The sequence below is a fragment of the Micromonospora aurantiaca ATCC 27029 genome (assembly GCF_000145235.1).
GTDB lineage: Bacteria > Actinomycetota > Actinomycetes > Mycobacteriales > Micromonosporaceae > Micromonospora > Micromonospora aurantiaca.
Window position 1 is genome coordinate 6,682,501 of record NC_014391.1, and the last position, 57,671, is coordinate 6,740,171.

The following is a 57,671-nucleotide window of genomic DNA, read 5'->3' on the forward strand; positions in this document are numbered from 1 at the left end:
CGGCGTTTCGGCGGGCCTCGCCCGGACCGCGTCCTCGCAAGGCCGAAAGCCTCGGTCGGACCCGGTGCCAGCCCTGTTCGGTGCTCCCGGGCTTTCGTCCCGTTTGCCCCGTTCCGCGCTGGCAGAGAGAAAGTTACGCGTCTGCGGGTTTGAACGTCAAATCGAGGGGTAGCGGCGCGCGTCACACCCGTCCACAGGCGCCCGCGATCAAGGAGTTCGCGTCCCGATCAGCGTCCCCACCGGACACAAACTCCTTGATCACCGGGGCGACGGCGGGGCGGAGGGCGAGGAGGGAGACGGGCGGCGGGCGGCCCGGTAGGCGCGGATGCCCAGGACTCCCACAGTCGTGCCGATGGCCAGGGAGGCGGCGATCAGCAGGGCGTGCACCCACAGGAAGCCGGTCGGGCTGCCCTCGCCGACGACGCCGGCCGACCAGGCGCGCTCGTCGTTCCAGATGGCGACCGCGAACCTCGGCCAGATCGCCCACGTCCAGACGCCGACGGCGACCAGGAACAGCGACCAACCACGTGACAGGACCATGGTCGGCCAGTATGCCAGCGCGCCGTCCGCCCAGGTCAGGCCAGCGGTCGGCGCAGCAGGCGTTTCCGTTCCCGCCGCCGGGGCACTGTTCTGTCGAGCCGATTCGACGGAGGTGCCACCGATGCAGCCGTTCAACCCGTGGACCTGGCGGGATCCGTCCGCCCTGGCCGGAGGGTACGACCAGACCCGGCCCGGAGACGTGCCGGAACAGCGCGCCGGCGAGGCGGACGACGGCCTGGACGCCCCCAGCCCGGGTACGCCGATCGACCTCACCGGCTACCGGGTGGAGGCAACGGACGGGCGGATCGGCTCCATCGACGAGGCGAGCGAGGACGCGGACGCGCGGTACCTGGTGGTGGACACCGGTCCGTGGATCTTCGGCAAGAAGGTGCTGCTGCCGGCCGGCACGGTGGCGCAGGTCGACCACCTGGACCGCGTCGTGCACGTGGACCGCACCCGGGAGCAGGTGAAGGAGTCGCCGGCGTTCGACAGGGACCACTTCGCGCACCCCGAGTACCGGGATCGGGTCGGCAGCTACTACACGGAGAGCTATCGACAGCAGTAAGCGCGGCAGGAGGCAGCGGCGCAGGCCGGTGAACGGTTACCGTGTCAGTCATGGTCCGGCCGCGCAGCTGCCTCCCGGAGACCCGCAGCGGTCTCCCGGGCCACGCTGTCGACGGCCGGGAGCAGATCCTCGACGTACTCCGTGCCGGCGGACTCCGTTTCCGCGCCGGCGGGCGATGGCGGCGCTCGTTCTGACGAGCCCGCTCCACCGACCTGGGTGACACCCGGGTCGCGTCTCCCCGCCAGCGAACGGCACGAAAGGCGTACGACCATGTCCTCTGCACGCATGCTCACCGGTGACCGCCCGACCGGGCGGCTGCACCTCGGCCACTACGTGGGCAGCATCGCCAACCGGGTGCGGCTGCACCAGCGCTACGAGAGCTTCTTCATCATCGCCGACCTGCACATGCTCACCACCCGCAACAGCCGCGCGGACATCGAGCAGGTCGCCCACAACGCCCGCGAGATGGTCACCGACATCCTCGCCGCCGGGGTGGAGCCGGAACGGGCGACGTTCTACCTCCAGTCCGCGATCCCCGAGGTCGGCGACCTGAACACGCTGTTCCAGAACCTCATCACTGTGCCCCGGCTGGAACGGGTGCCGTCGTTGAAGGAGATGACCCGGGACGCCGGCAAGGACGAGATGCCGTACGGCCTGCTCGGCTACCCGGTGCTCCAGGCCGCCGACATCCTCTGCGTCAAGGGCCAGGTCGTGCCGGTCGGAAAGGACAACGCCGCGCACGTCGAGGTGACCCGGGAGATCGCCCGCCGGTTCAACCACCTCTACGGCGAGGTCTTCCCGGTGCCCGACATGCTCATGTCGGAGACGCCCACGCTGGTCGGGACGGACGGCGCCGGGAAGATGAGCAAGAGCAAGGGGAACGCGATCGCGCTCTCCGACGACGCGGCGACGGTGCGCCGCAAGGTGATGGGGATGTACACCGACCCGAATCGGGTCCGCGCCGACGTGCCCGGCACCGTCGAGGGGAACCCGGTCTTCGAGTACCACGACATCTTCAATCCGGACCGGGCGCAGGTGGCCGACCTCAAGGCCCGCTACCGGGCCGGCCGGGTCGGTGATGTGGAGGTCAAGGAGGCGCTGGCGACGGCGCTCAACCGGTTCCTGGACCCGATCCGGGAGCGCCGGGCCCGCTTCGAGGCGCAGCCCGGCCTGGTCGACGAGCTGATCGTCACCGGCACTGAGCGGACCCGCGAGCAGGTGCGCCGCACGCTCGTCGAGGTCCGCCGGGCGATGGGCCTGAGCAGCGCGTACACCCAGGTGCGGCGCAGGGCCGAGCGCTACCGCAAGGCCGTCGCCACCTCGGCCTGACCACGAGCCGGTCCGGGGTACGCGCTTGCGCCGACCCCGGACCGGCCGGTTACGCTGCCGACATGGCCAGCTCGCACGCGTACCCGATGACGTCCTCCGACGTCCGGCTCGGCGCGCTGCGACGCCGGCGGTCCCGCGACCGCCTGCGCTGAGCCTTCCCCTCCTGCGACCGGCGGATCGAGCCGCCGGTCGTCATCGATCGTCCTCGCTCCGCCGCCGCGTTCCCGTCAGGTGATCCGCGCGGCGGATCCACAGCGAGATCGGCGTACTCATGGATCTTGAAAGGTTGCTCACCGACCGGCTGGCGCCGGCGTTCGCGGCGGTGGCCGGCGTGCCGGTGGACCCGGCCGTGCGGCGCTCGCAGCACGCGGACTTCCAGTCCGACGCGGCGTTGGGCCTGGCCCGGCGGCTCGGCCGGCCGCCGCGGGAGATCGCCGCGGAGGTACGGGAGCGCGCCGCGCTGGCCGACGTCTGCGCGGCGGTCGAGGTGTCCGGTCCGGGTTTCCTGAACCTGACGGTGGCCGGGCACGCGCTCGGCGGGCTGGTGTCCGCGCTGGCCGCCGACCCGCGGCTCGGCGTGCCAGTGGTGGCCGAGCCGGAGACGGTGGTGGTCGACTACTCGGGGCCGAACGTGGCGAAGGAGATGCACGTCGGGCACCTGCGGTCGACTGTGATCGGGGACGCGGCGGCGCGGACGCTGGAGTGGCTCGGGCACCGGGTGCTGCGCGCCAACCACCTCGGTGACTGGGGCACACCGTTCGGCATGCTGATCGAGCACCTGCTCGACCTGGGCGAGGCCGGTGCGGCGCAGGAGCTGTCCATGGGTGACCTGGACGGGTTCTACAAGGCGGCGCGGGAGAAGTTCGACGACGACGAGGCGTTCCGGGAGCGGTCGCGGCAGCGGGTGGTGGCGTTGCAGGGCGGTGACCCGGCGACGCTGCGGCTGTGGCGGTTGCTGGTGACCCAGTCGGAGGGCTACTTCCTGACCGTGTACGACCTGCTCGACGTGACCCTGACCGGCGACGACTTCCGGGGCGAGAGCAGCTACCACGACCAGCTCGCGCCGACTGTCGAGGAGTTGGACCGGCTCGGGCTGCTGCGGCGCAGCGACGGCGCGGACTGCGTGTTCCCGCCCGGGTCGGTGGGCCGTGACGGCGAGCCGTTGCCGCTGATCGTGCGCAAGTCCGACGGCGGGTACGGCTACCCGGCCACCGATCTGGCCGCGCTGCGGCACCGGACCGGCGCGCTCGGCGCGACCCGGCTGCTCTACGTGGTCGGGCTTCCGCAGCGGCGGCACTTCGAGATGGTGTTCGCGGTCGCCGCGCAGGCCGGCTGGCTCACCGCACCGGCGCGGGCCGAGCACGTCGGGTTCGGCTCGATCCTCGGCCCGGACGGGCGGATGCTGCGCAGCCGGGCCGGCGGGTCGGTGAAGCTGGCCGGGCTGCTCACCGAGGCGGTCCAGCGGGCCACCGCGCTGGCCCGGGAGCGCAATCCGGAGCTGGGCGAGTCGGAGGCCGCCGAGGTGGGGCGCGCGGTGGGCGTCGGCGCGATCAAGTACGCCGACCTGTCCGGGGACCGGCACAAGGACTACGTGCTGGACTGGGAGCGGATGCTGTCGCTGGACGGGAACACCGCGCCGTACCTCCAGTACGCGTACTCCCGGGTCCGGTCGATCTTCCGGCGGGCCGGCGCGGCGGCGCGGCCGGACGCGGAGGTCTCGCTCGCCGAGCCGGCCGAGCGGGCGCTCGCCATGGAGCTGGTCGGCTTCGCCGCGGTGGTCGAGGAGGTGGCGGGTGGGTTGGAGTTCCACCGGCTGACCGCCTACCTGCACCGGCTGGCGGTCGCGTTCAGCGCGTTCTACGAGCGCTGCCCGGTGCTGCGGGCCGAGGGGCCAGTGCGGGAGAGCCGGCTCGTGTTGTGCGACCTGACCGGGCGGGTGCTGCGGCAGGGCCTGAACCTGCTCGGCATCCGTACCCCGGAACGGCTGTGAGGCCGAGGGGTCACCGGCAATCCATGCAGCGGCTAGCGTGACGCATCGATCGAACGCAAGGGAGGCGACCATGGCGGATCGGCGCGCGGTACTCGCACCGGGACAGGGCTACGACACCCGGGGACCGCTCTTCGTCTACATCGGGGAGGCGCTGCGCCGGCTCGGTTTCGAGGTGCACGAGGTGACCTGGCGGTCGCTGGGCGAGCTGCGGCTCGACAGCGCGCCGGAGTGGGTCGCCGAGCAGCTGGATCCGGTTCTCGACGCCGGGGTGGATCTGCTCGTGGGCAAGTCGCTCGGCAGTTTCGCCGCGCCGCTCGCCGCCGACCGGGGCATCCCGGCGGTGTGGCTGACGCCGCTGCTGACCGACCCCGCGGTACGGGAGCCGCTGGGCCGGGCCACCGCGCCATTCCTGCTGGCCGGCGGCACCGGCGACCGGTTCTGGGACGGTGCGGTGGCGCGCCGGCTGACCCCGTACGTGGTGGAGGTCGCCGACGCCGACCACTCGATGATGGTGCCCGGGCCGCTGGCGGCCTCGGCCGAGGCGCTCGGGCGGGTCTGCACGGCGGTGGAGGAGTTCGCCGCCGGCCGCTGACGGGTCAGCGGCGACTCCGCCGCGTCCACACCACCGCCACCACTGCCGCGATGAGCGGCAGTAGGCAGCAGAGCGTCAGGACGAACAGGTGCCACGGCTTGATCGCTCCCATGGGGCGAACGATAGGCGTCGCTGTCCACAGCCGCTACGCGGAGGCTCGGGCGGCCTTGCCGTCCAGCCACAGCGTGTCGCTGTCGTCGCGGTGGGAGCCGGTGGAGCCGACGTGCTTGGCGCTGATCCTCGGCCCGTTCTTGATCACGTGAATCAGAGCCATCGCGTGTCCCCGGCCGAGGCCGTACTCGTCCTTCAGCCAGGCCACGATCACGCCCGCCTTGACGTCGGCCGCGTCGTAGCCGCGCTCCTTGGCCTCGTCGACCAGGACGCGCGGGGTCTTGCCGGTCTTGTCCTCGATCGCGTCGAGGTACGCCTGGAAGGACATCTGCCCAACCCTTCGCTCGGGAGGTGGTGACGACCTCCACACTCCCGGGCGGGACGGTGCCGATCAACGACTGACCGGGCCACCGTCGTTGCCTCCAGGGCAACGATCGCCGTCGGGCGAGAGGCCGGAGAGCCCGGCCCGCGTGGTCGCGGGGCCGGGCTCTCCGGATCTCGGGGTACGCGCTCAGCGCTGGAGGGTGAGTAGTCCGGGTCGGTAGGGCAGGAGGCCGTAGTCGCCGCCGGAGTTGGGGGAGCGGCCTTGGTAGAGCAGTTGGAGGTTGCAGGGGTCGACGGTGAAGGTCTGGTCGGCGGTGGTGCGGATGAGTTCGCCGTGGCTGATGTCGTTGGTCCAGGTGGCGCCGCTGTTGGCCTTGCCGGCGAACGGGTTGGACTCGGTGGCCGCCTGCGGCGTCCACGCCCCGTTGAGGCTGGTGGCGGTGAAGGAGCGGAAGTAGCGGCCCTGGGAGCCGATCGCCTCGACGATCATCAGGTAGCGGGTCTGGCCCTGGAGCTTGTAGACCTGCACGGCTTCGAACAGGTTGTTCGTCGAGTCCGACATGATGGTGGTGTAGGTGGAGCCGAAGCTGCCGGGGAAGTTGCCCAGGGGCATGCTGGAGCGGTAGATCTTGCCGTTGTCACCGGCGAAGAACAGGTACATGTTCTGGTCGTCGGCGATCAGGGTCTGGTCGATCGGGCCGGTGCCGGAACCGGAGATGCTGCCGGTGAACAGCGGCTGCGCCGACGACCACCCGTTCGGGTTCGTCGGGTCGTTCGAGGTGCGGTAGGAGAACGCGGTCGGTCCCCACTGGTAGGCCAGCACCCAGATGTTGCGCGGCGCGAAGTAGAACAACGTCGGCGCCACAGTCCCCGACGACATCGCGTTCTGCGACGCGGAGGCCATCTGCGACCAGTTCGAGAACAGGCCGAAGTTCATCGACCCCCACGACGAGCCGGTGTCGTGCGTCGTCGCGTACACCAGATGCTGCCCGTTGTACGGCACCACAGTGAAGTCCTTCAACGACACCCAGCCCGAGCGCGGCTGCGCCAACGCGCCCGTCGACGACCACCGGTACGACGACGGCAGGTTGCACGTGCCACCCGGCGGCGGGGTCGTCGGAGGCGGCGTGGTGGGGTTGCCGCCGCCACCGTCCACCCGTACGAGCTGCCACTGCTGGTTGGCGCCGTTCCAGTCGTCGTACTGGACGATGTTTCCGCCGTCGGCGGTCGAGGCGCCCTGCACCTCCACCACCTTGTTGCTGTGGCGGCTGATCAGCCGGACGTAGCCGCTGTCGGAGTCGGCCAGCCGGAACTGCTGGTTGGTCCCGTTGAGGTCGGACCACTGCACGATGCTGCCGCCGTTGGCGGTCGACCAGTTGTAGACGTCGAGCACCTTGCCGGACAGCCGGGACTTCAGCCGGTAGTAGCCGCCGCCGGAGTCGACGAACTGCCACTGCTGCTGGTTGCCGTTGTTGCGCGACCACTGCACGATCCGCGCGCCGTCGTTGGTGGCCAGGTTGTAGACGTCGAGCGCCTTGCCGCTGTTGCGGTTCACAAGGACGTACCAGGCGTTCGTGTCGACGCTCGCGGCGGCGGCGGGCGCGGACACGACCGCCACGGCGCCGGCGCCGACGAGTACCGCGGCCGCACCCGTCGCGACGACGCGCGGCAGCCATCCGCGCCGTCGTGGCGGCGACACAGTCGATGGGGACCTACCGAAAGCGAACATGTTCCTCCTTCAGATCAGACATGTTGTGAGCGCTAACAATTCGTCGAAGCGCACTGATCCCACACCCGGCCTGCCACGTGGCCATCCGCGCCCGCCCGGTGAGCCGCCGAAGGCGCCGCCCTGTGCCATCGACTGTGAGCGATAACACGTCGTTCGTCAAGTCGTAACAGTCGATGGACGACGGGCGCGTGACGCCGTGGGGCCATGTCAGCTTCTCGACCCAGCACTACCGCCGCCCTCAGCGCGGCCCGACAGTGCACACGGCTGGAGGGGTGGTGGGGGAGTTGGGGCAGCCGGCGAACGAATCCGTCATGATCCGGGACTGGTTCAGCGTGCCGCGGGTGTCCGCCGAGGACCGGGCCGCGGTCTTCGGCGCACGCACCCAGGATCCACGGGTGGAGTTCGTCGCGCTGACGGTCAAGTACTGGATGGACGCACACGCCACGCGGTCGATGACCCGCGAGCGGGTGCTGGCCGCGATGACCGGCCGCATCACCCCGGACAACGTCTGGGACCTGGTCTCGATGCTCGCGAAGCTCCGGCTGGCCGAGGCGTTCTTCGACCTGGCCGCCTCCGACGTCGACTCCGACGGCGCGTTCCGCCACTACCTGCTCGGCCTCGATCCGGCGCTGCTCGACGCGATGCGGCACTACGCGGCCTGGAACGGGATCAACCCGAAGCTGTTCCTGGACGGCTTCGCCGTCGGCGTCGGGGAGTCCGTCGCGACGGTGGTGGTCGACCTCGGCAAGCTCGTGCAGTTGATCGGCCGGCTCCAGCAGGAGCAGTTCACCACGCTCATCGTGCTCACAGTCGACCCGCGCGCCGGTGTGCAGCGTCTCGCCGACCAGGCCACAGTCGTACGCCAGGCGCTGGCCGGCATCGTCGCCGCGCTGGACCCGACGACGGTTCCGGAACGGCTGCTGGCGCTGTGGCGCGGCTGGGCCGCCCAGTTCGCCCGGCACCTGGACGACCTCGACCCGTTCGCCGCCGGCCGCCTGCTCGGCCGCGTCGCCGGCGACCTCTACCAGGTGCTCACCGGTCTGGTGCATCTCGCCCGGCTGCTCGGCGGCGTCGCGGTGCGCGCCGCCGTCCGGTATGTACCGCTGCTGCTCGCGGGCGCCCGGGAGGCGCGCCTGCTGACCGCGCAGACGGCCGCGCTGCTGGTGGCGATCGGCCGGGCGGCGATCGTCGCCACGCCTCAGGTGGGCCTCGCGATGCTGCGGACGCTCTTCCCCCCGAAGGTGCTCGACGCGCTGTTCCGGCAGGGCCGGGCGCTGCTCGTCGACGCCGAACTCACACTGACCGTGTTCAACCAGGCGGCGCACGCCGAGGCGTTCGCAGGCGCCGGTGCGGGCACCCGGCTCGGCGCGCTGGTGAGCCTCGACGGCCGGCCCGTGCTGATGGCGAGCATGTCGGAGACGGTTTCGTCGGCCGGCCGCGCCGCGACCCGCGCCGAGCTGACCGAGGCGCTCGACGAGATCATCAAGCGGGTCGAGGACCTGCGCGAGCTGAAACCGCCGAAGACACCCCGGGACATCCGGGCCGCCGCCGTACGCGCCGCCATCGCCCGGCAACTGGAGCAGCGGCTGACCACCGCGTTCAACAGGGCACTCCAGACCGTCGCGTACGAGGAGTTCCGCGCGCTGCGCAAGGCCGGGCAGGCGCAACCGTGGCGGCTCGGCCAGCAGGTGCACCGGCGGATGGCGGCCGAGGTCACGCAGCTCGTCGGCCGGTCGCCCGGCCTGGAGCCGTTCGCGGAGAAGTCGCTGGCGACAGTGGTCGAGGCGGTCCGCGCGGCCCACCCGGAGCTGGCGCCCGCGCTGCGCGGCTCCGAGGCGGTGCTGCGCCAGACGGTCGCGCAGATGCTGCTCGGCCACCCGGACCGGGATCTGCTGCTGCGGCTCGTCGGGTTCACCGGCAACCCGGCCGCGACCGGCGCGGAGAAGGCGCTCGCCACCCACCTCGCCGAACGGTTCCGGTGGAAGGCATCCACCACGGTCGGTGACCTCCGCTCCGACCTGCTGCTCGTCGACCCCGAGGCGGCCCGCGTCACGAACGTCGACTGGACGTCCTCGACGAAGCTGGAGCGCTTCGAGAAGACCTGGGGAACCGTCGCCGACGACCTCGGGGAGACGTTCGACGGTCGCTGGGAGGCGATCGCGGAGGCGTACCAGCGAGCCGCGAAGGGCGGCGTCCCGGCGGAGGTCGTCGCCGGCCTCGAAGAGCTGACCACGCACGCCGTACGCGAGACGGTCCTCCGTCAGGCCGCCCTCAGCCAGTTGTTCCCCGGATTCTTCGTCACCTCGCACGAGATGACGTACCGAGGGCTGCAATCCCTGTTCGAACTGCCGCTGTAGAGGAGCACCGATGGGCAGAGTCGTCGTCGCCGACGCCGATCCGGCGACGCTTGGTTTCAGCACCGCGCATTCCGACCGGTACGTCTACTCCAACTACTTCGTACCGGTCCGGCTCACCTTCGGCGGTGGCGAGACGCCCATCCTGCCGTTCTACGTCAAGCAGGCGCTGATCGAGGCGATCCGCTACGGCGGGCTCGACGGCGACCGGCTGCCGCACCTGCTCAAGGAACTCGGCCTCTACGACCTGTGGAAGGCCAACGAGATGGACGCCGCCACCGAGGCGCTGCCCGGCGCCGACTCGGGCATGTCGTACCGGGAGCCGCCGGCGCGACGCCAGACGCTCCTCGGCGACCAGCAGGCGGAGTTCCTCGCCGGCCTGCTCCAGTCCGACGTGGGCATCGCGTTCCTCGACCGCACCCGGATCCGGCCGGTGGGCTTCGCGCTCGGCGAGCACGTCTACGCGCTGGCGCTCGCCCCCGGCGAGGAGGCGGTGCTGGAGCAGCGCACCTACACCAAGCGCGAGCTGACCCTGGAGGAGCAGAACGAGTCGGAACAGCAGACCGACGTCGAGCTGACCAGCGCGCTCACCACCGAACTCCAGGAGGGCTTCGAGCGGCAGAAGTCGCTCACCGACACCTGGGGGCTCAACGCGAGCCACACCGGCCAGTACACCAGCCCGACCGGCGTCTGGGGCACCTTCAACGCCAGCCACACGATCGGCTTCGCCAGCAGCGTCACCGCGGCGAGCCAGGAGACGAGCCGCCGCGCGGTCAAGGACAGCCGGACCGCCACCTCGAAGGTCGCGGCGCGCTACCGCACCCAGCACAGGACCGATTTCAAGCTGGTCAGCGAGACCGGTACGGAGTCCTCCTCGAAGCGCACCGTCCGCAACCCGAACCGGGCCACGCCGATCACGCTGCACTACTTCAAGGTGCTGCAACGGCTGGAGCTGGCCCACGAGCGGTACGGGGCACGGGTCTGCTGGGCCCCGACGATCAAGGATCCGGCGTTCGCCTTCGCCCAGAAGATCATCGGCGGACGGCAGCGGATCCGCGACAACGCGGTCGCCGCGCTGCCCCCGGCGCCGGTGAAGCCGGAGCGCCCGCCGCGTGGCGCGCCCGCCGCGGTGGAGACGCGCGTCGTGTACTCCCCCGTGGTCACGCTCGACAAGTGGGGATTCACCGGCGACATGAGCGCCGACTACGACGTCGACGTCGCGTTCGACGCCGGCTGGGAGTGGGACGGCGACATCGACACGATCCGGCAGAACCTCACGCTGATCACCCGCCGTCCGCCGGACGCGATCGCCGCCCGGGTGGTGGGCGTGCCGGTGGTCACCGAGGCGGACGGCCGGCCCGTGCTGCGCGTACGCGTGCACGTCGGCGCCCGGAGCTGGCTGGCGGGTCCGGGTGCCGACGTGCAGCTCGCCGCCGGATTCCGGCGTACCCCGACGGTGGTGGACCAGACCGCCGACGACGCGGCGTACAACGCGCTCGTCGCGGGCTACCTGACCGATCTCCAGGAGTGGCAGGACCGGCGCGACGAGGCGCTTGCCGCGGCGGAGACGGCCGGGGACGAGTTCGAGGCGCGGCTGCGGGCCGGCTTCTCGCCGGTGAACGAGATGGTCTCGCAGATCGTGGAGACGCACTTCCCGGCCAGCGTGCGGGACGAGGCGTGGGAGATCGACTTCTGGCACCGCGTCTTCGACTGGGAGCGCGCGTCGTTCGTGGCGTACCCCGGCTGGTGGTCCGGCGGCGACGCCCGCGCCCCGGAGCGCGACCCCGGCGACTTCGTCAACGCGAGCTGGGCGAAGCTCTACCTGCCGGTACGGGCCGGCATGGAGCTGACCGCGCTGCGGTGGATCTTCGGCAAGGTGGTGGCGACCAGCCTGGCGCCCCAGGTGGAGCACGAGCTGGCGGCGTTCGTGGACGAGCTGACGACGTACCGGACCGGCCACCTCGGCACCGGCGACGAGATGCCCGAGCTGACCACCGAGTGCCAGGACGTGCCGGAGCGGGTGTACTGCCTGGCGAAGTGGACCGAGTTGATGCCCACCGACGGCACCCACCTGGAGGTGGTGCAGGGCGCCACGACAGCGGCCGACGCGGTGACCGCCAAGGAGATCAGCGACGCGGAGGCGCTGCGGGCCGCGCTGCTCGACGGCGAGGTGCAGACCAACCGGCTCCGGACCAAGGCGTACGACCAGATGACCGAACCGGCCGACGTCGACATCCGCCTCGGCACGCCGTCCGGGAGCGGCCCGGCCGTCTGAGCGCCGGAGACAGTGGTCGTCCACCTCGAGCACGCGTCGAGGTGGACGATTTCTGTAAAAGTATGGACTTTGGAATCATGTCGGATGGGCAAAAAGGGGCATAATATTGATCCCCCAGGTCGCTCCCTCGACGGCACAGCAGCCGCCGGTCGCGCAACCGTCCAAAATGCACTGCTTCCCACCGGTGGGTCGATAGCGCCCGGCTCACAGAGCCTTTATTTTGAGCCGTTGCTTGTTGTTCCCCGCCTGGCGTGTGCACGAACCTAAGGAAGACTCATGACAACCGCACCCTTGCGCCAGGATGAGCCCCCGGTCTCGCTGGGCAGGGTCCGCGCGGAGCCGCTCGACCGGCTCTCCGCCGCGGACATCTCCCCCATCGTGCGCCGGGTGATGGCGGCTCACCTCGATCAGACCCGGATCCCGGCGGCGAAGTTCTCGTCGTTCATCTGATCCGCGATGGCCCCGGGGCCCGCCCGCGCGGCGCTCACCGAGTTCGTCCTCAAGGTGCACGCCAGGTGTGACCTGGCGTGCGACCACTGCTACGTCTACGAACACGCCGACCAGAGCTGGCGGCGCCGCCCGGTACGGATGACGCCGGAGGTGCTCCGGACCGCGGCCGGGCGGATCGCCGAACACGCCGCGGCCCACGACCTGCCGGACGTCACGGTGATCCTGCACGGCGGGGAACCACTGCTGCTCGGCGCCGAGCGGCTCGACGAGGTGCTCGCGGACCTCCGGCGGGTCATCGCCCCGGTCACCCGGCTCCGGCTCGGCATGCAGACCAACGGCGTACTGCTCTCCGAGCAGCTCTGCGACCTGCTCGCCGAACACGATGTCGCGGTCGGCGTCTCGCTCGACGGCGACCGTGCCGCCAACGACAGGCACCGGCGCTTCCGGTCCGGCGCCGGCAGCTACGACCAGGTGCTCCGCGCCCTCGGCCTGCTGCGCCGCCCGGCGTACCGGCGGATCTACTCGGGCCTGCTGTGCACGGTGGACGTGCGCAACGACCCGATCGCGGTGTACGAATCGCTGCTCGCCCAGGAGCCACCGCGGATCGACTTCCTGCTCCCGCACGCCACCTGGGACGACCCGCCGTGGCGGCCGGCCGGCGGCGGCACCGCGTACGCGGGCTGGCTGCGCGCCGTCTACGACCGCTGGCTGGCGGACGGCCGACCGGTCTCCGTCCGCCTCTTCGACTCGCTGCTGTCCACCGCCGCGGGCGGACCCAGCGGCACCGAGTGGCTCGGTCTCGACCCGGTCGACCTGGCGGTCGTCGAGACGGACGGCGAGTGGGAGCAGGCGGACTCGCTCAAGACCGCGTACGACGGCGCGCCGGCCACCGGCATGACCGTCTTCTCGCACGCGGCCGACGACGTGGCGGCCAGCCCGCTCCTGGCCCGCCGCCGCTCCGGCCGGGCCGGGCTCAGCGACGAGTGCCGGCGGTGCCCGGTGGTCGACCAGTGCGGCGGCGGACTCTTCGCCCACCGGTACGGCGCCGGGCACTTCGATCATCCGAGTGTCTACTGCGCCGATCTGAAAGAGCTGATCGTGCACGTGAACGAGAACCCACCAGCACCCGTCCGGCTCGACGCCGGCCTGCCCGACGACTTCATCGACCGCCTCGCGGCACTGACCGGCGACCGGGTCGCCATCGGCCGGCTCGTGGAGGCACAGATCGCCATCGTCCGCGCGCTGCTCGCCGAAGTGGCCGACCGCCTGCCGGCCGGCGGGGCCGGAGCCGACGGCTGGGAGGCGCTGACCGCCCTCGACCGCAGCGCGCCGGAGTCCGTCGCCCGGATCGCGGCCCACCCGTACGTGCGGGCGTGGGCTGTCGACTGCCTCGCCGGCAGCGGCACCGGCGCCCGGCAGGGGCCTGACTACCTGAGCGCGCTCGCCGTCGCCGCCGCGCTCGACGCCGGCACCCCGGTACGCCTCGACGTGCCGGTGCGGTCCGGCCGCCTGCACCTGCCGACAGTGGGCACCGTGCTTCTGCCCGAGGTGGGCGACGGCGCCGCACGGGTCGAGACCGGCCCGGGTTCGCTACGGGTGGCCGCCGGGGACGTGACAGTGGCGATCCGTCCCGGAACGCCCGGGGACGCGCCCCGGTGGTGGCCGACCCGCGTACTCGCCGCGCCGGACGTGAGCGTCCTGCTGGAGGACGGCGACCCGCACCGCGACTGCCACCGGCTGCCCGCCGGTGACCGGCTCGACGACGCGGGCGCCGCGCGCTGGGCCGAGACGTTCGCGGCGGCGTGGCAGGTGATCCGGGACGAGGTGCCGGGCCACGCCGAGGAGTTGCGCGCCGGGCTGCGGGCCGTGGTGCCGCTGCGGCGCAGCGGCGCGGGTGTCAGCGAGGCGTCGACCGCGCGGCAGGCGTTCGGCGGTGTCGCGGCCACGGAGACCGACGCCGGATCGCTCGCGGTGCTGCTCGTGCACGAGTTCCAGCACAGCAAGATGAACGCGCTGCTGGACATCTGCGACCTGGTCGACGGCACGCGGCCGATCGACATCACAGTGGGCTGGCGGCCCGACCCGCGGCCCGCCGAGGCCGTCCTGCACGGCATCTACGCGCACGCGGCGGTGGCCGACATGTGGCGGATCCGGGCCGACCGTCAGGTCGACGGCGCGCAGGCGGTCTACCGCCGGTACCGCGACTGGACGGCCGAGGCGATCGGCGCGCTGCAACGGGCGGACGCGCTCACCCCGGCGGGCTCGCGGCTGGTCCGGCAGGTCGCGCGTTCGATGTCCGGGTGGCCGTCGTGACCGCCGCCCGGACCGCGTACCGGGCCGGCACGCTCGCCGCCGACCTGCGCGCGCTCGGGCTCGGCCCCGGTGACGTGGTGCTCGTACACTGCTCCCTGCGGGCGCTCGGGCCGGTGGACGGCGGGTCGGGCACCCTGGCTGCAGCGCTGCGGGCCGCCGTCGGTCCGTCCGGCACCGTCGTGGTCCCGGCGCAGACCCCTGACAACTCGGTGAGCAGCGCCGCGTACCGCGCCGCGACCGCCGGGCTGACCGACGAGGAACGCCTGGCGTACGAGGACCGGATGCCCGGCTTCGACCCGGCCGTCACGCCGTCGTTCGGGGTCGGCGCGTTCGCCGAGCACGTACGGCGGCTGCCCGGCGCGGTCCGCAGCCGGCACCCGCAGACGTCGTTCAGCGCGTGGGGGCCGCGGGCGGAGGAGCTGATGCGCGTCCACGACCTGGACTCCCACCTCGGGGAGCGGTCCCCGCTCGCCGCCCTGGAGGCGGCCGGCGCCCGGACGCTGCTGCTCGGTGTCGGCTATGCGACATGCACCGCGCTGCACCTCGCCGAGTACCGGTCACGCCGCCCGGCGCCGCGTCGTCCGTACCGCTGCTACGTGCTGCGCGACGGCCGCCGGGAACGGCTGGAATTCGAGGCTCCGCACCTGGATGCGGGCCCTTTTCCCGCGATCGGCGCGGAACTCGACCGGGCGGCGTTCACCCGGCACGGGACGGTAGGGGACGCACCGGCCCGGCTGCTGCCGATATCCGGTGCGGTACGCGTCGCGGTCGCCTGGATGGACGCCCACATCGGACGGTGAGCCTGGTAACCCGAGCGCAACCTCTCTACCCTGATCGATAGACGCCGTATCGTGTCGACTGGGGAGCAGCGCGTGATCATTACCGGTTGGGGGTCAGGCGCACTTCCCGTGGAACGGTCGTGTCGTCGTGACCTCTGAGCGGCCCGCGCTGCCGGGCCCGCCCTATTTCTTCCTCAGCTACGTCCCCCCGCCGACACACAACGACCGCACCCCGGGCGACCACTGGGTCCGCCGCTTCTACCACGATCTCAACCTGGCGATCGACGGCCGGCCCGGCGACCGGTTACGCCGGCAGGGCTTCGCCGACTTCATGGTGCGGCCGCCGGAGGATCGGACGGAACGAAAACGCACCGCGCTGGCCGAGGCCGAGGTGTTCGTGCCGTTGTACTCGCCGGACTACCTCAACCGGGACGACTCGCGCCGGGAACGGGAGTGGTTCCGGCAACGGCTGATCCGGGCCGGCCGGCCGGCCGACGGCGACAACATCCTGCCGGTCCTGTGGATCCCGTCGCCCGCCGCGGTGCACGCGCCGGACCAGGCCCGGGCGGTGGCGATGGCCGCCGACGTGGATGCGTACGCGGCGAACGGCATGAGCGCGCTCTGCCGGCTCCAGAAGTTCCAGCACGCCTACAAGGAGGTGCTGGGCCGGCTCGCCCAGCACATCGTCGACACCGCCGAGCAGACGCCGCTGCAACCGGCCGAGCCGCCGACCGGCCCGACCGATCTGCCGTCGTCCCCGACCAGCGAGGTGCCGTTCCGGGCGGTGGTGATCGCGCCCGAGGAACCGGCCGACCCGGGACGGCTCAACGGGCGGTCCGACACGCACGCCGGCCGGTGGCGCCCGTTCCGCGACCGGCCGCCGGTGGTCGACGACGTGACCGACGCGGTGCAGCGGCTGCGGATGCCGATCGACGTCCGCGACTTCGTACCGGACGCCGGGCTGTTCCGGGGCTGCCCGGGCGTACTCATGATCGATCCTCGGGTGGTCGAGACGCCGGACGGTGCGGAGGCCGTCCGCGCGGCCGTCGCCTCGCTGCACCGCTGGGTGGGCGTCGTGGTGATCATCGAGGACTCGGCACCCGGTCGCCGCTCCCACGCGGCGGTGCTGCTCGACCGGGCCATCGAGATCTTCCCGGCCGCGGCACGCCCACTGGCGATCACCACTTACGACGACTGGCGGGCCGGGATCCACGGCCTGGTCGACCGGATGCGCCGCCGCTACCTGGAGGCGAGACCGGCCTACCCGCCGCCGGGACGGCCGATCAGCAAACCCCGGCTCTGGGAGAACCCGCCGCCCGACGAGGGAGTGGACACATGACCCGACGCGAGGGACAGGTCGTCACCTTCTACTCCTACAAGGGCGGCACCGGCCGGACGATGGCGCTGGCGAACGTCGCCTGGATCCTCGCCGCCAACGGCAAGCGGGTGCTCGCAGTCGACTGGGACCTGGAGTCCCCCGGCCTGTCGCGCTTCTTCGCGCCGTTCATCGACCGGGACGCGCTGGAGAGCACCGGCGGGGTGATCGACCTGATCCGGGAGTACGAGTGGGCGACCACCACCAAGCAGGACAAGGGCGACGACCGCTGGCACGAGCAGTACGCCCGCGTGCACAAGTACTCGTTCTCGCTGAACTGGTCGAACTTCCCCGGTGACGGGACGCTGGACTTCCTCGGCGCGGGCCAGCAGAACAACGACTACGCCGGCGCGCTCGCCGGGATGAACTGGGACGAGTTCTACGAGCGGCAGGGCGGCGGCTACTTCTTCGACGCGCTGCGCGCCGACATGAAGCGCAACTACGACTACGTGCTGATCGACAGCCGCACCGGTTTCTCCGACGTGGCCGACATCTGCACCATCCAGCTGCCGGACGTGCTGGTCACCTGCTTCACCCTCAGCGAGCAGGGCATCACCGGCGCGGCCAAGGTGGCGCGGCTGGTCGAGCACCGCTACGGGTCGCGGCGGATCCGGGTGCTGCCCGTACCGATGCGGATCGACCCGGCGGAGAAGGTCAAGGCGGACACCGGGCGGGCGGTGGCGCGGCAGCGCTTCAGCGGTCTGCCGAGCGGGATGAGCGAGGCCGACCGGGACCGGTACTGGGCCCGGATGCAGGTGCCCTACCAGGCGTTCTACGCGTACGAGGAACTGCTCGCCACGTTCGCCGACCAGCCCGGCGTCAACGGATCGCTGCTGTCCGCGTACGAGGTGCTGGCCCGGGAGATCACCCGGGGCGAGGTGGAGTCGCTGCCGCCGATGAGCAGCGCGGTACGCGAGCGGGTCAACGCCCGGTTCACCCGTACCTCCAACTCGGTGGAGAACGAGATCCTGCTCCGGCACGCCCCGTACGACCGGGTGTGGGCGGAGTGGATCGGTCACCTGCTGGTCTCGGCCGACGTCCGGGTGACCGACCCGTGGTTCGCCGAGGACGAGACGCCCCGGAGCGCCCGGGAGCTGATCATCGTCTCCGAGGCGAACGCCACCGAGGAGGCGGTGCTCGCCGCGCCGGACCGCTCGCCCGACCAGGCGCCGCTCGTCGTCTACGTGGCCGACGTGCGGCGCCTGGCGAACGTGCCCGCGGCGCACACCGTCTCGGTCGCCGGGCTGGAGGCGCGGACCGCCGCCGCGCGGATCCTGCGCCTGGTCGGCCGCGAGGGCGTGCCAGCCGACCTGGAACTGCCGACCGGTCCCCGGTTCCCCGGCCGGGACAACACGGTGTTCGAGGTGCCGGGCCGCAACAAGCGCTTCACCGGCCGGGAGGCGGACCTGCGCGAGCTTCGGACGCTGCTGCGCAGCAGCCCGAAGGTGGTGCTCTCCGGCACCGGGCCGGTGGCGTTGCAGGGCATGGGCGGCATCGGCAAGAGCCAGCTCGCGCTGGAGTACGCCCACCGCTACCGTGCCGCGTACGACATGGTGTGGTGGATCGACGCCGACCAGGTGCCGTTCATCGAGTCGGCCATCGGTGACCTGGCGCCCTACCTGGGCGTACCGTCGTCGGACTCGAACCGGGAGAACGCCCGGCTGGTGCTCCAGGCGCTGCGCCGCACCGACCTCCGCTGGCTGCTGATCATGGACAACGCGGACGAGGTCGAGGGCGTCCTGCCGTACGTGCCGGACGGCAAGGGCCACGTCCTGATCACGTCCAGGAACCTGCAGTGGGTCGAGCGGGCCACCACCGTTCAGGTCGACGTGTTCAAGCGCGCGGAGAGCATCCAGCACCTCACCGAGCGGGTGCCGACCATGCGCGTCGACCAGGCCGACCGGATCGCCGCCCTGCTCGGCGACCTGCCGATCGCTGTCACGGCCGCCGCGGCCTGGCTCGCCGACACCGGCCACTCCGTCGACAGCTACCTCAACGAGATCGCCAGGTTCGGACCGGGCGCGGTGATGGAGCCGAACAGCAACGTCTCCGTGGAGGCCACCTGGGAGCTGTCGCTCAACCACCTGCGGACCCGCAACCCGGCCGCCTACCGGGTGCTGCAACTCTGCTCGGTGTTCGCGCCCGAGATCTCCGCCGACCTGGTCTACAGCGACGAGTTCGCCGAGGCGCTGGTGCCGTTCCACCCGCAGGCGAAGGAACGGCTGGTCCGCCAGCAACTGGTGCAGCAGGCCAACCGGCTCGCGCTGGTCCGCGTCGACCTGCGGGCCGAGAACCCGTCCGGCGGCGAGCGGGGCCGGGGCGGCCTGGTGCTCATGCACCGCCTGCTCCAGCACGCCGTCCGGTCCCGGATGACGGAGGCGCAACTCGACGAGGCGCGCCAGCAGGTCCACCTCGTGCTCGCCGCGGCCCGGCCCGAGGGCGAGGTCGACGACCCCGACGGCTGGCCCCGGTTCCGGGTCATCTGGCCGCACCTGGAGGCGTCGAAGGCGCCGCTGAGCCGCAAGGTGGAGGTGCGGGCGCTGATGATCGACCGGGTCCGCTACCTCCAGTTGCGCGGCGACCTGGAGACCGGCCGGCGGCTCGGGCAGGAGGTCGCGCAGACCTGGGAGCAGATGCTCGCGGAGGAGGACGACGCGCGGGCGCGCGACGACCTGCGCCGGCAGTTGCTGCACCTCCAGTTCAACCTCGCCAACATCCTCGCCTTCCTCGGGCAGTTCACCGAGTCGCGGGCGCTGGACGAGGAGGTGCTCGCCGCCCAGCGGGAACTGCTCGGCGAGGACCACCCGCACACGCTGATGACCGCCGGCGGGCTCGCCCGCGACCTGCGCGGCATGGGCATGTACAACGAGGCGCTGCGCCTGGACGAGATCACGTTCAACGCGTGGAAGCGGAACTTCACCGAGGAGCACCCGCGTACCCTCGCCGCGCTCAACAACCTCGCCAGCACCCAGCGCCTGATGGGCGACTTCCGGGAGGCCCGCAAGAACGACGAGATGGTGCTGGCCGGGCGCCGCGCGATTCTCGGGGAGAACCACCCGGACACGCTCGCCTCCTCCGCGTACGTCGGCATCGACATGCGCGACGCGGGCGACTTCGAGCAGTCGGTCACCCGCCTGCGCAGCGTCCACCGGGACCTGCTGCACACGGCCGGGCCCGAACACCTCATCACCCTGCGGACGCAGACGAACCTGGCGGTGTCGCTGCGCGCGGCCGGGCACGCGGTCGAGGCGGGCAAGCTCCTCGAAGCCGCGTACGAGCTGCTGAACGAGCGGTTCGGGCCGGACAACCCGGAGACGCTGACCTGCCGGCTGAGCCTGTCGATCAACCTGCTCACGGTCGACCTGTTCCAGCGCGCCAGCCGGGAACTCACCGAGGTGCACCGCATCTACCAGCGCAACCTCGGCCCGGCGCACCCGCTGACCCTGGTCTGCATGGTCAACCTCGCCATGGTGGCCCGCCGCGCCGGAGACTTCGCCGAGGCGCGGCAGCTCGCCGGCCGGTCCGCCGACGCGCTCGCGGGCGTGCTGGGCAGCGGGCACCCGTACCCGCTCTCCGGCTGGATGAACCAGGGCATCTGCATCGCCGAACAGCCCGACCCGCCGGAAGGCCGGGAGGCGGCGGACCTGGAGGCGCTGAGCCTGCTGCGGCGCGCCCACGACGGCCTGGTCCGGACCCTCGGCCGCGACCACACGAACACGTTGCGCTGCCGGGCGAACCTGGTGGTGATGCAGGAGCGGGTGGAGAGCGGCCGGCGGGCGGAACTGGAGGCGGTCACCCGCGAGCTGACCTACCGGCTGGGCGAGAACCACCCGGCGGTCGAGGCCGTCCGGGAGAGCCGGCTGCAGCGGCGCATCATCGACCCGCATCCGATCTGACAGCGGTCCGCTCCACCGGGTCGGCCAGCCACGCGAGGATCTCCGGCAGCACCTCCACCGCGCCGAAGTGCGCGCTGCGCGGCTGCACGTGCAACTGCGCGCCGGGGATCTGCTCGGCCAGCCAGCGGGTGTGGCTGGCCGGGGCGAAGTTGTCGTCGGCGCCGTGCCACAGCCGGACCGGCATCCGGATGTCCGCCAGCGTGATCCCCCAGTCGGCGCGTAACGCCAGCACGTCGTCGATCCAGCCGTGCGGCCCCTGGCGCAGCGCCTCGGCGTAGGCGTCGGTGAGCTGCCGGCGGATCGGCACGCCGGCCACCACCCGGCGGTCGGCCTCGGTCATCTGCTCGACCAGCAGCGCCAGCAGCGAGCCCGGGTCGTCCATGGTCCGCTCGGCCCGCAGCCGCAACTGCTCGGCGAGCACCGGCACGTCGTGCTCGGCGGCGCCGTAGTCCCGGACGTTGGCGTCGGTCATGCCGCCGAACCAGTCCAGCCCTGCCGCGCCGGCCGGGGCGAGACCGACCAGGACGGCGGTCCGCCGTACCCGGTCCGGCAGCAGCGCGGCGCAGGCCAGGGCGTGCGGGCCGCCGCCGGAGCGCCCCACCACCGAGAAGCCGTCCAGGCCCAGGTCGTCGGCGATGGCCGCGACGTCCGCCGCGGCGTCCGCGACGCGGCGGCCGGGCAGCCGGCTGGAGCCGCCGTAACCCGGCCGGTCGTACGAGATCAGCCGTACGCCGAGCCGGTGCAGCACGATGGACCGTGGTCGTGGGCCGTTGCGGCTGCCGGGTGTGCCGTGCATCAGGAACACGGGCCAGCCGCGTTCCGCCCCGGCGATGTCGACCGCCAGGTTCCTCCTTCCCGTCCGGACGATGTGCTCTCGGTGCGTGGGCGAGTGTGCCAATCGGGGCCTCCGGACGGGTGGTGGCGGTACGGGTGGCGTGGTCAGACCGCCCCGGCGGCCGGGATCTGGCCGGTCCGCCCGGTGTGATCGGACTGGTCGGATGCTGCGAGGACGCGCAGCGTGTCGAGGGCTGATGCCAGCGAGACCTCGGCCGGCACCCGGTCGTAGGCCCGCAGGTAGTCCAGGAGCAGCCGGCACAGGCTCGCCTCGTCGAGGAACTCGTCCGGCAGCCGGTGCGCGAGCAGGGCGTGCATCGTCTTCGGCGGGATCTTCGGCCAGGCCAGTTCGGCGTACTCGCTCAACGCCATCAGCAGCCACAGCGCGGTGCGGTTGTCGACCCGGGCGGCGGCGAACTGCTCGGCCATCTCGGCCGACACCACGCCGTCCTCCAGCGGCAGCTCCGCGAGCCGGTCCTCGATGTCGGCGAGCACCCGGCGGACCCGGGGCACGTACCGCTGCGGCAGCCGGTGGAGCCCGTGCCGCAGGATGAGCGCGTGCAGCACCGCGTGGTCGTCGGTCGTGCCGAGCGAGTCGACCAGCTCCGGGAACTCGTCGATCAGGTACGGGCACGAGATGATCAGTTCGGGCGGCGCGGTCGGCGAGTCGGGCAGCCGGCTCAACGCCACCCGGGTCAGCCCGCACACCACCTCGCGGGGCAACTGCGCGCCGTCCTCGGCGAGGCATTCCAGCAGGACAGTGGCGCTCGTGCTGGACACCGCCTCCGGTGACTCGACGGCGCGCGCCCACAGGCGCCGGTAGCTGCGCTCGTCGTACAGGATGAGCTGGTGCAGGGACGGCACCGGCCAGCGGCGGGTGGCCAGCGACACCAGGTCGGCGTGGAACCGGCCGGCCTCGAAGCTGTCCGGCTGCTGGCCGCGCCACGTCCGCGCGCCCGCCTGCAACTGGCCGTAGGTGGTGATGTCGCCGAGCAGCCGCGCCTCCTCGGCCGCCACGTTCACCGTCTCGCCCCGGCCTTCGCGCCGCCGCTCGGCGATGATCCGGCCGTCGGCGTCCCGGCCGAGCCAGCTGATCATCGCGAGCTGGCCCTTCTCGTCCAGTCCCGCCCGCCACAGCCGGACCGTGGACACCCAGGTCGCCTCGTCCATCAGATCGGTGTGGCGTACGCCGTCCGGCGACACCAGCGCGGCGAGGGCGACCAGGTTGGCGGTGTACGCGGCGAGCAGCCGCACCGGGTCGTACGGCGCGGGCCGGTAGCCGTCCACGCCGGCCAGGTTGGTCCGCTGCCGGGCCTCGGCCAGCAGGCCGGCGATGGTCTCCACGATCCCGTCCAGCTCCTCCGGGTGGCGGGAGGCGAGCTCCCGGGCGAAGCCCACCACCGCCTCGCGCTTCACCAGCGGCTGGTGGGAGAGCAGCGCCCGGAACTGGCCGGTGTCCAGCTGGTAGCCGAAGCCGGCCGGGCTGCGGGTGTGCCGGCGCAGCACGGCCAGGCTCCGCAGCGCCCCGATGACGTACTCGGCGATCAGGAAGTCGCCGATCGTGGTGTGCAGGAACTCGTACGTGCGTCGGGCGTCCTCGCCCTGCACGTCGTCCGGGCCGTACACCACGAAGAACGCGGCGGTGACCAGCTGTTCCGGGCCGAGCACGTCGCCGAGTTCGAAGCGCGAGCCGTCTCCGGGCCCGGAGCCGAAGCAGTCCAGGTCGAGACGGAGCGCGGCCCGGTTCACCAGTTCCCGGTTGCGGTTGAACATGGCGAACGCGGTGATCGCCAGGTCGCGCCGGAGCTGGTGTTCGCGGGCCTCCCGCTCGTGGTTCGCGAGGGCGGTCGGTGCCTTCTCGCTCACCTGCCGCCTGATGAACGCGGTGAGCAGGCCGGTGAACAGGTCGGATCGGGAGATGGCGGCGCCGGGACGGCGGTCGGCCCAGTGCTCGTTGTAGTAGATCGCCAGCAGCGTGAGCAGCAACGGCTGACGGGCCAGCTCGCCGTGGGACAGCAGCTCCCGGGCGGACAGCCGGCGGTAGCCGGGCCGGTCCTCGTTTGCCGCGTTCACGGCGGTCAGCCAGGCCGTCACCTGGGCGTCGGTCAGATCCTCCAGCCGGACCAGCACTGTGCCCTGCGGCACGCTGGCGCGGTCCATCACCAGGATCCGCGACGTGATGATCGGGATGACCGAGTAGCCCAGATCCCACTGGGTCTCCTGGAACTCGGCCACCCGGTCGATGTACTGGGAGTGGGCCGTGCCGGTGACCTGGACGAGTTCGTCGAACCCGTCGAAGATCACCACGACGGTGGTGTGCTGGGTGGCCCGGCGCAGGTCCGCCCAGCGGATGCGCTCGTCCATCACCTGCTCGATCGCGGCCTCGATCTGCTCGGTCGGCGACGTGTCCCCGGACATCCGGCGCAGCGGCACCACTATCGCGGTGAACCGGCTCGCCGGCAGCCGGGCCGCGATCACCCGGGTCAGCAGCGTCTTGCCGGCGCCCGGCTGGCCGAGGAGCAGCAGCGGACGGTGCAGGCTCGCCGGGTCGGTCAGATACTCGGAGAGGAACCCGACGAGGTCACCCCGGCGCGGCTGGTCCTCCCACCAGTGCTCCCGCTCCGGTGACGTGTGCTTGCCGTACTCGGCGGCCCGGAAGTCGGGGCTGATGAACCCGCTGTCCACGTTCGGCAGCCGCAGGTGGAAGTCGACGTCCTTGATCCGCAGCAGCGGCTGCCGGAACACCGCCGCCAGCGACCCGGTGAGCCGGTCGAGCGACTCGCGGAGCAGGTCGGGCCGGTCGGCGGCCACCGGACCGGACAGCTCGTCCAGGTTGCGGTAGAGCTGCGCCAGCGCGTCCAGCCGGGCCGAGACCTCGGTGGTGAGCTTCCGGTTGTCGATCAGGTTGTGCTCGATCGCCTGCCGGATCATCCGGAACCCGAACTCGGGGAGGTCCGCGGCGAGCCGGTCGAAGCGGTCCTCGTAGTGCCACATGGCCCGGCCCACCACGCGGGAGCGCATCGACGTGAGGTCGAGCCCGCGCCGCACCGACGGCCAGGCGGCGAGACCCTCGCAGAAGGCGATGGTGGCGTCGTAGAGCTTGACGTACGCGGCCTCGACGTCCCGCCGGGTGTCGTCCATGCCGTGCACGGAGGAGGGCAGCGGGAAGTAGCCGCCGTCGATCTCCTGCGGAAGCGTGTGGTGCCGCCGCTCGGCCGGCACCATGCCGACCTTCTCCTCGTCGGTCAGTTCCAGCCTGTCGAAACCCGGCCCGACCTCGTCGCGGAAACCGTCGAAGAACGCGGAGAGGGCCAGCACGGTATGGCTGGCCTCCAGCAGCTCGTAATACGATTTTCCGCCGGTTGCCCGGATGCGCCCGGCCTGGTTTCCGGTGGCGTCCCGGACGAGCTGCATGAGCGCGTTCTTCGGGCCGAGCAGCGCGAGCGCCGTACCGTGGGAGAGGGCCCCAGCGCCCAGGATCCCCGCGCTGACGACCTTGTCGGTCTCGGTGATGCGCGCGCTGCCCGGGGCCAGCAGTCGTAACGCATCTCGATAGCTGAGGCTCGAACGGCGCGGCATGCCGCCCCTTCCGCTGCTGGCGATCGGATTCTTCAAGGATAGAAACTTCAGTGACGGAAAGCTATCGATTCCTCACCGGGCGGCGGCTTTGCGACGACTTTTCCATTCATTCATCTCATTCATCTGGTAAATGCGGCCAAGGCGTACCGACCTCTATGATCGACGGGTGGACCACACACGGGTACGGCAGGCGTACGGCACGATCGCGCCGCTCTACATCGAACTGTTCGGCACCACCGGCCACGTCCACGCGGACGACCTCGCCCTCATCGGCCGTCACCTGACCGTCCGGACCGGCCCGGTGCTCGACCTGGGATGCGGGCCCGGTCACCTCACCGACCATCTCCGTTCGCTGGGCGTCGACGCCACCGGGATCGACATGGTTCCCGAGTTCGTCGCGCACGCGCGGGCGACGCATCCGGACTGCGCATACCGGCTCGGGTCACTGGACGACCTCGCCGTCCCCGACCACTCCGTCGCCGGCATCCTCGCCTGGTACTCACTGATCCACCTCCCGCCACCGGACCTCGACGGCGTGCTGGCGGAGTTCCGCCGCGCGATCGTGCCGGGTGGACCGCTCGTGGCCGGCATCTTCGTCGGTGACGAGGTGGGTGCCTTCGAGCACAAGGTCGCCACCGCGTACCGCTGGCCGGTGGACGAGTTCTCCGCGCGGCTGCGGCAGGCGGGGTTCGCGGAGGTCGAGCGTCTGACGCGCCTGGACGACGCCCACCGCCCGCACGCCGCCGTCGCGGCCGTGGCTTCCGGGGCCTGAGCGCGCACCATCGTCACCAGGCCGCAACCGAACGCGGATCGCGGGGTGACACGGCACTGTCACCGTCGGAGCATGGCCGCACGAAGGGGTACGAGGACACGCCGGGCCGTCGCGGCACCGGCCGCCGCCCTGATCGTGCTGGCCGGACTGACCTCCTGTACGCCGGAGGTGAAGGGCGTCACCGGCCTCACAGTGGACGCCCACGGCCGGCCGCACGCGGCGCTCGCCTGGTGCGCGGACCGGCCGCCCGACCTCGTGGTGCTCACCTCCGTGGCGGAGTCCGCCTCGCCCGGTGCGCCCACACCGGAGCGGCCGTACTGGCCGAGGCGGAAGTACGACGTGCCTCGCGACGCCGCAGCGCCTGCCCTCGTACCCCTTGAGGGTTTCCCGCCCGGGCCGGTGGCCGACGGGCAGGCGGCGTTCCGGGTCTCCGGCGCCACCCACGACAACAGCTTCCGCACCGAGGGCGTGGACTTCCGGATCGCCGAACTGGCCGAGCTGCGGCCGGGTTCGGTCCTGGTCACCGACTTCGACGACAGCGGGGAGGTGCTGCGAACGGTCCCGCTCGACGAGTTCACCGAAATGGGCGAGAAAGCGTGCTGACCGCTGTGTCAGGATCGGCGTTCGGAGTTCGACGGCCGGAAGGACACCATGCCCGCGTACGCCATCGCTCACCTCCAGGACGCCGCCCCTCACCCGGACATCGCCGAATACATCGAGCGGCTCCCCGGCACCCTCGCCCCGCACGGCGGCCGCTTCCTCGTGCACGCCACGCCGCACGAGGTGAAGGAGGGCAACTGGCCCGGAGCCGTCGTGATGCTCGGCTTCCCGGGCATCGCCGAGGCGCGGGCCTGGTGGGACTCGCCCGCCTACCAGGAGATCGCGCCGCTGCGCTCGCGGCACATCGAGGGCGACATCATCCTGGTCGAGGGCGTCCCCGACGACTACTCCCCGACCGGCATCGTGCAGGCGATCCGGGCGGCGGCCTCCTGAGCCGGCCTGGCCGGCGCGCCCGCGACCTGGGGATCGTCGTCGGGTCGCTGCCCACCGGGCCGCACAACGCGATCACCGATGTCCCCGGCGTCCTGGTGGGTCACACCACCGTCGACGACGGCGCCGACCTGCACACCGGCGTGACAGCGATCGTGCCGAGCGGGCTCGGCCCCGGACGGTGGACGCTGCCCGCGGCGGTGTACACCGGCAACGGCCACGGAAAGCTCGTCGGCTCGACCCAGGTGGACGAGCTCGGCGTACTGGAGTCTCCGGTCGTGCTGACCGCCACGCTGTCGGTGTTCCGGGCGGCGGACGCGCTGCTCGGGCACCTGATGGAGCGCCGGCCGGACGGGCTGTCGTTCAACCCGCTGGTCGGTGAGACCAACGACGGGCACCTGTCGGACATCCGCCGCCGCCCGATCACCGAGGAACACGTCCTGGCGGCCGTCGCGGGGGCGACCGACGGGCTTCCCGCCGAGGGCTGTGTCGGGGCCGGCGCGGGCACCACCGCCCTGGGCTACAAGGCAGGCATCGGCACCTCGTCCCGCACGGTCTGGACCGACGGCGGCACGCGGACGGTCGGCGCGCTGGTCCAGTCCAACTTCGGCGGCGTCCTCACCGCACTCGGCGTGCCGCTACCGGTCGACGAGCTGGTCCCGGCCGCCGACCGGACCGAACCACCCGGCAACTCGTGCATGATCGTGGTGGCGACCGACGTACCGCTGGACGCGCGCCAGCTCCGGCGGCTCGCCCGCCGGGCGGTGTTCGCGATGGCCCGGGTGGGTGCGTCCTTCAGCACCACGAGCGGCGACTACGCGATCGCGTTCACCACGTCGGACCAGCCGCCGATCCCGGACGGCGCGATCGATCCGGTCTTCGCCGCCGTGCTGGACGCGGTGGAGGAGGCGCTGCTCAACTCGCTGTTCACCGCCGTCACCACCACCGGTGTGGGCGGTCGTACGAGTCACGCGGTTCCCCACCGGGCCGCCGTCGAGCGGCTGGCGGCGGCGGGACGGCTCACGGCCCGGCCGTACGCCTGATCCACTGCGCCCCTCGCCGTCGGCCGTTCGGCGAGGGGCCGAGTCCGATCATCCGCCGCATCGATGCCGGTATTCCGGCAGCTGCCCACCACTTCGTCGCTTATCGCGCCGGTAAGGGCCGGTCTGTCGGCTCAGCGACACTCCCGTGCGGACACATCGCTCCACACTGCCCGCTGTGACCGAAATCCCTCCCCCGAACCCGTGGCACGGGCAGGGCCCGCCGCCTCCACCGCCCCATCAGCCCGGCATGCCGTTCGCGCCACCGCCACGGCCGTCGTGGTGGAGCCGCCAGCCCGCGGCGATCAAGCTGCTCCTCGTCAGCGGCGTCGCGGTCCTCACCTGCTGCGGCGGGCTGCTCGGCATCGGCATCGCCGCCGGCCCCGCCACCGAACCGGACAAGGCACCGGAGAAGGCTGTCGCCCAGGAGGTGCCGACCGTGGCGGCGCCCACCACCACGGTCCCCGCGCCCGAGGTCAGCACCGTGTCGCCCGAGCCGTCGCCGTCACCCACCACGGCCGCGCCGACCACCGCGAAGCCCGCGTCGAAGCCGACCCCGCGCAAGACCACGAAGCCCGCCGTCTACTACAAGAACTGCGATGCCGTACGCGCAGCCGGCAAGGCGCCGCTGCTGCGCGGCCAGCCGGGGTACCGGACCGGGCTGGATCGTGACCTCGACGGCGAGGCCTGTGAGCCGGATGGCGGCAACGGTGACTCCGGCGGCGGAAGCACCGGCGGCGGCAGTTCGGGCGGCGGCGGCAACGACCCGCGCTTCGGCACCTGCAAGGAGGCGAACGCGAACGGGTACGGCCCGTACAGGCAGGGCAAGGATCCCGAGTACTACTGGTACATCGACCGGGACAACGACGGCACTGTCTGCGAGTGACACGCGACGCCGGGGCGGACCGTGCGGTGCCGCCCCGGTGGTCACTCCACCTCGTCGTCGAACGCCCGTCGGGCGTGCTCGATCTGCGCCATGTGGGCGTCGGCCCATTCGAGCAGCACGTCGACCGGCGCACGCAGCGTCTTGCCCAGCGGGGTGATCCGATACTCGACAGCGACCGGGCGCGTCGCCACGACGTGCCGTTCCACGATGCCGTTGCGTTCCAGTCGTCGCAGGGTCGCCGTCAGAGACTTCTGCGTCACCGCCGGGATCGCGCGGCGCAGCTCGTTGAAGCGGCACGGACGCTCGCACAGCTCGTTCAGGACGCTCAGCGACCACTTGTCCAGCACCTGATCGAGCAGCTCGCGGTGCGGTGCGTCGATGCGCAGCTCGGCGGCACCGGGGGTGGCGGTATCGCTCATGAAACCAGGTCTCCTTGAAGTGTCCTCCGTCAACTAGGTATCAATGGTAAACCTCAGTTGCCCAGTGGAGGAGCCCACATGTCAGTCACCCGTCTCAGCCCTGCCGGTCTTCAGCCGCACACGCCGTACCACCACGTGGCAGTCGCCACCGGGTCGCGCCACATCCACGTCAGCGGCCAGGTGGCACGACTGGACGACGGCTCACCCGTCGCCACCGGAGACCTGGCCGGTCAGGTCGCGCAGGTACTGCGCAACACCGGCCGCGCCCTCGCCGGCGCAGACTCGTCGTTCGAGGACGTGGTCCGGTTGACCTTCTACGTCACCGACTGGACGCCCGAGAAGATCGGGCCGTTCATGGCCGGGGTCGAGTCGGTCGCCGAGGAGCTCGGGCTCCCGCAGCCGCTTCCGCCGGCGTCGCTGATCGGCGTCGACCACCTGTTCGAGCCCGACGTGCTGGTGGAGTTGGAGGCGACAGCGATCGCGCAGTGAGCGCCGGGGTGCCCCTACGGTCCAGGGTCAGCTGGAGTTCACCGTAGGGGCACCTGGTCGGCCACACCCACCTGAGCCGTTTTCGGTGGCCTGGGCAGGCCACCGGGATCAGCCCGTGGTGCAGGATCGGATCTGGGGTCTGGCGCCGCTGTTGCCGTTCATCATCGTGGTGAAGCCGAAGGTGTTGCCGCTGCCGTTGGACCGCATCGTCATCACGTAACCGGTGCTGTCCCAACTGGGGGAGCCGTTCCAGGTGGTGGAGACCCGCTGCGGCGGGGTCAGAGCCACGACCACGGTCCAGTTGCCGGCCCCCTGAACCGTCACCGAGGTGTTGTACCGGTCACCCCAGACGTTGGGGGTCGTCGCCGTCGCTGTGCACCCGCCGCTGGGAGGCGGAGTGGTGGGAGGTGGAGTGGTCGGCGTGCCGGTCGGCGGCGGAGTGGTCGGCGGCGGAGTGCCGTCCGGGGCCACCGCTCGGCCGGTGCTCGGTGAAATCATGCCCGGACAGAGGTTGCGGCTGCTCAGGTTGGCCATGATCTGCGGAATCGCGTCGCGGGTGTTCTGAATGCCGTCGTGCATCAGGATCACCTGGCCGGCCTGGAGGCGGCCGGCGTTGGAAACGATCTGGCCGACGCTGGCGCCGTTCCAGTCCTGGGAGTCGACGTCCCAGATCACCTGGCGCAGGCCGAGCGACGAGGCGACCGACTGGAGGGTCGAGTTGGTCTCCCCGTAGGGCGGGCGGAACAACTGCGGCCGGACGCCCGTCGCCGACTGGATCGCCGAGTTGGTCTGGGAGAGGTCCGACTGCATCTGGCTCTGGCTCATCGAGGTCATGTGCGCGTGGTTCCAACTGTGGTTGGCCACCCACATGCCCGCGTCGACCTGGGCCCGCGCGGCGGACGGGTTGCTCTGCACGTTCTGCCCGACGTTGAACATGGTCGCCCGTACGCCGTTCGCGCGCAGCACGGACAGCAGTGCGCTGGTGCTGCCGGTCGGCCCGTCATCGAAGGTGAGGCCGACGTACCCGTTGCAGACGGCGGCGCTGGACGGAGTGGCGGCGACCGCGAGACCGGCGGCACTCAGCGCCACGGTGGAGGCGAGCACTGCCAACCGGACGGTGAGACGCGATGTTCGGGGGGTGGACGGGCGGCGGGAGCCGCCGATGCTGGCGTACATGCGCAGGTCCTCCTCGGGACGGGTGACACCTGACGACGCATGGCTTTAATCGACAGAGATTGATGTTGCCGGCGCTCGGAGTATTGCAGCGGCGTTTCGAGCACGTCAACGATTTTCCGGAAGTTTTCCGGAAGTACGTACCTGGACGACGTGCCGGAATCCCTTGACGAGGCCCGTGCCCGGCTGTTCACCGTCGCGCATCAGCGAGGGGCCAGTAGATCCCACCGTGGCTCCCACAGCCGCGCCGAACCCGCCGAGGACGGATACGAGAAAGCCCCCGACCTCGCCATTTCGGCTGGTCGGGGGCTTCTCCCTGTACTGTGCGCCCGAAGGGACTCGAACCCCTAACCTTCTGATCCGTAGTCCGAACCCGTCAGATGCTCCCTATGCTGCGTAACCGCCACTTCGTGCGTATCGCTGAGTGCTGCTGCGTGCCGAAACAAGTGGCTTAGTATCTGCTGGTCAGGGCGATGCCGCCCGCAGAGTGCGACATCCTCCAAGGTGAGGAGCGGCCGCGCAGGCCGCGTTGGGCTGGTTTAGTTCCAACCGTGCTGGTCATGCGCCGAACATCCGAGCACCAACGGAGCACCATCACGGCTGGTAACCACCGGCAGCGGGCCACGTCCTTCTACAGCCGAATATGGCGTGACGAGGCCCTTCGAGCACCGAGCCACCCAGGTCGACGAAGGGTGGCTCAGACATGTCCTCGCTGGCAGTGGCGCCAGGCTGGTCTCAGGGCACTCCTCCCCCGCTCGCTACTCCTGCCGCCAGGACCGCCGGCTGAGGTAGCGCCGATGCCGCGCGAGGCTGCGCGGCGTCCCGGGCTTCGGCGCCTTGGGAGCGATAGGCGGCTTGCTCGCTCCGCGTCGCTTGCGCGGCGGATAGGTACGCCCCGGCCCGCCGCCCGACATCGGGCGGACAGGATCGCCGGGCCGAACGGCACCGCACACAGACTTTTCCAAGATTCACTCCTCCGACATGAGCAACTGCGCCAAGGATCCCCTCAGACGGGGGTTCCCTGCTTGTGGTGATCTTTGCCGACAAAAGTCTGCCACAGCGACCGGCCCGGACGAATCGGAGCGTGAGCGCAGCGTGAGCAGTAAGCCAGAGGGGATGAGAAGCTTCCCTAGCGCAGTGACGTGAGTGCCTGCTCGCAATGAACCGGTGGGAGGGAAACATGCAGTTCGAGCTCTTGGGCGACTTTCACGCCTTCGAGGGCGACCGACGCATTCAGATCAGGTCCATGCAGGTCCGCGCCCTCCTGGCAACCCTTCTGCTCGCGCCCGGGCAACGCGCATCGCACGAGTACATCGCGGACCGCCTCTGGCCAAAGGGCGACTACAATCCGACCAGGGTGCGTTCGTGCTGCCGAAAGCTGCGCAGTTACTTCCCGGACGTCATGCCTGACAGCAATGAGCGGCGCTATTGCAGCCTCCGTGTCGACCGGACTGTTGTTGACTACTTCCGATTCGAGGACAAGCTCGAACTGGCCCGACTTCGGCAGGGCGCGGACCGGATCGGCACCTTGCGCGACGCCCTCGCCGAATGGAGAGGCGAGCCCCTGGGCGAGATCACTGGCGCGGACCTGAGCGACGAGAGGCAGCGCCTCGATCAGAGCCGCCTGCGCGCCACCTTCCTCCTCCTCGATGAGCTGTTGAAGGTCGACACGTCGGGCTTCAACCGTGAGCTGCGGCCAGCACTGCGTCGGTGGCCAGCGGATCAACCGCTTCTCAGCCTCGAACTACGGTTCCTTGCCAGCACAGACGGCCCGTCGCGGGTCCGCCAGCGATACCAGGAGTGGACGAGACTGCACGGTGCCCCGGACGCCAAGCTGGAGAGGTACGTCGACCAGCTGACCCGCCGTTCCGTCACCAAGCCGGCGCAACCTGGCGTACCGCGCCAGCTTCCGCCCCACCGGGCACCCCTTGCGGGACGGCAGGCGGAGCTCAGCGCTTTGTCGGAGGCGTTGCTGGCGGACGCCCCGGTGAACACCGGGCTGGCTGTGGTCACCGGGATGGCCGGCGTCGGGAAGACGCAGCTCGCGCAACACTGGGCGGCTTCGGTGGAGGGCGACTTCCCAGACGGCACGCTCTACGTGGATCTCAACGGCTACACGGCCAACGGGTCTCCGGAGCAGCCGGCCCAGCTCCTGGCCCGGATCCTCAACGACCTCGGCGTCCGGCCCCGCACCCCAACTGTCGATGGGATGAGCACGGAATACCGCACGGAGCTCGCGCGCCGCAAGACCATCGTGCTGCTCGACAACGCCCGTGACGTCCATCAGGTGCGGCCGCTGCTGCCCGGCACCGGCTCGTCGGTAGCCATCGTGACGAGCCGGGACCGTCTCATGCAGATGATCGTCCGCGAGCACGCCCATGAGGTCAGGCTCGGCCCGCTCGGTCACGAGGACGCGGTCGCCCTGCTGGCCAGCAAACTCGGTGCCGCGCGGATGCGGGCCGGTGCCGAGCACGTCAGCGAGATCGTCGCGCTGTGCGGCGGACTACCGCTCGCACTCTCGATCGTCGCGGCCCAGGCCCGCTCGAGACCCCCCGAGGCCCTCGAGGAGATCACGGCGGCGCTGCGGGAAGAGGGGACACGCCTGGACTCGCTCGGACACCGATCCGCCGAGCTGAACGTGCGGGCGGCCCTAAGCAGCTCCTACGGCACGCTCAGCGCACCGGCGGCCGAGCTCTTCGCCCGGCTCGCGGTCCACCCCGGCCCCACCATCAGCCGTCGGGCAGTCGGCTGTCTCGCCGAAGACACGCCGGCCGTGGCGATCGACGAGTTGATCGAGGCCAGCCTGCTGGATGAGCCGGCGGTCGGCCGGTTTGCCTTCCATGACCTCGTACGGATCTTCGCCGCCGACCGAACCGCCGCGATGCGGCCGGAGGACTACGACCGCGTCGACCGCCGGGTCTCGGATTTCCTCCTGCGCAACACCTGGGCCTGCGACCGGGCGCTCGCCCCGGATCGCGGGCTGCCCATCGCCGGTCCGGACGACATCGATGTCGTCGCGCCGGCCTCTTCGCGAGAGGCGATGGCTTGGCTGCACGCGGAATATGCCACCGTCACGGCGGCGATCAGGCGGGCCCATGCCCGGCAGGAGGACCGGTACACGTGGCTGTTGAGCATGTCGCTGGTGACCTACCAGTGGCGCACCCACCGGTACGCCGACGCCGAGCGCTACCTGTCGTACGCGGCGGTCGCTGCCGGCCGCGTCGCCGGCCCTGCCGACCAGGCCATGGTGTACCGCATGTTGGCCGGCTCCCGCCGTGGGCTCGGCGACCTGGAGAACGCGAAGGCTGACCTGCGGCGAGCGATCTTGCTCAGTGAGGCAGCGGGCCACCCGCTCAGCGTCGCTCACAGCCGGCACTCGCTCGGACTGCTGCATCGGGAGAGCGGCGAGCCGCAGACGGCCACCGAGTTGTTCGAGTTGGCGCTGTCTGCGTATCGCCGGCTCGGCGACGTCCTGGGCGAAGCCGGCACCCTCCGGGGACTCGGCACGGTGCGGTTCGACCTCGGTGACCACGAGGGCGCACTGCGGCGCGGCCAGGAGGCACTGCGGCTCTTCCTGACGACCGCCGACGTCAACAGCCAGGCGAGCACCTTCATGGATCTCGGGCGCGTGCACACCGCCCGCCGGGACGGGCACAGCGCGCTGGACAGCTTTGCGTCGGCTGCCGACCGGTACGCCCAGTTGACGTATCCCCGCCGGGAGGCGACGGCGCTTCTGGAGATGTCCGAGGCGCTGAACACGTTAAACCGTGTCCCGGAGGCCCGCACCGCGCTTCGGGAGGCGGTCGACCTCCTTCGAGAACTGGACCCGGTCGCCGCCGACGAGGCAGAGTCCCGGCTCGCCGCGCTCTCGGAGTCGCCGCGATGAGGCTGGGACGGCGCTCAGCGTGTATCCGACGGCACGCGGTACCAGGCGGCGGGGTCGGGCCGGGGCGCCTTCGGGTGCGGTGGGGTGCCGGAAGTGGGAAGCAACGGCCGCAGCGTGGCCAGGATGTCGGACACCGACTTGGGACGGTCTGCCGGATCGAAGGCGACCATGGCCGTGCCCAGCGTCCGCAGCACGGCCGGCATCCCGGTCAACGAGCCCGGCGGGAACTGTTCGGTCTGCTCCTCCGGCCGCCCGCTGTGTTCCTGGTAGGGCAACCGCAACGCGCTCATTTCGAACAGCATTGCGCCGAGACTGTAGACATCGACCTGGGGCTGGTGGTGCTGCCGGTGATACTGCTCCGGCGCGGCGTAGCCCGGCGTGCCACAACCGGTGTACTCCTCGTCCTCACAGGTCGAGACGATGCCGAAGTCGAACAGCCAGATCCGTCCGTCGTGGCCGACCATGATGTTGTCGGGCTTTATGTCGTGGTGCACGATCCCCCGGCCGTGAACCTCGGAAAGGATCTCGCAGAGCTGCGCGAGCACCGAGACAACGGTCTCCGTGTAGAGCGGTCGACTCCGCTCGATCAGCTCGCGCAGCAGGATTCCGTCGACGAAATCCATCGCCAGGTAGGCCCTTTCCCCATGCGACCCGCGTCGGATGTGGGCCGGCACCCCTGGAATGCCACGCAACGTATCGCCGAGGCCGCCCTCGTCGACGATCAGTTCGCCACCCCGCGCGAAGGTGGCGGTTGACTCGAACCCGCGGGGCGGCTGGAGCTTAATTGCCACCTCTCGCTCGCTTTCCATGTCCCAAGCCCGATAGACCTCGGCCGAAGCACCCTCGCCCGCCAGACGGACGACGCGGAACCGGTCGTCGATGACAACGCCACCCCGAAGCACTGACACCCCTGTGAGGAATGAGAACGACATGAGTCACGTGCAGATGTCGGGAATCCCGACCGCCGCGACCGCTGGCATCAAAGTATCGCTGAGCATGTTGGCCTCGAGTGCCCACCGATGTCCCGCCCATGATGCCATGGCGGCACGCCGGATCCGGTCAGCCGCCGGTTCGGCGAGGCGCAAGGTCGAGGCACTGGAGAGCTTCGCCCAGGGACCGTTCATGGCGATCCTCGACATGGTCGAGGGCGAGGGAGTCGACGTCGACGAGGCGTTCCGGGAGCTGGACCGGCGAATTGCCGCAGGGCGGAACCGGCCCGTTCACGAGGGCGTCCGCGCGTGGACGGCCCACGCGGTCCGCACCTACCTGCGAGCCTTCGGCCAAACGGACGACGCCATGGTCCCGGTGCTGCAGAAGTGGGAGTACCGACGGCACCTGTCACGGCGCGACGATCGCGGTGCCACCGACTACGCGATCACGGCATGGGGGCGCTGCTACACCTCAGCCGATGGGCGGATGCGGGAGCTGCGCCTCATCAAGAATCGCCTGGGGGCCGGAAAGCGGACGGTTGCCGAGATATCCGTGGCGGCCCTGGTCGTCGCCGCCGGTGAACCCGGCCCGCCTCCGGAACGCGTCCGCATCCTGCAGGTCGCACTTGTCGACGGCGCAGTGGAGACGCTTTTCGACGACAACGTCGAGTCGGCTCTCAGGCTTTACCAAGCCCAGGGAAAGGCCACGTTGGGTGAGCTGGTCGACAACGTCGAGTACCGACCCGGAGGCACCTGTGCCGGCTGCGCGCTCGCGTCCCGCTGCCCGGCGCTACTTCGGGCACCGGGCCTGCTGGGGATCGCGGATCGAAGCCGGCCGCGCCGCACCTGGTCGGCTACCAACGCCCGCCAGTACCGCGACTGCCCGGCCCGGGAGTACCTGCGACGCCAGTGGCTGCCGATCGACACCGACATCGAGTACGGTCCGGCGGCCGAGCGTGGCCGCGCGGTGCACGCGTACCTCGAACGCCGGCACGCCGCCCTGCCCACCGCGCCTTGCACCACCGACGTGCCGCGCACGTGGGAGAACGACGGCCGTCGGCTGTCGGAAGAGGATCTGGCACTGGGCCGCAAGCTTATCCGGCACCACGCGGAGGTCTGCCCACTTCAGCACGTGCACGACGCCTCAGACGTACGCGTCGAACCCGACCTGGTGTTCGACGACGCCGACGCCGACCTCGTCGTCCTCGTGAAGCCCGACCTGCTCTACAAGGAGCACGGCGCCTGGGTGTGGCGTGAGACGAAGACCGTCGGTAGCGACCGCCGACGGAACCGCGACCCGCTGGTGGAATACCCGCAGCTGGCCCTAGCCGTAGCGCTGATCGGTGCCGGACGGTTGGGTGGCGGGCATGGTCGGGTCGAGTTGGAGACGCTGCGTCCCGGCGGACCGGACTTGGTCATCATCGACCCGTTCACTGCCGAGGTCCGCGCAGCCGCGAGCCGTGCCCTCACGAATCACGTCCGCGCCTGGCACGCCGACGACCGGTTCCTGCCATCCCCTGGCCCGCAGTGCGCACGGTGCGAGGTCGCCCGCTGGTGCCCGTCAGGCCCAGGCACCCCGGCCGGGGCGGGGCCGATCATGCCGGGACGGGCGCGGTGATCCATGCGGACCTGCACGGGCGCGCTAATCTTACAATTCTGCCGCAGCTCGCCCGCGGCCTCATCGATCTGGGCGATGCCGCCCGGCGGGGCTCACTGGACCTTCCCTATCCACCGTCGATACAGCGCGTGCTGGACCGGATCGTGCTCGCCTGCCTGCGTGAGGGGCGCACACCACCGTCCAGCGTCCCCGAACTCATCGCCTGGTGCACTGCTCCCCTGGGTGCCCGCTGGCCGTCCTCCGCCCTGCCGGGGTTCCTCAGTGCCGAGGTGACCCTGCTCGATCTACGGCGACGCCTTCCGACCCGCTCGTGCGCGGAACTCGCCGCATACGGGTCGGGCAACTCCGCCGAACAGAGTGTCGTGCGCAAGCTGGACGAGTTCGCGCAGGCCGCCTCCACGCCGGCGCTCTTCACACAATGCCGGGACTTCCTGATCGACCGGGTCGCCGTCACCAATGACGACACACGGGGCACGTCCTGGAAGCCCCAGATCTGGAAGCTCGTACAGGATCTTTACCGACCTCCGGTATCGGCTTACGCCCACGGCGGACTGACCACCTGCCCGACGTGCGGTCTTCTCGCCACGGTGGAGCACGGGCGCATCGCCTGGTGCGAAGGCGAGATCTGCGAACGGGGGCCGACTCCGGGCCCGGATTACAAGAAGGGCAAGGTGCGGGTGCTCGATTTCCCGCTGCGCCTGTTTCTGTCACTGCCAGGGCGGACGGAGCGAGCGGTCATGCGACGGCTCGCGGAGCGCGGCGTGACTGGAACGCTTCTTCCCGGCGAGCTCGGCGCGTACCAGCTCAGCGAGCCAGTCCTTGGCCGGAGCAACGTGCAGGTGTTCGACAGGGTGGAGCCACTGCTGCTGGCCGCCCAGCTGAGCGGACGCTCCGATCTGCTGGCCGTTATCCCCGATCATCTGGCGCGGGCGCGCCCCGCACTCCTGAAGTCGGTGCGTGACGCGCTGCCCCCGGAACTCGACGTCGTGGTGACCACACAGACTGCCGCATCGGAAGGAGCACCGCAGCATGCGTAGCACGGCGCAAGGGTTCGCCCCGGTCATCCAGGCACTGCGCCAGACGGGCGAGCTGCGGTCGAGAGAGTTGGTCAGGCTCTGCGAGGTGGAGCTGGGGCTTCGTCTCCAGCAACACCTGGCCCCGGAATCCCCCGCCACGGACGCCTGGGTGCTGTTCAGCGGATACCCCTTCGCCCACGCCCGAGGGCTGGTCGCGGATCAACAGGGTGAGCAGATGCTCCGCGTTGCCCGCTATAGCCTCTGGACACTTCGCCGCAAGACCGCCTGGGAGGAGGCACTGCGCTCGTACGACCAGACTGATCCCTCCCTACGCGGCTACGACGTGCCGGACATCTCGCGCCCGGCGACCGAGCGACTGTCTGCCTTCGCGCCGGACCGCTGGGACACCTACGACCTCCTACTGAGGTGTGCGCCACCGTTCAGGCGCACGGAAATGCCGGTGGCGGGGGACGGCCCGGCCGAGTTCCCCGTCGGCCGCCACTCGGTGACCATCCGGCTGTCCGGAACGGGGAACATGCCGGCTCCGACAGCACACGACCTCGGCCTTCTTCCGGCAGGTGGTGGCGCGCCGATCTGCCTGCGCTGGCGGGACCTGCTGGAGACCGCAGCGGAGATGGACGAAGTTCTGTCCCAGAACTGGGTGGACAGGCTGTCGCGTACGCACCTGTTCACCAGTTCCGGTGGAGCATTCGCGCCGGACGAGGAGTTCTCCGTCGCCGGGGTGCAGCACCTGCTCGGCATTGTCGGTGCCGGAAAGAGCACGCTGCGCGACGTGATCACCGTGTACCTCGTGAACCGGCACGGTTTCTGCATCACGGTGGTTGTGGGTGACGTGGCCGAGTCGCTCAAGCTGGTGAGCCTCTACAACACCTACCTGACGGCGGGTCGCACTGCCGCCCCGATCATCGGCGCGTCTGGTCGGGAACGGCACGCGCAGCGGCTGCACCGCCGGCTGGCCAGCCGAGGAGAGCAGAACATCCTGAGTCACACCGACCCGAGCTTCACTTATCTGAGCACGTCCTGTGCGATCAATGCGCTGCTCCCCGAGGATGACGACATACTTCCCTACGGTGCCGCGCCGTGCGCCCGGCTTCAGGGGCGGTCCCGACGAGAGCGACGCGAAGAGGAGAGCGGCCGGTCCGGGAAGAGGCATGCCTGCCCATACTGGTCGGGGTGCCCCCGCCACCATGGCGCCCGGGAACTCGTGGACGCCCACGTTTGGGTCGCCACGCCGCCGAGCCTGATCGACGCTGCGGTACCCCGCGTGCAGAACGCCGAGCACCTGCACTACCTCGAGTTAGCCTGCCGACGCAGTGACCTCGTCATCGTGGACGAGGCGGACCGGGTCCAGATGCAGCTGGACCGGATGTTCGCGCCGGCTACGAAACTGGTCGCCGGAGTAGGTGACCGTTCCCTGCTCGACGAGCTCAACGCTCACAAGATCCGTGAGCTGGCCGACGGAGAGCGTCTGCAACTTTCGAACCGCGACGTCGAGGTCTGGAACGCCGCCGTCAACACGATCACGGCAGCGACGGATCGCCTGTACGCGATGCTGGTTGGTGACCACGCACTACGCACCTGGGTGCGGATCGGATACTTCAACGCCTGGACACTCCAGCTCCAACTCCTCGACGAACGCTACCCGGAGGCTGGCGAGCCGGACCGCGTGGAGCTTGAGCAACGGCTCGACGAGTTCCGGGACAACCCGCTCGGGGACCGGCGTCCGGAGTTGCGCAGAGGCTTGGTCGACCTGGTCACCGAGCTGCTGCACACGAGCTACCAGGAACACACCCGCCTGCGGCTCGTCGCGTTCGTGGTCGATCTGTTCAACCTGCCGCCATTCCTCGCCGACAAGCAGTGCGTTTTCGAGAAGGCGTCTGAAGCGCCGCGCCGGAAGAGGGCGAAGCCGCCGCAGAGCCCGGACGACTGGTTGTCCGAATGGACACGCCGCTTCGAATTCACGCTGCTGCTCGCCGCACTGGAATCGAAGCTGTCACTGATGAACGCCATGTGGCCTCGCGTTGAGGCGACACTGAAGCTCGGCTTCAACGAGATGTATCGCAGCCCCTTGTCCTACGGGCCGGTCATTCCGGAAGCGCCCATGGGCAATGTTCTCGGCTTCCAGTTCCTGGTGAACGGCCCGGACTCGGGCGGTGTCCGCAGCGGCGAGCTCCGGTACTTCCGGTGCAACGGCATTGGCCGGGAACTGCTGCACGCGATGCCCGACATCCCACTGGCCGACGGCAGGCCGCCGACGAACGTACTCCTCATGTCCGGCAGTAGCTGGGCCGGGAAATCCAGTCGTTACCACCTCCGATTTCCGGTCGGCGTGCTCCTCAAGCCGGACCCCGAAGAGTTCGAGGCCCTGGTGGCCGGCACGGAGATCCGGCTTGAGCTGCTCGGGGAGGACGCTCCGCAGCTCCGCGTGTCCGGCGCGAGACCGGAGGCGCGAACACAGATTCTCACTCAGATGGCGCTCCGGCTCGGTGAGACGCAAGACGGGGAAGCCAGCATGCTGGAGAAGGAGTTGCTGAGGCTACCGGAGGCTCGCCGTCACCTGCTGCTCCTGGTTGGCAGTTACGACGAGGCCGGGGCCGTCGCCGACACCCTGCACACGCTCGGAAACCGGTGGCGGGGCCGGGTGCTGCGCCTGGTGGCCGACGACTTCGATGAAGAGTTCGCCACGGACCCCTTCGACGACGACGACCAACACGCCGGGATTCTGCGTCGTGGCGACGTGGACACCCTGAGAAACACATCCGCGGAGGTCCTCGTCGCACCGTTGCTCGCCGTCGAACGGGGACACAACATCCTGAACAGCGACGGCCAGGCCGCGATCGGCACCGTCTACTTCCTCGCGCGGCCGAATCCGCGTCCGGACGACATCGGCCTCGCGGTCCACGCCGTCAACGACTGGATGATCAGGTCGATCGACTCCGGCGAGTTCGACGACTGGGTACGCAGCGCCGCCACGCTTAGCGCCGGAGCTCGGGAGGTACGCCGGCAGGCAAGGCAGACGTGGTACCGGGTGCTACGTCGTTCCCTGGCGTGGAGCCGACTCAAGGACGACCGGCCGGCGGTCACCTGGGACATGCTCGTACTGATCTGGCAGGTCATCGGCCGTCTCGTCCGCGGCGGCGTGCACGCCCGAGTGGTCTTCGTCGACGCCGCGTTCATGCCGAACCTGGGGGATGGGACAAAGCTTCCGGACACTGCCGAAACCAGCCTCTTGTACAGCATCGCCGAGGTGCTGGCGCCGTACTTCCTTACGGACAGCGAGGTCTCACCGCTCGACCGGGACATTGTCCAGTCGCTGTACCGGCCTCTCTGGGACGCCCTTGACCGGTTCCTCCCGCCAACTGAGGAGAAGAACGAAACGTGTACACGCTGATTCGCCCCACCGCCTACGAGCCCGATCCCGCGGCCGGCCCCTGGCTGGAGCAGTACCACGTCATCCGGTTCGCCGAGCGCTGGCGCACAGGCCTCGAAGAGGTGTATCGCCTCGGCTGGAAGCGCAGGCAGAACCATGTCGGACTGCCGTTGCGCCAACTCAACGGGCTGTTCCGCGCGGTTGCCCCGGGCGTGACGGCGACCGGGCGCGGTGCTGGAAGCGACGCCACAGTGCCGTGGATTTACGCGCGCGAGCCGGTACCCGCCGACGTGATCCGGCCCGTGATCTCCTCCTGGGTCACAGGCTTTCCGATTCCCGATGAGCACCAGCAGCGCCTGGCTGACGTCGTGGAGACGGCCCACAAGAGCATCCCTGAGTGGGACGTGGCGCAGGTCGACCTGACCACCGTCCAGCCCTCGCCGGAAGGCACGGCGGATCCCTCGCGTCAGTTATACGCACTGGTGCCGGAGATCCTGGCGGCCCGGCTCGCGGCACGCCCGCTGCGCCTACCCGGCGTCGGGCGCGACCTGTGGTTCCGGGTGGTCGACCGGGAGCAGGGGGCCGAGTTGGTGTCGTGGCCACCGCAGGAATTCGTGACGAACCGTCGCACCTGGTTCTACTCAGCCGTCCTGACCATCACGGTGCAGACCGTGCCGTTCGTGCCGACATACCGGGTGCATGTGTCGTCCGGGATTCGCCGGTGGATGACCTCCGGGACGGATCTGTCGCACAACCAGACGGCTCGGGTCCTCCTCGATGTTCCGCTTCCCTGGTCCGACCTCACCGAGAAGGGAACGTCTCGGCTGATCGCCAACCGCGTGGGGTGGAGCCGGGACCGGCGGCGCATCGACTGGCGGGACCACAGTGTGGCAGGTCTTCTGCCCGACCTTGACATCGTCCGGACCTATCCGAGGGCGGACGAGGTCGTCGCGCAGGCCCCGACCTGGATAAAAGGCCGGGGCGGGATCTCGGCTGGGATCGTGCACCAGAACCGGTACGGGACCCACGGGGTTGAGACCGGGCTGCTCTCCGGCGAGCGGTCACTCATCGACGGGTGGGTCGAGGAAGGGCTTCGGCCACTGTTCCGCCGGGCACCCGAACTGCACAGGGTTCGCGAAGCCAACAAACCCACCCTGATCTCCAAGCCTGCCGCGAAGACCAATCCGGCCGGTCACGCCGAGGCGGTGCGGAAAGCCGTCGCCGCCCGCCGCGAGGCACTGAAGACAAGCCTCGCCGGCGAGCCCCTAGGTGTGGATCTCCTCTGGCAGTTCCCGGAGACCCGGCACGCGCTCCTGTCCGAACTCGCCGAGTTGCTCGGCTTTCCGACCGACGTTGCCAGCACTCAGCCGGACCAGGAGTGGCGGTTTGATGGCCTACGGGTGTGCGTGCGTACCGCTGAGCTCGGGGCGCTCGGGGCGCCGCTCGACGTCTCCCGGCGGGCGGGAGTGACGCGGTCCGGCGCCTTCGACGAGGCACTTCGCGCGCGCCGGGTCGCTGTCGCGGCGCGGCTGCGCCAACGGTCCGGGCCACCTGGGCTCGCCATCGTCGAGATCGGTGGGGAGCAGCGGTTCACCGCTCAGGACTCTGACCCCAAGTTCGCGGTCCGCTTGGGCCTTGCCGACACCGGCCGACTCAGCCAGTTCATCACCGTGCCGACCGACGCCACGGCTGACGTCAGCATGCGGGCGCGTGCCGCATGGCTGGACGGCCTGCGGCAGCTCGGCGCGACGACCATCCCCAGCCCTCGAGTCAGCGACGGGGTGCCGCAGGCCGTCCAGTACCTGGCGCTGTGGGTAGTGCGCCGACGCGCCAACGGGCCGACCAGGCGGGCGGGGCAGAAGCTGGTAGCGCTGCTGATCCGGCCGCACGACGACCACCACCGTGTCTGCGGGTGGGACGAATTAAGCCGGGAGTGGGTACCTTACCCCGTGCTGCTGCTGCGACTCGCTCAGCGGGTGGAGTCGGTCGAAGTTCGGGACACGGAGAGCGACGAACACGCCAAGACGCAGGCCCTCTCCCCGGACGAACAACGCGAGGACATCGAGCGGCAGATCCGTTCCGTCCTCTACCAGGCTCGCCACCGACCGACGCTACTGCTGGCGAACGCGGGCAACCTCCGCAGCGCCTGGCGGTGGCTCCGCAACCCCTCACTCACCGTCGACAGGATCGGCTTCTCCGCCGACGAACCACAACGGCTGGCCGCCTATGGTCCCGATCTCCGCTTCGTCCTTACCCGCGACGGCGCGGGACGGGAGGAGACGCCCCAGTGGTACGCGCCGGCGGCGGACGACGCGGTGGCCGGCCTGGCCAGCGGACTCTGGGCTGCGGAGGACGCGGCGGCCGGGAACCGGGTCTTCGTCAGCATCACCGACAAGCCGGCGAGCGCGGGAAAGGTTCACAAGGGGCTGATGAAGCTCGGCCCGCACCCATCATGGCCAAAGGGTCCGTCTGTGGTCGGGCGGAACCCCCAGTACCTCGAACTCGTCGTCCTCGGCTGCCTCTCAGAGAAGGTGCTGGCCGACGCCGGCGTCGTGGACGGCAAGCCGGACTCGCCCGCGACCTGGGCGGCCCTCACCCACCAACTCCGCTTCCACGACGACTACCCGCCGCTAGCGCGGCCCCTTCCACTGCACCTGGCGAAGCTTGCCGAGGAGTACGTCCTACCGGTCATGCCCGAGGCGCTAAAGGACTGAGACTCACCGATCGCGACGCGACGCGGCACCTCCCTATACGGAAAGGTGCCGCGCCGCACCGCGTTCGAAGCGGCGGCGTACCCTGCGGGCGGTCGTGGTCTTCCCGCTGCCGGAGCTCCCGCGAATGATCAGCAGCGTGGAGGGCGCGAGTGCCGCCGCACTGTTGCGCGCCCAGGTGGCTGCCGGCCGCAGCTCCCCCTACCGGCTGTCCCGCACCGCGCAGGTCGACCTCGCCGACGCATACGTCCGGCAGCCACCCATGCCAGATGGCTCGTCCCAGCGAGACGCGGACCCCGGTGCGCTGGTGGAGTCGGTGGAGTCCGCGCTGGCGCGGCATCGGCATATGGTGGTAACCGGTGGCCCTGGCTGCAACAAGTCAACCATGACATTACGGCTGGTCGACACGACTTCGGCGGCGCTTATCGAGAAGAACCGGCGGGCTTCGTTGATGCCGACCCGGGAACTGGCCGAGATGTCCAAGGCGCTTTCACCACAGCACTGTCCGCAGCACTCGCCGCCGAACCCGGGCCAGCCCCAGCCGGTCAGCTATCTTCCCTGGTCACGTCGGTGCGCCCGAAGGGACTCGAACCCCTAACCTTCTGATCCGAAGGCCGCAGCGGGAGCCCCATCGGCACCGACCGGGGCCCGAACTGGATGCTTTGATCAACTACTCGATACCTGGGAGCAAGATTCTTAAGAACGCTGCCGATAGGCGCGGAGCATCGTCTCAACGTAGATGGGGGCTAGCCCACGCAGCAATTCCTCGGGAAGCGCTCCGGCCAGCGCCGTGACTGCGAGATCGACGCCAGGGCTGCTTGGCCCGCCGAACTGCGCGACTAGGCGGTCGACGCCGGCGGCGACGCTGGCGCCACATATGGGGTTCATGGCGAGTTCGGCCAGACGGGTGCCGACGGCGTCCGGCGGTGTGGGAGCCCGCATCAGCCGGATGACATCGGCGCAGTCCTTGGGCTTGACGCGATGCGCGCGACCGCGGTCGCCGTCAGTCAGCCGGTCTGCGATCTTGTGGCTCTTGGCGACCAGAAGAGCTGCGGGGCCCGCCACTCTGATCGTGGCTTGCCGGGTGTCGAGGTCTGGTTCGAGGCTGCCGACCGTCATCTCAGTGTTGTCGACGATGGTCGCTTCGAGTCCTGGCGTCCAGCGGGTGGCGTTCTTTCCGTGGTCGGGCAGCCGGGCGTCGCGTTTGCCTCGTCCGGGTGCGAGCGCTTCGGGAACGAGGAGGTCGACAGGGACGAACACGGTCTCTTTTTCGATCTTTGCGGGTGCCAGCCACGTGCCCGGTTCGATGCCGCCGTTGTCGGTCTTCACCTTGAGGGTGAAGCCTGCTTCGGTCATCGCTTCGGCGATGCGCGGGTCGGGGCCGAGCCTGGCCGGATCGATGCTCAGGTCAGCGTCGGCGGTGAACGGGGCGACGCTGACCTCCAGGTCCGCCTCGCCCGCCTGCAGGTAGATCGCCTGCGCGCCCACCAGTACAACGGCGGCGCGGTGCTCGCCAAGAGCGTCCAGGGCGTTCAGGAGGACGCGGCGGGCAGCCACGTACACGAAGGGATCGGGCGCGGTCACCCGCCGACGCTACACCGGCTTGGGCAGATGGTCTTGGCGCCAGGCCGCGGGATCGCCCGACATCCAGTCCAGTAGTGCCTCGCCCTCCTCTGGGAGACGGCCGTTGCCCGCCAGGCAATCCAAGACGAGCTGCGATAGTCCAACGTGGAAAGTACCGTCTTCGGCCATGCGTGAACGGGCCAGTTGAGATGCGTCGGCTGCGGTGAGCAGGATGACGTTGGCGCCCTGCTGTGTGGGCATGAGCTCAAACCGGGAGGCGGTCGCGGCGATGTCGGGGACGTAGAGGGCGAGCTGCGTCGGGGCGGCAATCTGCACGTACTCGTTTGCGGCATAGCTGCCGGTGATGACGGCCTGGTCATCGTTGCTGAGCCTCCGCAGCAGCGATGGGACGCCGGTTCGTGCGATATAGGTCTGGCTACGGTTGCTCTTGAGCAGGTTGTAGTGCTGCGCTCGGGCACGCAGCAGTTCTCGCCAGTCGACGCGGGTGACAGCCTTGCTGCCCGGGTCGCGCTCGACCAGGCGGTCGTCGACGAGTGCGGTCAGAGTGCGCGAGACGTACGCGTTGCTGAGGCCACTGGCCGCAGCGAGATCCACGAGCCGATACGGCGGTGCGAAGTCGGTGAGCACGCGCACCAGAGCGTTGCTGCCGGGACCTTTGAGCCGGACGGGCGGCTTCGCCGGCGGGTTCGGGTCCTGCTGGGCGCCATCGAGCCTGATGTGAATCGCTGGCCGCGGGATCCGGACTAGCACATTGCCGGTGAGGTCGATGTAGTTGATGTCCCGCTCGCGGAGCACTTCCCTTGAACGTGGGCTGAGCCAGGGCGCGACGACGATGATCGGTTCTCGGACGACCCGGCGCATGAGCCGATGGTTCCCGCCTAGCACACGGTCAACGTCGCGCGGGATGAAGCGCCTGAACGCCTGGACGATGAGCGTGCAGTGGTAGTTCGCCGCCTGGATCTCCCACATGGCGTCGTGTCCTGCGTCGCCGTCCTCGAAGGCCCGGCGGTTAACCTTCATGTCGTCGTCCGTGATCAGCTCGGTGAACTGGTCGAACGCGGCGGTCAGCAATTCCTGCTCAGTGGGGCCGTTCATGCGTCAAAGTTTGCCACAAATCTAGAATTTAGCAGCCATGGGCAAACACGTGACTCCAGTTAAATCTTGCGGCAGCGCAACTCGGGTGAAACGGACAACTAGCGTGGTAAGGTCCTGCACCCGGTGGGCGTTCAGGGTGCGACGGCGTGGTCGGGAGGCGGCGGCCCGCCAAGAGCGACGGCGGTTCTCCTGCGTCCGCAGCAAGAACGCGCCGCCCCCACACATCGTCTTTACCAGGACCCTGGCCCATTCGGGCCGCGGCGCTCAGCGATCGACGTATCGGCATCTCGCGGAGAGGAACCTCATGTCCGGTCACCGTCGCCCATGAGTGTCCCGTGACACCAGCTCGAGCGACCTGGCCAGACTGGCCCCTACCCACTGCCTGAGCCTCGGCCCCGACGAGAGTTGCATGGTTCTCGTTGGGCAAGTGTGCGGATGTCCGGAAGTCACGGGTGGCGAGCGTCGAGATAAGTTCCCGTACCCGTAGATCGGGCAACGTCGATGCAACAGGTGACTCCTTCAGAAGGGCACGCTCATGACGGCCTCAGGTGTGATCTTCAAACGGTGCGGATGCCGCGACGACCAGCGGCGGCGATTGGAGCAGTCCTGCCCCCGACTGGGCGAACGTGGCCACGGCACCTGGTACTTCCACTGCTCGGCGACCAACCTCATCGGCCGCAAAGAACGGGTCCGTCGCGGCGGCTACCCCTCGCAGGCCGCCGCCCGCCGTGCCCGCGACGGATGGCTGACCACGACCGAGGCGGACCGGACGGCGCAGGGCTGGACGGTCGAGCGGTGGCTGCGGCACTGGCTCGACAACCGCACGAAATTCCGCCCGACCACCCGCTTCCACTACACCCGCGACGTCGACATCGTCCTGATCCCTCACCTCGGCCGCTACCGCCTGGCTGACCTCGACGCCCCCCCCTTTTTACGCGCCGTGTTCGCGGAGATCGCGGCGACGAGGAACAGCAAGGGCCGCCCCCAATCCGCCTCGGCGATGCACCACCTACGCACGACTCTGCGGGCCGCCCTCAACCTCGCGGTCAAGGAAGGAATCCTGGACTGCAACCCGGCCCGGCACATCGAGATCACCGGCTACCAGCAACCCCACGCCAGGGTCTGGACCGACGCCCGCGTCGAGTCCTGGGAACAGACCGGCGCCCGGCCGGCGGTGGCGGTCTGGACCGCCGACCAGCTCGCCGAGTTCCTCGGCGCCGTCAACGACGATCCCCTGTTCGCCCTCTGGTGGCTCGCCGGGCTGCGCGGGCTGCGCCGTGGTGAGCTGTGCGGGCTGCGGTGGTCCGACATCGATCTCGACCGTGGCATCCTGACCATCGAACGCAACCGCACCACCGCCGGCTACCAGATCGTCGAAGGCCAACCCAAGACCCCCGCCGGCCGGCGGACGGTCGCCCTCGACAAACGCAGCGTGCAGATCCTGCGCGTACACCGCCGCTACGAGCAGGACAGAAAAGGCGGAGGCGGCGGAGAACGGCACGCCGTGGACCGACAGCGGATACGTGTTCACCCGCTCAGACGGCAATCCGATCAATCCGAACTACGCCACTATCCGCTTTCGGATCCTCGTACGCCGGGCCGGGCTGCCCCCGGTGCGGCTGCACGACCTGCGCCACGGCGCCGCGTCCCTCGCCCACGAAGCCGGAGCCGACCTGAAGACCCTGCAGGATCTCCTCGGGCACTCCAGCATCGTGGTCACCGCCGACACCTACACCAGCGTCCTGCCGCAGATCCAGCGTCGTTGCGCCGACGCTACCGCCCAACTGGTGCTCAACGCCGCACGCCGCACCCGGAAGAAGATCAAAGCCAGCGCCCGCAAGAACCGGCCCGACCGCGGTCCCAAAGCCAGCACCCCCGCTCCGACGAAACCGAAAACAAGTGCTCCGACCCCAGCGAAACGCAAGCAGGCCGCAAAGCCGCAGGTCACGTCCCGACGAACCCGCGAGAAGGCCGATTTCGGACCTGCACCCACATCGCACCCACGTGACACCCACCATCCACGCAGGCCAGACAGCAAGAAAGGCCTGACCGCCATACCGGCAGGTCAGACCCTTCATGATCTTGTGCGCCCGAAGGGACTCGAACCCCTAACCTTCTGATCCGTAGGAGGAAGGGTGAACCACCTTCCCCACCTAACACAAAGTCTCATAGAACGTGCTGTTTTGCAAGCCCTTCGTCCACGCGAAGGGCTTGCTGTTTCGGCTGGTCCGCGCGCTGCAGCCGAAGGGCGAAGCGCGCGGTTCCCCGATGGAGATGTCACCGTGCTGATTTTGCCGCGTTGATGCTCGCCCGGCGCCGAACATCCGAGCACCAACGGAGCACCATGCGAGCCGTGAAGTCCCTCCCGCAGGATCAGCGGGCCTTCTTCGTCGCCCGCTTGCGTGGCGGCGTCAACAGCTCGGCGATGCCCGCGATCGCGGACGGCACCAGGCGGTAGTACGCCCATACGCCACGCTTGTCCCGTTCAAGCAGGCCGGCCTCTGTGAGAATCCGAAGATAATGGCTCACGGTCGGCTGCGACAATCCGAGCGGCTCGGTCAGGTCGCTCACCGACGCCTCGCCCTCCGGAGACGACTGGATCAGGCTGAGCAAGCGCAGCCGAGCCGGGTCGGCGAAAGCCTTCAGCACTCCCGCGAGCCGCTCGGCGTCGGCGCGTTCGATGGGCTCGCCGGCGAGGGGCGAGATGGCAGGCTTCATCATGTTCGTGGATCCCACGTCCTGCATCGTCGCAGCAACACCGCCATAAGGCGGGCAGAACGAGGGTCGAATCACGCTTGACCGGCGGGGCGGAGCTGACGGAGCGCGAGGAGAAAGCATCGCTTGCGACCGCGTCAAACGAGTCTTGGACCAGACCAAGATGTGCACTCCCTCAGCTCTGCTGGCAGGGATGAGGGCGGCCAGTGCGGCGGGGTCACCAATGCCAGCGTGTAGCGCCCACCCGGTCATCTGGTCGGTGACCGGGCGGGCGAGGCGTGGGCTATTGGGCTCATCGGGCGGCGTCGGCCGCTGTTCCGGGCGCGTTGGCGAGCACCGCGGCCAGGCCGGCGGGAATCGGCATGGGTGGGGTCAGCAGTACGCGGGCGCGGCCGGTGTTGCCGACCGGGTAGCGGCCGAGCGCGGATCCGGGTCCGGCTACGGCGAGGCGGATGACCTGCCCGACCGCTCCTACGCGGTCGCGTTCGTGCAGGGCGCGGCGCAGCATGACGGCGTGGGCCACGGTGTGCGGCCACGGCCAGAGCTGGGACAGGATGTGCGCGCGTTCGGCGGCCCGTCACGCCGTCGCCGGGTCGGTCACGGTGCGGCCGGTGGTCAACTCGGCGTCGAACGCGACGCGCACCGCGGACAGCATCCGCCGCCCGATAGCCAGTGCGGTCATGCCGCATTCGACGAGCAGCAGGAGCAGCCCGGTCGGCATCCGCACGCGTCATCCTCGCTGGCACCGTGTCCATCTGCGACGGCACCGGCGCGGGTGCGGGTGTCAGCGAGCGGGACGGTGAGCAGGACCGCGCAGCAGGCATCACTACGCCACGCCTCCGGCCTTCCTTGACCGCCACGGCGGCGATGACCAGGGCGGCGATGGGGTCGCTCAGGACCAGCCGCGCAGGCTTTTCGCCCTGAACTCGCAGGACTCGTCCCCCGGCTGCCGCCACCCAACCAGGCCACCGGACGCCGACGTCTCGCCCAGCGGAGCAGCGAGGTGGTAGATGAAATTGGGCTACCAAGACTTTCCGGACTTGGCCCGCTTCGCGGCTGCGCGTTGGGCAACAATCCGCGTCCCCGTTCCGTTCATGCGCCACCTGGCAACCGGAAGGCTGACGTCGAAGAGGTCGGCGACTTGCTCGTCGTTCCTGCGCTCCCTGGCCGCCTTGTACGCGGCGGCCAGGGGCAGCAGCAGTTCGGCTCCAAGTTCCTGCGCTTCCCACTGAGCCATTTTCATCCTGCGTAGCGGTCGGCTTCGACGCGGTGCAGGACGAGGATGGCCTGCACGATCGCGGTCGCTCGGCGTGGGCAGCAGCGCAGCTTGACCAGGATTTTCCAGACCTCCGATAGCTGTAAGGGTCAAGCGAGGGTTGGGTTTCGGGTGGGGAATGCCTTGGTCTCGTCGTAGAGCTGCCGTGTGGTGAGGCATTGGTGTAGGCAGCCGATGAGCCGGTTGAAGAGGTGGCGTAGGGCGGCGGCGTGGCGGTCGGCGTGGACTTCCCGGCGTCGTTTGTAGTGCTCGCGTGCGTGGGGTGAGTTGGTGGCGGCGACGAACGCCCAGACCCAGCCGGCGGCAGCGAGTCGGTCGTTCTTGACGCGGCGGTGAGTGATGGAGATGCTCCGTCCGGAGGCGCGGGTGACGGGTGCGGAGCCGGCGTAGGCCTTAACGGCGCGGGCGTCGGTGAAGCGGGTGCGGTCGTCACCGAGTTCGGCCAGGACACGGGCGCCGGTGAGGTCACCCAGGCCGGGAAAGCTGGTGATGATCTGGTAGTCGGGGTGTTGAGTGAATGCTTGGGCGCAGGCTTCGCCGAGCTGAGCGACGTTGGCGCACTCGGTGTTGAGGGTGGCCAGCAACGCCAGTGCGGTAGTGCCCATCGCGTCCTCGATCATCGACGGTTGCCGTAGGTGTGGCACGCGTAGTGCCTGCTGAATCTCGGCGGCAAGGGCGTCGATACCGCGTTGGCGGCCGCCGCGGCGCAGCGCTGCGGCGATGCGTGCCTTGCTCAGCTTGGCCCCGGCTGCCGGCGTTGGGGCAACGGCGAGGATCGCGCGGGCGTCGCTGCTGGTCAGGTAGTCCTTGCGGTTGATGAAAGCGTCGAGGAAGGCCGGGTAGTACTCGCGGAGCAGTGAGCGAAGCTCGTTAGATGCCTTGGTGCGCCGCCAGGTCGCGTCCTGCTGCGCGCGGGCCAGGACGGCGATGGCGCGAGCGAGTTCGGTGTCAGCGGGCAAGGCGCGGTGGACGTGGGCGTCGGTGCGCAGGATGTTCGCCAAGACCATCGCGTCGGCGTGGTCTGACTTGCTGCGCGAGACGCTGTGCCGGTCCCGATAGCGGGACACCGCCATCGGGTTGATCGCGTAGACGGGCCGGCTACTGGCCCGCAACGCCGCTACCAGCAGCCCGCGTGGCGTCTCGATCGCCACAGGGATCGGGTCCTCGGCGGTGTCGCCGGCGGCGGCCATCATGTCCAGCAGTTGTTGCCAACCTTCGACCGTCTCGTGGATGCGCCTCTTGGCCACCAACTCGCCGTGCTCGTCGACCAGCGCGACGTCGTGATGCCGTTCGGCCCAGTCGATTCCGCAGAACACCTTGCTCAAAGCTGCTCCCGTTCACTCGAACGTTTACATCGACCTAGGTCAAACCCCTGGTAGGATCGCGCGGCACCCTAATAGCGAGGCTCGTGGCCTACCCTCCGATTAGCCATTTCGCGATCCCAGCGACCACCACGACTCCCGTGCTGGTTCAGAGCTCGACGGCTCCCGGTAAGCGAGGGGTGCATCATGCTGGCGGGCTCGAACCACGAACAAGTAACCATCCTGACCTGCGTGAAGTGATCCGCCCCGGCAGTGCCGGTCGTGCTGGGCCTGTAGCGACCGTGCGCCGGCAATCGAGACAATCCTGGCTGAACGGCCGCCGCCCGACCACCTGACCGTGCACTCGGCAGGGCGCACCAAGCCTGGAAAGAGGCCTCACAGGACCGGGGTCTTGAGTAGGAATCCACCCGGCTTCGGCATAGTCCCGAGGTCAACGGCGGCCGTTCGGGTTCTATTAGGTCTTGAGGGTGGCGATCGCGCGTTCGCCGCGGGCGCGGATCTTCGCGTGCGCTCGGTTGACGGCCTTCTGCCGGCGTGACAGCTTCGGCCGGAAGCGGCGCCGCTTGAACGGGGTGCGCACGCTGCCGGGGGCGCCTTGATAGCCCTTGTCCGCGAAGGTCATCACGTCGGTGCTGGCCAGGGCGTCGATGATGCCGTGGGTGCGGGCGGCGGTCAGGTCGTGCGTCGAGGCGGGCAGCGCGGCCGAGGCCCAGACGAGACGCCCGGCCGCGTCGGCGATGACCTGCACGTTCACGCCGTGACGCTTGTGTTTTCCGGAGTAGTACGGCTTCTGGTTGGCGACCCGGTCGATCGGGATCAGGGTGCCGTCGAGGATTGCGTAGGCGAGCAGACGGATCCTGGTCATGGCCGTGGCCAGGTCGTCGGCGGTCGCGGCGAGCAGGTCGATGGCCTCGCGGACATAACGCCAGGCGGTCGTGACGCCGATGTCGAATCCGGCGGCCAGGCGGGTGTAGGTGTCGCCGTTGCGCAGGTGGGCCAGGGCGAGCAGGGCTTGCCGGCCGGGGTCGAGGCGTCGCCACCGAGACCGTTGCTGCTGGCGGCGGGTTCGGATGAGGGCGGCGAGGTGGTTCAGGCTGCGGGTGGACAACGGAATCGCGGCAGGGTAAGACAGCACAGCGAGGCTCCCGGTTGGGGCATCTGATCTTGGTCGATTGCTGTCTTACCGGGAGCCTCGTCCTACCTGGACTGAAGTGACCCCCTGAGACCGGACATCTCCTGACTTGGCATCCTGCCGAGGAGGAGGAAAACGCTGTGGCTCGACAGAGCAAGTACCCCGAGGAGTTTCGCCGCCAGGCCGCGGCGTTGGTGCTCGACTCTGGTCGCACGATCCGCGACGTGGGCCGGGAGTTGGGTGTGAACCACGAGACGCTGCGCAACTGGGTCGACCGGATGCGGCAGGAGCGCGACGGTGGCCGACCCAGCGACCTGGCCGCTGACGAGCGGGCCGAGCTGGTGCGGTTGCGGCGGCAGGTCGCGCAGTTGGAGCTGGAGAAGGAGATCTTGAAAAAAGCCGCGGTCTTCTTCGCACGCGAGACGGAGCGGTGAACCGGACCGACGTGTACCGGTTCATCGACGCGGAGAAGACCACCTACCCGGTCCGTCTGCTCTGCCGGCTCCTCGGCGTCGGCCACAGCGCCTTCTACCAGTGGCTCCGCGCCGGTCGACAACGTGCCGCCGACCGGCAACGCCACGACGAACAGCGCGTCGAGGTCACCCGGCAGGCGTGGTCGGAACACCGAGGCGTCTACGGCGCCCGCCGGCTCACCGCTGAGCTGCACGAGCGCGGTCACCGCTGGAACCGTAAGGCGGTAGCGAGACTGATGCGGCTGGCGGGGATCGAGGGCGCTCACCGGCGGCGGCGCGGCAAGCCCCGCCGCAAGGCCGCGTCCACGGCGACCGCACCGGACCTGGTCCAGCGGCAGTTCCACGCCACCGCCCCGAACCGGCTCTGGGTTGCCGACATCTCCTACCTACGCACCTGGGAAGGCTTCCTCTACCTCGCAGTCGTGGTCGACGCCTACTCCCGCCGCGTCGTCGGATGGGCGATGGCCGATCACCTGCGCACCGAACTCATCCTCGACGCGGTCGGCATGGCCATCCAGCACCGCCGACCGGCCCGTGACCAGCTCATCCATCACTCGGATCGGGGGACGCAGTACACGTCGTTCGAGTTCGGCCGGACCCTGCGTTCCTGCGGCGTCCTGGCCTCGATGGGCTCGGTCGCCGACTGCTACGACAACGCCATGGCCGAGACGTTCTTCGCCACCCTGAAGACCGAACTGGTCTACACCCGGGCCTGGCCGTCACGGCACGAGTTGGAGATGGAGGTCTTCTCCTACATCGAAGGCTTCTACAACCCTCGGCGTCGGCACAGCCGTCTGGGTAACGTCAGCCCCGACACCTACGAGAAGATCCACCAAGAGTCCCTGACACACATCGAGGTGTCCGGCCGATAGGGGTCACTTCACCCGTAGCCCGTCACCGACCAGACGCTCGCGGGTCAGCAGCAGGGTGCTGTCGGCCAGCCCGGCCAGCGGCGGACGGCGCAGCACGAACCGTGCTGCGTACGCATCCGGCGCCAGCACGCTCAGCGGCTGCGGCCGATGCCCGTCCAGCCGCAGCTGCCAGCGCGACAACGCCCGCGCATCCCGGACGAACAATCCGTGCGCGGCACCCGGGTCAACATCGCCGGCCGCGTCGGACAGACAGAACGTCGACCCCTCCACCAATGTGACGGCATCGCCCACCAGCGCTGGTTCACCCGCATTGAGCGGTCCGGTCATGCCGCACCCGCCGGCTCGGACGGCTCACCGGCAGACTGCCCGGCGTGCCGGGTGATCGCCCGACCGGATCGGCCGGAACGCCGGTGGTCACGCTCATAGCGGCGGTCCAGCGCGGCATCCAGATCGCCGTAGTCGCGGCGCAGCTGCTCCAGGTCCGTGACCGGCGCCGCCACGGTGGCTGCACGGCGTTCGAGGACCTGCCGGTAGACGGCGGTGTACCCGGTGCCCAGCCGCTTCACGTCGAACAGGTCGGCGACCCGTCGGCGGCAGGTGGCCGCATCCAGACGGTTCAGCCGACCCAGCAGTTCCGGCAGTTCGGCCGGGTCGTCGGCGATGTAGCCGGTGACGCCGTCGGCGATCACGCGCCCTCTGCGGTGCACGGCACCGCTAGGTACACAACCAGCGGCATCCGCCGCGGACATTCGCGCAATGATCGCCACAGCCCTAGGCGAACCAGCGCCGCACCGGCTATCCATCGACTCCGGTCATGCACACATCGACCAAGCGGGCCGCGCGTACCTGACCGACAAAGCAATGCAGCCACCGATCACCGCATACCGATACGGCTAGTTAAATCAGAAGGGGAGTCATCGTGCGCCCCTTGAGCCTCGACCCGAGCCGCACACGCCGGCTGCGCCCCACACCGGCGCTCGTGGCCAGCCGATCGCCAGACACCCGTTCCGCACCCGCTGCTGTCTCGTTGTCTCCGTCAAGCGGTGCCGGGCTGCTCCGCGCAGGAGGCGCGCGCACAGAGCAGCCCGACTCGCCACGGGCACGCCGACGCCAACAGCGGCCGTGGAGCCGCTCTGGGCGTCCCGCTCATGCCCGTTGGTTCTTCTGTAGCCGCTGAAGCCGGCCCTGTACGCAGAAACAGCCATCCCAACTTCTGAGATCGCATGTTGATGACTTCAATAGATGTATAACTAGGTGCGAATCGGACTGCCATGATGGATGTCTGCGCGCCTCTGGTCTCTTCTTATTGGTTCGCTTTGATGATGGCGAGGCCCCGGCCGCCGGTGTCATCACAGCGGCGGCGCGGCATCTGCATCGATCCGTCAGCGACGGCCAAGACGATGTGAGCGTCGCCAGCCTGCATCTGCAGCTGCAGGCACCCGCCGCCATGACGTACAGCGTTGGCGCCTAACTCGCTGAACACCAGCTCTGCGTCATATAGCCAGTCGGGGTCGTCCAGCCCCCAGCTCAGCAGCATCGAATGAACGGCGCGGCGAGCCCCGAAAGGTGCTTCAACGCCCGAGGGAACGTCCGAATACCCGCTCAACTCACTCATCGCACCGCCCCTTCCCCATTCAGTGCCGGGCGCGCACGCGGACAACCGAGAGACCCCCGGGACGACGACCGCAATCGCAGCCACGCAGTCGCACGTGTGATATCTCCAGAAGTGCTACTAACGGCGAGCGGGCATGATCAGCAGCAAACGAGGACGGGAGGCCCAGTGCACATCGCACCTCACGAGGTCAACGACGGTGTCGTACGCCTGGCGGTCGCCGGGAGATCGATCTGGCCACCGCTGAAGACCCGTACGAAGCGATCATGGCGGCCGTCATGGAAAGACACGCCGCCGAGTTGGTTGTCGACCTAGCCGGCGTGTCGCTGTGTGACTCGGTCGGCATCGGTGCAATCGTGCGGCCCCGTAACACCGCCGCCCGGCAAGGGACCACTGTGCAGGTGATCAACCCGCAAGGATTGGTGTGCACCGAGCGCTGGAGATCACCGGCGTGCTCGAAGTGCTCTCCGGACAGGCGTAACCGGCGCCCACCCGTGCCGGCGGTGGCGTCATCACAGTCAGTGCCAGGACGCCCGAGGCCAACGACCCGGCTACGGTCCCGCGACTGCCGATCGTGCAGGCTCCGCGCTTTCCACCCCGGGAGCGTCTTGGGTCGACCGGGGATCGGGTCATGCAGCGTGTTCATGCCGGTGGCTGGCGGTTGATGCGACTGCCTGAGCTTGGTGGCGAGGGTATCAGCCACCGGCTGTGTCATGACGGCGTCTGGATCGGTGACTACGCCAACCCCGAACTCGCAGCCCGGCTGGTGTCCACGGCCTGTCGATCGACGAGTTCACCGCTGCTGAACCGGACCGGTGCGTCGTGGTTGATCCGCGCCCCGGTGCCGCGTGCGGGCATGTCGCCGAGCCGGAGGACAGCCAAGCGCACCCCGCCGACGTGCCGGCAGTGCCGGCGCCATTTTGGCCGCCCCCTCAGAGACAGCACAGCCTTGAGCGCCCGGGGAAACCGGCGGGCCGATCCGCGCCTCATGGGACGGTGTACCAGCTCCGGCTAGGGAACCCCCGGGGCCTTGTCATGTGTGTCCGTAGAAGCACCGCCTTGACCACGGCGGACGCGGGTCAGTGTCCAGCACCTCGATGGCCTCAGCGACGGCCTTGACTCCCCCGCCGGACGTAGCAAACATTCCCCGTCCAAGGCTGTGCGGCCAAGATCGGTCGTTGATGCGGCGCTGAGCCGGCGTTCCTCTGTCCGTAGCGGATCGGCCAATCGAATCG

General features: G+C 70.0%; 45 protein-coding genes and 2 pseudogenes. 27 read left to right on the forward strand and 20 right to left on the reverse strand.

The window, feature by feature from the left end; translation table 11 throughout:
* Positions 1-258 precede the first annotated feature (258 nt).
* The gene (locus tag MICAU_RS29865; protein WP_013289083.1) at positions 259-540 is read right to left on the reverse strand and encodes an SCO4848 family membrane protein; all 282 of its coding nucleotides are present in this window, start codon (positions 538-540) and stop codon (positions 259-261) included.
* 121 nt (positions 541-661) lie between these two features.
* Here MICAU_RS29865 and MICAU_RS29870 point away from each other — a divergent pair, with 121 nt between their 5' ends.
* From MICAU_RS29870 to MICAU_RS29885, 4 genes are all read left to right on the forward strand, one after another.
* Complete coding sequence (locus tag MICAU_RS29870) at positions 662-1,105, forward strand: PRC-barrel domain-containing protein (protein ID WP_013289084.1); 444 nt, start codon at positions 662-664, stop codon at positions 1,103-1,105.
* 270 nt (positions 1,106-1,375) lie between these two features.
* On the forward strand, positions 1,376-2,434 hold the full coding sequence (gene trpS / locus MICAU_RS29875) for a tryptophan--tRNA ligase (RefSeq protein WP_013289085.1): 1,059 nt from the start codon (positions 1,376-1,378) through the stop codon (positions 2,432-2,434).
* A gap of 271 nt (positions 2,435-2,705) precedes the next feature.
* On the forward strand, positions 2,706-4,424 hold the full coding sequence (argS, locus tag MICAU_RS29880) for an arginine--tRNA ligase (RefSeq protein ID WP_013289086.1): 1,719 nt from the start codon (positions 2,706-2,708) through the stop codon (positions 4,422-4,424).
* 70 nt (positions 4,425-4,494) lie between these two features.
* Positions 4,495-5,016: an alpha/beta hydrolase gene (locus tag MICAU_RS29885; protein ID WP_013289087.1), complete on the forward strand. Its 522-nt coding sequence runs from the start codon at positions 4,495-4,497 to the stop codon at positions 5,014-5,016.
* Positions 5,017-5,161: 145 nt separating this feature from the next.
* Here MICAU_RS29885 and MICAU_RS29890 read toward each other — a convergent pair whose 3' ends face one another.
* Positions 5,162-5,455, reverse strand: a complete 294-nt coding sequence (locus MICAU_RS29890) for a DUF4287 domain-containing protein (protein ID WP_013289088.1) — start codon at positions 5,453-5,455, stop codon at positions 5,162-5,164.
* Between the two features lie 183 nt (positions 5,456-5,638).
* Positions 5,639-7,180 carry a non-reducing end alpha-L-arabinofuranosidase family hydrolase gene (locus MICAU_RS29895; RefSeq protein WP_013289089.1) on the reverse strand — a complete coding sequence of 514 codons (1,542 nt, stop codon included), beginning with the start codon at positions 7,178-7,180 and terminating at the stop codon, positions 5,639-5,641.
* 311 nt (positions 7,181-7,491) lie between these two features.
* Between MICAU_RS29895 and MICAU_RS29900 the strand changes: the two genes are divergently transcribed.
* The 7 genes from MICAU_RS29900 (at position 7,492) to fxsT (ending at position 20,622) form a co-directional block, all read left to right on the forward strand.
* A complete protein-coding gene (locus MICAU_RS29900) occupies positions 7,492-9,537 on the forward strand; it encodes a hypothetical protein (RefSeq protein WP_244879696.1) in 2,046 nt (681 codons plus the stop codon).
* 10 nt (positions 9,538-9,547) lie between these two features.
* Entirely contained in the window at positions 9,548-11,809 is a 2,262-nt protein-coding gene (locus MICAU_RS29905) for a hypothetical protein (RefSeq protein WP_013289091.1), read from the forward strand.
* Positions 11,810-12,085: 276 nt separating this feature from the next.
* Positions 12,086-12,259 (forward strand): hypothetical protein, encoded by a 174-nt coding sequence (locus MICAU_RS32815; protein ID WP_013289092.1) that lies wholly within the window; start codon positions 12,086-12,088, stop codon positions 12,257-12,259.
* 6 nt (positions 12,260-12,265) lie between these two features.
* Positions 12,266-14,572, forward strand: coding sequence for an FxsB family cyclophane-forming radical SAM/SPASM peptide maturase (locus MICAU_RS29910; protein WP_013289093.1), 2,307 nt, complete (start codon positions 12,266-12,268; stop codon positions 14,570-14,572).
* Positions 14,560-15,372 carry an AAC(3) family N-acetyltransferase gene (locus tag MICAU_RS29915; protein WP_236619333.1) on the forward strand — a complete coding sequence of 271 codons (813 nt, stop codon included), beginning with the start codon at positions 14,560-14,562 and terminating at the stop codon, positions 15,370-15,372. The genes MICAU_RS29910 and MICAU_RS29915 overlap by 13 nt, the downstream gene beginning before the upstream one ends.
* A 127-nt stretch (positions 15,373-15,499) precedes the next feature.
* Positions 15,500-16,690 carry a TIR-like protein FxsC gene (locus tag MICAU_RS29920; RefSeq protein WP_013289095.1) on the forward strand — a complete coding sequence of 397 codons (1,191 nt, stop codon included), beginning with the start codon at positions 15,500-15,502 and terminating at the stop codon, positions 16,688-16,690.
* On the forward strand, positions 16,687-20,622 hold the full coding sequence (gene fxsT / locus MICAU_RS29925; protein ID WP_013289096.1) for an FxSxx-COOH system tetratricopeptide repeat protein: 3,936 nt from the start codon (positions 16,687-16,689) through the stop codon (positions 20,620-20,622). Before MICAU_RS29920 ends, fxsT begins: the two co-directional genes overlap by 4 nt.
* Here the strand turns inward: fxsT and MICAU_RS29930 are convergent.
* Positions 20,600-21,520, reverse strand: a complete 921-nt coding sequence (locus tag MICAU_RS29930; protein ID WP_013289097.1) for an alpha/beta fold hydrolase — start codon at positions 21,518-21,520, stop codon at positions 20,600-20,602. The genes fxsT and MICAU_RS29930 overlap by 23 nt on opposite strands.
* A 41-nt stretch (positions 21,521-21,561) precedes the next feature.
* Entirely contained in the window at positions 21,562-25,035 is a 3,474-nt protein-coding gene (locus MICAU_RS29935; RefSeq protein ID WP_013289098.1) for an NACHT domain-containing protein, read from the reverse strand.
* A gap of 130 nt (positions 25,036-25,165) precedes the next feature.
* Here MICAU_RS29935 and MICAU_RS29940 point away from each other — a divergent pair, with 130 nt between their 5' ends.
* The 5 genes from MICAU_RS29940 to MICAU_RS29960 all read left to right on the forward strand — a co-directional run bounded on the left by MICAU_RS29940 (position 25,166) and on the right by MICAU_RS29960 (position 28,723).
* Positions 25,166-25,807, forward strand: coding sequence for a class I SAM-dependent DNA methyltransferase (locus MICAU_RS29940; RefSeq protein WP_013289099.1), 642 nt, complete (start codon positions 25,166-25,168; stop codon positions 25,805-25,807).
* 72 nt (positions 25,808-25,879) lie between these two features.
* Complete coding sequence (locus MICAU_RS29945; protein ID WP_013289100.1) at positions 25,880-26,410, forward strand: response regulator; 531 nt, start codon at positions 25,880-25,882, stop codon at positions 26,408-26,410.
* A 48-nt stretch (positions 26,411-26,458) separates the two neighbouring features.
* Positions 26,459-26,800: a DUF1330 domain-containing protein gene (locus tag MICAU_RS29950; protein WP_013289101.1), complete on the forward strand. Its 342-nt coding sequence runs from the start codon at positions 26,459-26,461 to the stop codon at positions 26,798-26,800.
* Positions 26,801-26,847: 47 nt separating this feature from the next.
* Positions 26,848-27,840: a P1 family peptidase gene (locus MICAU_RS29955; RefSeq protein WP_205413738.1), complete on the forward strand. Its 993-nt coding sequence runs from the start codon at positions 26,848-26,850 to the stop codon at positions 27,838-27,840.
* A 247-nt stretch (positions 27,841-28,087) separates the two neighbouring features.
* Entirely contained in the window at positions 28,088-28,723 is a 636-nt protein-coding gene (locus tag MICAU_RS29960; protein ID WP_013289103.1) for an excalibur calcium-binding domain-containing protein, read from the forward strand.
* A 41-nt stretch (positions 28,724-28,764) separates the two neighbouring features.
* Here MICAU_RS29960 and MICAU_RS29965 read toward each other — a convergent pair whose 3' ends face one another.
* Positions 28,765-29,142, reverse strand: a complete 378-nt coding sequence (locus MICAU_RS29965; RefSeq protein ID WP_013289104.1) for a winged helix-turn-helix transcriptional regulator — start codon at positions 29,140-29,142, stop codon at positions 28,765-28,767.
* A 78-nt stretch (positions 29,143-29,220) separates the two neighbouring features.
* On the opposite strand from MICAU_RS29965, the gene MICAU_RS29970 reads away from it, so the two are divergent.
* Positions 29,221-29,631 carry a RidA family protein gene (locus tag MICAU_RS29970; protein WP_013289105.1) on the forward strand — a complete coding sequence of 137 codons (411 nt, stop codon included), beginning with the start codon at positions 29,221-29,223 and terminating at the stop codon, positions 29,629-29,631.
* A gap of 108 nt (positions 29,632-29,739) precedes the next feature.
* Here the strand turns inward: MICAU_RS29970 and MICAU_RS29975 are convergent, their stop codons facing one another.
* Complete coding sequence (locus MICAU_RS29975; protein ID WP_013289106.1) at positions 29,740-30,807, reverse strand: polysaccharide deacetylase family protein; 1,068 nt, start codon at positions 30,805-30,807, stop codon at positions 29,740-29,742.
* Between the two features lie 1,177 nt (positions 30,808-31,984).
* On the opposite strand from MICAU_RS29975, the gene MICAU_RS29980 reads away from it, so the two are divergent.
* A complete protein-coding gene (locus tag MICAU_RS29980; RefSeq protein WP_013289107.1) occupies positions 31,985-34,690 on the forward strand; it encodes an ATP-binding protein in 2,706 nt (901 codons plus the stop codon).
* Between the two features lie 14 nt (positions 34,691-34,704).
* On the opposite strand, the gene MICAU_RS29985 is transcribed toward MICAU_RS29980, so the two are convergent.
* Positions 34,705-35,622 (reverse strand): serine/threonine-protein kinase, encoded by a 918-nt coding sequence (locus tag MICAU_RS29985; protein ID WP_013289108.1) that lies wholly within the window; start codon positions 35,620-35,622, stop codon positions 34,705-34,707.
* Here MICAU_RS29985 and MICAU_RS29990 point away from each other — a divergent pair.
* The 5 genes from MICAU_RS29990 (at position 35,621) to MICAU_RS30010 (ending at position 44,953) form a co-directional block, all read left to right on the forward strand.
* Positions 35,621-37,237, forward strand: coding sequence for a PD-(D/E)XK nuclease family protein (locus MICAU_RS29990; protein ID WP_167545747.1), 1,617 nt, complete (start codon positions 35,621-35,623; stop codon positions 37,235-37,237). The genes MICAU_RS29985 and MICAU_RS29990 overlap by 2 nt on opposite strands.
* Positions 37,234-38,274, forward strand: a complete 1,041-nt coding sequence (locus tag MICAU_RS29995) for a pPIWI_RE_Y domain-containing protein (RefSeq protein ID WP_013289110.1) — start codon at positions 37,234-37,236, stop codon at positions 38,272-38,274. Before MICAU_RS29990 ends, MICAU_RS29995 begins: the two co-directional genes overlap by 4 nt.
* On the forward strand, positions 38,267-41,665 hold the full coding sequence (locus MICAU_RS30000; RefSeq protein WP_013289111.1) for a pPIWI_RE_Z domain-containing protein: 3,399 nt from the start codon (positions 38,267-38,269) through the stop codon (positions 41,663-41,665). Before MICAU_RS29995 ends, MICAU_RS30000 begins: the two co-directional genes overlap by 8 nt.
* Positions 41,653-44,358 (forward strand): pPIWI_RE module domain-containing protein, encoded by a 2,706-nt coding sequence (locus MICAU_RS30005; protein ID WP_013289112.1) that lies wholly within the window; start codon positions 41,653-41,655, stop codon positions 44,356-44,358. The genes MICAU_RS30000 and MICAU_RS30005 overlap by 13 nt, the downstream gene beginning before the upstream one ends.
* A gap of 94 nt (positions 44,359-44,452) precedes the next feature.
* A complete protein-coding gene (locus tag MICAU_RS30010; protein ID WP_041799135.1) occupies positions 44,453-44,953 on the forward strand; it encodes a hypothetical protein in 501 nt (166 codons plus the stop codon).
* 98 nt (positions 44,954-45,051) lie between these two features.
* Here the strand turns inward: MICAU_RS30010 and MICAU_RS30015 are convergent, their stop codons facing one another.
* The 3 genes from MICAU_RS30015 to MICAU_RS33330 all read right to left on the reverse strand — a co-directional run bounded on the left by MICAU_RS30015 (position 45,052) and on the right by MICAU_RS33330 (position 48,565).
* Positions 45,052-45,939 (reverse strand): hypothetical protein, encoded by an 888-nt coding sequence (locus tag MICAU_RS30015; protein ID WP_013289113.1) that lies wholly within the window; start codon positions 45,937-45,939, stop codon positions 45,052-45,054.
* Between the two features lie 9 nt (positions 45,940-45,948).
* Positions 45,949-47,034: a helix-turn-helix domain-containing protein gene (locus MICAU_RS30020; RefSeq protein WP_013289114.1), complete on the reverse strand. Its 1,086-nt coding sequence runs from the start codon at positions 47,032-47,034 to the stop codon at positions 45,949-45,951.
* Between the two features lie 1,009 nt (positions 47,035-48,043).
* Positions 48,044-48,565 (reverse strand): hypothetical protein, encoded by a 522-nt coding sequence (locus MICAU_RS33330; protein ID WP_041799136.1) that lies wholly within the window; start codon positions 48,563-48,565, stop codon positions 48,044-48,046.
* On the opposite strand from MICAU_RS33330, the gene MICAU_RS33335 reads away from it, so the two are divergent.
* Positions 48,558-49,154 carry a tyrosine-type recombinase/integrase gene (locus tag MICAU_RS33335; RefSeq protein ID WP_244879697.1) on the forward strand — a complete coding sequence of 199 codons (597 nt, stop codon included), beginning with the start codon at positions 48,558-48,560 and terminating at the stop codon, positions 49,152-49,154. The two genes, MICAU_RS33330 and MICAU_RS33335, sit on opposite strands and share 8 nt — an antisense overlap.
* Positions 49,155-49,407: 253 nt before the next feature.
* Here the strand turns inward: MICAU_RS33335 and MICAU_RS30030 are convergent, their stop codons facing one another.
* From MICAU_RS30030 to MICAU_RS30050, 6 genes and pseudogenes are all read right to left on the reverse strand, one after another.
* Entirely contained in the window at positions 49,408-49,755 is a 348-nt protein-coding gene (locus tag MICAU_RS30030; RefSeq protein ID WP_085985950.1) for an ArsR/SmtB family transcription factor, read from the reverse strand.
* Positions 49,756-50,041: 286 nt separating this feature from the next.
* Entirely contained in the window at positions 50,042-50,305 is a 264-nt protein-coding gene (locus MICAU_RS30035) for a DUF3703 domain-containing protein (protein ID WP_085985951.1), read from the reverse strand.
* A 21-nt stretch (positions 50,306-50,326) separates the two neighbouring features.
* Entirely contained in the window at positions 50,327-50,476 is a 150-nt protein-coding gene (locus MICAU_RS32570; RefSeq protein WP_157547425.1) for a hypothetical protein, read from the reverse strand.
* A gap of 512 nt (positions 50,477-50,988) precedes the next feature.
* Positions 50,989-51,099 (reverse strand): annotated as a pseudogene (locus tag MICAU_RS32575) (IS5/IS1182 family transposase); the annotation flags it as partial.
* Positions 51,100-51,114: 15 nt separating this feature from the next.
* Positions 51,115-52,350, reverse strand: a complete 1,236-nt coding sequence (locus tag MICAU_RS30045) for an IS110 family RNA-guided transposase (RefSeq protein WP_013289118.1) — start codon at positions 52,348-52,350, stop codon at positions 51,115-51,117.
* A gap of 457 nt (positions 52,351-52,807) precedes the next feature.
* Positions 52,808-53,482, reverse strand: a pseudogene (locus tag MICAU_RS30050) (transposase family protein); the annotation flags it as partial.
* A gap of 137 nt (positions 53,483-53,619) precedes the next feature.
* Between MICAU_RS30050 and MICAU_RS30055 the strand changes: the two are divergent.
* A complete protein-coding gene (locus tag MICAU_RS30055) occupies positions 53,620-53,913 on the forward strand; it encodes a transposase (protein ID WP_013289120.1) in 294 nt (97 codons plus the stop codon).
* Positions 53,910-54,824 carry an IS3 family transposase gene (locus tag MICAU_RS30060; RefSeq protein ID WP_013289121.1) on the forward strand — a complete coding sequence of 305 codons (915 nt, stop codon included), beginning with the start codon at positions 53,910-53,912 and terminating at the stop codon, positions 54,822-54,824. The genes MICAU_RS30055 and MICAU_RS30060 overlap by 4 nt, the downstream gene beginning before the upstream one ends.
* A gap of 3 nt (positions 54,825-54,827) precedes the next feature.
* Here the strand turns inward: MICAU_RS30060 and MICAU_RS32160 are convergent, their stop codons facing one another.
* From MICAU_RS32160 to MICAU_RS30070, 3 genes are all read right to left on the reverse strand, one after another.
* Positions 54,828-55,151: a glycogen debranching N-terminal domain-containing protein gene (locus MICAU_RS32160; protein ID WP_013289122.1), complete on the reverse strand. Its 324-nt coding sequence runs from the start codon at positions 55,149-55,151 to the stop codon at positions 54,828-54,830.
* The gene (locus tag MICAU_RS30065; protein ID WP_157547426.1) at positions 55,148-55,591 is read right to left on the reverse strand and encodes a hypothetical protein; all 444 of its coding nucleotides are present in this window, start codon (positions 55,589-55,591) and stop codon (positions 55,148-55,150) included. Before MICAU_RS30065 ends, MICAU_RS32160 begins: the two co-directional genes overlap by 4 nt.
* A 536-nt stretch (positions 55,592-56,127) precedes the next feature.
* Positions 56,128-56,439 (reverse strand): ATP-binding protein, encoded by a 312-nt coding sequence (locus MICAU_RS30070; protein WP_152748325.1) that lies wholly within the window; start codon positions 56,437-56,439, stop codon positions 56,128-56,130.
* 230 nt (positions 56,440-56,669) lie between these two features.
* On the opposite strand from MICAU_RS30070, the gene MICAU_RS33730 reads away from it, so the two are divergent.
* A complete protein-coding gene (locus MICAU_RS33730; protein WP_425311452.1) occupies positions 56,670-57,101 on the forward strand; it encodes an STAS domain-containing protein in 432 nt (143 codons plus the stop codon).
* The last annotated feature ends 570 nt before the right edge of the window (positions 57,102-57,671 follow it).

Excerpts from the sequence above, each read along its gene's own strand:
- MICAU_RS29865 (WP_013289083.1), bottom strand. The coding sequence starts at position 540 with ATGGTCCTGTCACGTGGTTGGTCGCTGTTCCTGGTCGCCGTCGGCGTC.
- MICAU_RS29870 (WP_013289084.1), top strand. The coding sequence starts at position 662 with ATGCAGCCGTTCAACCCGTGGACCTGGCGGGATCCGTCCGCCCTGGCC.
- trpS (WP_013289085.1), top strand. The coding sequence starts at position 1,376 with ATGTCCTCTGCACGCATGCTCACCGGTGACCGCCCGACCGGGCGGCTG.
- argS (WP_013289086.1), top strand. The coding sequence starts at position 2,706 with ATGGATCTTGAAAGGTTGCTCACCGACCGGCTGGCGCCGGCGTTCGCG.
- MICAU_RS29885 (WP_013289087.1), top strand. The coding sequence starts at position 4,495 with ATGGCGGATCGGCGCGCGGTACTCGCACCGGGACAGGGCTACGACACC.
- MICAU_RS29890 (WP_013289088.1), bottom strand. The coding sequence starts at position 5,455 with ATGTCCTTCCAGGCGTACCTCGACGCGATCGAGGACAAGACCGGCAAG.
- MICAU_RS29895 (WP_013289089.1), bottom strand. The coding sequence starts at position 7,180 with ATGTTCGCTTTCGGTAGGTCCCCATCGACTGTGTCGCCGCCACGACGG.
- MICAU_RS29900 (WP_244879696.1), top strand. The coding sequence starts at position 7,492 with ATGATCCGGGACTGGTTCAGCGTGCCGCGGGTGTCCGCCGAGGACCGG.
- MICAU_RS29905 (WP_013289091.1), top strand. The coding sequence starts at position 9,548 with ATGGGCAGAGTCGTCGTCGCCGACGCCGATCCGGCGACGCTTGGTTTC.
- MICAU_RS32815 (WP_013289092.1), top strand. The coding sequence starts at position 12,086 with ATGACAACCGCACCCTTGCGCCAGGATGAGCCCCCGGTCTCGCTGGGC.
- MICAU_RS29910 (WP_013289093.1), top strand. The coding sequence starts at position 12,266 with ATGGCCCCGGGGCCCGCCCGCGCGGCGCTCACCGAGTTCGTCCTCAAG.
- fxsT (WP_013289096.1), top strand. The coding sequence starts at position 16,687 with ATGACCCGACGCGAGGGACAGGTCGTCACCTTCTACTCCTACAAGGGC.
- MICAU_RS29935 (WP_013289098.1), bottom strand. The coding sequence starts at position 25,035 with ATGCCGCGCCGTTCGAGCCTCAGCTATCGAGATGCGTTACGACTGCTG.
- MICAU_RS29940 (WP_013289099.1), top strand. The coding sequence starts at position 25,166 with ATGCGGCCAAGGCGTACCGACCTCTATGATCGACGGGTGGACCACACA.
- MICAU_RS29945 (WP_013289100.1), top strand. The coding sequence starts at position 25,880 with ATGGCCGCACGAAGGGGTACGAGGACACGCCGGGCCGTCGCGGCACCG.
- MICAU_RS29950 (WP_013289101.1), top strand. The coding sequence starts at position 26,459 with ATGCCCGCGTACGCCATCGCTCACCTCCAGGACGCCGCCCCTCACCCG.
- MICAU_RS29960 (WP_013289103.1), top strand. The coding sequence starts at position 28,088 with ATGCCGTTCGCGCCACCGCCACGGCCGTCGTGGTGGAGCCGCCAGCCC.
- MICAU_RS29965 (WP_013289104.1), bottom strand. The coding sequence starts at position 29,142 with ATGAGCGATACCGCCACCCCCGGTGCCGCCGAGCTGCGCATCGACGCA.
- MICAU_RS29970 (WP_013289105.1), top strand. The coding sequence starts at position 29,221 with ATGTCAGTCACCCGTCTCAGCCCTGCCGGTCTTCAGCCGCACACGCCG.
- MICAU_RS29975 (WP_013289106.1), bottom strand. The coding sequence starts at position 30,807 with ATGTACGCCAGCATCGGCGGCTCCCGCCGCCCGTCCACCCCCCGAACA.
- MICAU_RS29980 (WP_013289107.1), top strand. The coding sequence starts at position 31,985 with ATGCAGTTCGAGCTCTTGGGCGACTTTCACGCCTTCGAGGGCGACCGA.
- MICAU_RS29990 (WP_167545747.1), top strand. The coding sequence starts at position 35,621 with ATGAGTCACGTGCAGATGTCGGGAATCCCGACCGCCGCGACCGCTGGC.
- MICAU_RS29985 (WP_013289108.1), bottom strand. The coding sequence starts at position 35,622 with ATGTCGTTCTCATTCCTCACAGGGGTGTCAGTGCTTCGGGGTGGCGTT.
- MICAU_RS30000 (WP_013289111.1), top strand. The coding sequence starts at position 38,267 with ATGCGTAGCACGGCGCAAGGGTTCGCCCCGGTCATCCAGGCACTGCGC.
- MICAU_RS30020 (WP_013289114.1), bottom strand. The coding sequence starts at position 47,034 with ATGAACGGCCCCACTGAGCAGGAATTGCTGACCGCCGCGTTCGACCAG.
- MICAU_RS30030 (WP_085985950.1), bottom strand. The coding sequence starts at position 49,755 with ATGATGAAGCCTGCCATCTCGCCCCTCGCCGGCGAGCCCATCGAACGC.
- MICAU_RS32160 (WP_013289122.1), bottom strand. The coding sequence starts at position 55,151 with ATGACCGGACCGCTCAATGCGGGTGAACCAGCGCTGGTGGGCGATGCC.
- MICAU_RS30070 (WP_152748325.1), bottom strand. The coding sequence starts at position 56,439 with ATGAGTGAGTTGAGCGGGTATTCGGACGTTCCCTCGGGCGTTGAAGCA.